The following is a 57671-nucleotide window of genomic DNA, read 5'->3' as shown; positions in this document are numbered from 1 at the left end:
GCGGCGAAACCTTCACCGCCTTCGCGACCGTCGATATCGATGCGCTGCGCGAAGGCCGCCGCACGCCGAGCATGACCAACTTCCTCGCGCGCCAGCGGCTCGAGCTGTTCGCACCGGTCTATGCGAACACGGAGATTCACGCTGCCAACGGCATGATGGACGGCGATACGCCGCAAGTGCCCGATCGCGACTATTTCCGCCGCACGCAGGAAGAAGTGATCGAACGCATGGTGCGCGAGGGGCTGATCTAGGCTGTCTCGCGCGCCACGAAAAATTCATAGCCATAGGCTGTGCCGAAGCGGCGGCGCATTTCGATCTCCCGCTTCGACGTCGCGATGACGCCGAGCGCCTCCGCATCATCGGCATATTTCCGGTCCAACAGCGCCAGCCGCTCCGATAGTGGCGTGTAATAGTGCGTCCACCAGGCCGCATCGGGCAGTACGAACCGGTCGATCAGGGCATAGCCCGCGGCTTCGACTGCGTCGGCTACCGCATCGTCATGCCGCATTGCCGGATATTCCTCGGCGAAAAAAGCGGCAGCCGTTTCCGGCGGTTCGTCCGCGAGCCAGACCAGCTCGGTAAAGGTGAGATAGCCACCTTCCCGCAACAGCGGTTTCCAGGCCGCAAGCGCCGCGTCCACGCCCATCGAATAGGCTGCACCTTCGGACCAGATGAGGTCGAACGTTCCATGCGCGAAAGGCAGATCGGCCATATCCGCGCGCTGCGTTACGATGCGATCGGCGCAGCCCGCGGCATCGGCCCGGCCATCGAGATCGTCGAGATAGGGCTGATGGAAGTCGATCGCGGCGATATGCGCCTCCGGGCGCGCCCGCGCGAGGGCCAGTGTCTGCATGCCGGGGCCGCAACCGATATCGAGAATCGCCGGTGCGGCGGGCAGCCCCTCGCATTGCGTCAGCGCGCGCAGCGTCGATTCGTCGTCGCCCGGCCCCTGGCGCGGCAAATCCGCATGGATATCGAAGAGGATGTCCCAAAGCCGGTCAGTCATGTGTACCTTTCCACGCATGGCCTTTTTAGCCGCAAAGGGCTAGATTTCCGTTTGATCCAGATCATGGTATCAGAATTTGTCCGGACTAATTATTGAGTCGAGCCAATCTCGGAGAGGATAGATGAGCAAGATCGACGTCGCCCCGCCCTATACCGCCGTATCGCGGCATGAGATGTTTCCCGAACCCCGCCATGACGAAGCGGCGCGGTTCGATTTTCTCGCTAACCTGAACAAATTCCTCGCCGGCACGCTCGGCCCGGGCAACAAGCTCGCCTATGACAAGCGCGTACTGCCCGCCTTTGTGAAAGAGCATGGCCGCGAGCCCAAGGACCGGTTCGAGATTCGCCATGCGATGAATGCCGATCCGTTCCACAGCTTCTGGTCGGCGCTCAAACGCAATTCGATGGAGATGCGTCAGCAGAACGGCCGTGCCATGGTACTGCGCCAGCTCGACGCGCTCGACGCCAAGGCGGAAGCGCTCAACGCTGGCAATGATACACTCGAGCTTCACCCGGACGTAGAGGTGCCGCGCTATCAGGCAGCGGTCGATATCCATTGCATGCCGGGTAGCTATCATGGCGAAGAACGGCCGGGCGATGTTTCGGCCGGCGCCAATTATGATTGCGGCCTGTTCGCGACGACGGGCGGCGCGCTCGGCGCGCTCAACGATGGCGGCGGCCAGGCACTGGTCGAATGGATCGCCAAGGAACGCCCGGGCTGGGCACCGAAGCGCATCCTCGATATCGGCTGCACGATCGGCCATAACGCGGTGCCGCTGGCCCTCGCCTTCCCCGATACCGAGGTGATCGCGATCGACACGGCCGCGCCGTCGCTGCGCTACGGCCATGCCCGCGCCCAGGCGCTCGGCGCGACGAATATCCGCTTCGTGCAGGCCAATGCCGAAGATCTCTCGCGCTGGGAGGACGGGTATTTCGACTGGGTGCAGACGACGATGTTCCTGCACGAGCTTTCGGGCAAGGCGCTGCCGAAGATCATCGCCGAAGGCTATCGCGTGCTCGCCGATGACGGGCTGATGCTGCATGTCGAGCAACCACAATATTCGGACGACATGCCGCTTTATGAGCAGTTCATCCGCGATTGGGACGCGTTCAACAATAATGAGCCCTTCTGGTCGGCGATGCATGCGCTGGACCTCAAGGAGGAGATGATGAAGGCCGGTTTCGGGCCTGACGAACTGTTCACTGTCGGCGTCCGCGCCGTTGTCGATACCGACATCTTCCCGGCTGCGCCCACCGGCGAATCCGAAGATCATGGCCGCGCCGCGGTATGGAACGCCTATGGTGCATGGAAAAATGCCGAAGCCATTCAGGAGGCCGCAGAATGACCGAAGAACTCGACTGGATGACGCGGGCCAATCTCAAGGCCAAAGGCAAGCGCCCGGACTTTCTCGGCGATCCCGAGGAAGAGAAAATGCTCTCGATGCTGATGGCGGTGATCGGCGAAGTGTCCGTGCTGCGCGAGCGGCTCGATACGATCGAGCGGCTGCTTGAGGACAAGGGCACGATCAGCCGCGCCGATATCGAGGCCTATGAGCCGGACCGCGAGGCCGGGCAGGAGCGTGGCGAGCTGATCCGCGAATATATCGCGCGCGTCATGCGCGGGCCGCATCAGGCGCTACAGGCGCTCGAAGAATTCGAGCCGCCGATCCAGGATGTCGTCGAAGACCTGCAGACGAGCTAGAACGGCTTCACAGCGCCGAGGAAGCAGACGCTCGCGATCGTAATCCAGTAAATATAGGCCGAGATTCGCGCCTGGCCGATTTCGCGGGCCAGCGCGGCTTCCTCTGCGGCATCCGGGCCTTCGGCGAGCTTGCGGAACCGCACCGTCCAGCGCCGCATTACGAGCCTGAGAAACAGGCCGATGCACAGCGCAAAGGCATAGAGCGCGATCTTCGCCGGGTACCAGAAATTGCCCTGACCAGTCTCGACCGGTCCGCTGCCGCCAAACGCCATAAAAGCGATCACGAACAGCGCCGCGATCAGCGGATAACGCAACAATTCCTCGGCCCGCGTCACCTTGATGCCGATATCGGTCTCGCGTCTGATGAAGGCCGTCCATGTCATGGCCAGCCAGATCGCGAAGAAGAGCCACATCCACCAGATACCCGCGCCGTCGAGGATCGGCACGAAGCCATAGAGCTTGCCCATATGCAGGCCGAGCGGGAGGAGGAGGACGATGCCGGTGCGCGCGAGGATATCGATCCGATAGGCGGTTTCCATGTGCCGCCGCCGTTCTTCAAGCGACAGCGCCGGATTGGTGACATGATAGCTGGTCTGGAAGACGCCCCATTCGCCGCCCAGCCAATAGACCATCGCCAGGATATGCACCCAGCGCAGGATGCTCAGCTCATTGGCTGTCAGAAATTCCATCGACCCCTCCCAGTTCGCGCATAATTTGTCCGGACAAATTTCACTTGGCAAGCCTTAAATGCACAGGCATGGTCAAATTCAGCGAAACAGGGGAGTGCCATGCAGCATCGCACCGTCAGCGGCAAAATCAGTTACACCTCGGTCAAACCCGAATGGGAAGGCCGGGAACGCGGCCGCGAATGGTTCGCCTTCACCCATCATGGCGACGGATCGACGATCATGCGCGCGCGCTGCGAAATCGAGGAACCCGAACCCACGGTGCTGCGCGACATAATCTATCATCTCGACGCCGAACGGCGGCCGCGCGACCTGCATGTCCACCTGACGCTGGGCGACGCGTTTCTCGGATCGGGCTGGCTGCATGCCGATTGGGATAATCAGGTCATCGAATGCGAAAGCTTCGGCCCGTCGATCGGGCGGCTCTCGCAGCGCATGCCGATGGGCGGCGCGATCGATGGCTTCGGGACCCATCCGGTCGTTGGAGACGGTTTCTTGACCCAGTGCATGGATCTCGCCAAGGGACCGCACCGGCGGATGATCCGAGTCTTCGTACCATCGCCCGATCATCGCGGCGCGACGCCGCCGTTGATCTCGGAGGTCAATATCGGCATGGAATATGTCGGCGAGGAAGAGGTGACGGTCGCCGCCGGCACTTTCGCCTGCCGCCATTACCGCTATTATGACGACGGCCCGGGCATGGGCGGCACCCAGCATCCCGATTTCGACATGTGGATCACGGCCGACGCGGATTCGTTGCTCGTGAAGGGCAGCATCGACGGCTATATGATGAACCGCTACGAGCTGGTCGAGCTCGATCGGTTCGGACCGGACGACGCCGCACCGCAGACCGGCTCTTGAAAATACTGATCATTGGCGGCGGGTTGGGCGGTCTGACGGCCGCGATAGCGCTCCGCCAAAGAGGCTTCGCCGTAGATGTCCATGAAGCGGCGGCGCAGCTGGAAGAAACCGGCGCTGGGCTGACGCTCGGCATCGGCGCCCAGCATGTGTTCCGGGCGCTCAGTATCCAGGCCGATGTCGCCGCCCGCGCCTGCCCTGCGGGCACCCTGCCCTTTCTCCATTATCGCACCGCCCGACTGCTGATGGGCGCGCCCGACGAAGGCAACGGCCTGCCCGACGATGGCGCGGCCAACATTGTCCGGCACATATATCGCGCCGATCTGCAGACCGTGTTGATCGCCACCGCCAAAGCCCTTGGCGCAAAAATCCTGACCGGCCGGCGGCTGATCGGCTTCGAAGATCATGGCGATGGCGTGACCGCGCAGTTCGAAAACGGCGACACGGCGCATGGCGATGTGCTGATCGGCGCGGATGGCCTGCGGTCTGCGGTGCGCGCGCAGCTATGGCCCGGCGATACGCCGCGCTTCACCGACCATGTCGCCTATCGCTTCCTCGTGCCCCGGGCCGAAGCGGCGCCGTTCATGGGGCTGGGCCGCAGCGCGATTTTCATCGGCCCCCAGCGGACCTTCAACCGCTACACCATGTGCGGCGGAGAGATTGTGAACTGCGCTGGCCTCGCCGAAACGCAGGAGGCGATCGCGGAAGGCTGGTCGATCCCGGCATCGACGGACGAATTGCGCGCGGCATTCGATGGCTGGCACCCGGATGTCATGGGCCTGATCGACCGGGCGCAATCGATCATCAAATGGGGGCTGTACGATCGCGCGCCGCTGCCGCAATGGGCGCAGGGCCGGGTGACGCTGCTCGGCGATGCGGCCCATGCCATGCTGCCCTTTCTCGGCATGGGCGCGGCGATGGCGATCGAGGACGGCTATGTGCTGGCCCGGGCGTTCGCCGAAGAAACCGACCCGGCTGCCGCGCTCGCGCGCTATGAAGCGGCGCGCAAACCGCGCACCGAGCTGGTCCACCAGATGTCGATCCGGCAGGGCCAGGTGACGCAAGCAATCGATCCCGACACATTCGAGCCCGCAAGCGCGCCGATGAACAATCGCGATATGATGGAATTCGACCCGGTGACGGCTCCGATCTGACGCCGGGCACCATATGATGAACCGTTATGTGCTCCTCGAACCGGAACGTTTCTAGCTGTCTTCAGGCGTCAGATACCCAGTCTTTACGTAGAACAGGCAGCCTTTTTCCGAGAAATGATCGCTGCCCTCCCATAGATGCGGGTAGCGCAGCCATGTGCCGGCCGGATAGGTGCCGCGCTCGTCCTGCAAAACGCCTTCGAGCACGAGGATTTCCTCGCCGCCCCAGCGCCGGTCGGGCGTCGCACGGGTGCCCGGCGCATAGCGGATAAGCGCCACCGATTCGGCGCCGAAGCGATGCAGCGGCAGGACGGTTAAGCCTTCATCCTGGCCAGGCTGGAATTCCGCAGTCCGCGTTTGCACCGCAAATTGCTCCGTATCTTCCGCGTCGAACTGATGGAGCTTCACGAAGATCGTGCAGCCTTCGTCGCTGTGCGGCGTGTGGCGCGTTCCGATGGGATTGCGGACATAGGTGCCGGCGGGGAAGTCGCCCGTTTCGTCGGAGAAAGTCCCGTCCAGCACGAAAAACTCCTCGCCACCGCCATGCTCATGTTCGGAGAAATGGGAGCCCGGCGCATAGCGCACGATAGACGTCGCCCGCGCCACTTCCTCGCCGACCCGGTCGAGCATCTTGCGGTCTACCCCCTCCACCGGCGAGGCGGTCCAGTCGACATCGCCGGGGCGAACGATAGCGGGCTTGGAGAAATCGGCGTTGATTCGCATGATGGGCACTCTTTCGGTGATGGATCGCTACTGGTTACCGTGAGATGGAGATGCCCGCCGCCGATTTCCAGTTGCCGGACGGCACCGAACCCCGACCGGAGTCCGATAGCCATGGCCAAGGAAATCTCATAGGAACGCCCCATGATGAAAATACTCCTCTCCGCGCTGATTGCCGCCGCCGGGATGCTGGCACCGGCCATGTCGGCTCCCGCCCTCGCCCAGAGTGGCGCGGCGCAGCAGGTTGTGCCGCTCGACCATCTGCCCGCACTGGCCGGCGACTATTTCCGGCATGAGTCGGACGCAGTCGGCCGGGCCTTTCATATCTATGTTCGCCTGCCCGAAGGCTATGCGGAAAACACCGATACGCGATACCCGGTCGTCTATGTGCTGGACGGCGATGCGCTATTCCCGATCCTCGCGCCGACGCATCTGTTCCTCCATTATGACGACGGCCTGCCCGAAGCAATTATCGTCGGCATCGCCTATGGCGGTTTTGGCCCCGAGATAAACCGTCGCGCCTATGACTATTCGGCTCCGAGTTCGGATGACAGCGAGCAATATGGCGGAGCGCCGGCCTTTCACCGGATGCTCGCGGACGAATTGTTGCCCGAGATCGACCGGCGCTTCCGCACGCAGCCCGAGCGGCGCGTCCTGCTCGGCCAGTCGCGCGGCGGCGCATTCGCTCTCTGGTCGGCTTATCTCCATCCCGATCTCTTTTGGGCGCGGCTTGCGATCAATCCGGCCTTCGATCCTGGGCGCGAGATATTCTTTGGCACACCGCGCGATGGCGAACGCAACGATCTCCACCTGATGCTCGTGAGCGGCGAACGCGACTATGAGGATCTGCGCCGCGACGCGCTGGCCTGGGCGGAGGTCTGGCGGGACCGCGATGATGCGCCATGGACCGTCAGCATGATCACGCTCGCCGGCGGAACCCACGCCGCCGACAGCCCGAACGCCTATCGGGCGGCGATGCGCTGGTTTTTCCGCGAAGAGATGTAGGGTCTAGTCGCCCGGTTCCCTGATCGGGGCAAATACCCGGTCGATGAAAGCCTTGAGCTTCGCGTCGCGCGTTTCGGCATCGGCATCCTCGCCCTCCAACGCCATCAGCCGTTCCTCCTGCACCCATATCTCCTGGGCGAGGTTCATGACGACGGCGACGAACCGGTCCATTCCGGGCTCGGCGAAGAAGCGGGGTTCGCCGTCCGGCCCGTAGATGCTGTCCGGCGCGTCTTCGGGTTTGATCGGCGGACCTTCGGTTTTTTCGCTGCCACTCATGATTTCCATGCGCCGAAGCCGAACCACATCACGCCCTCGGCGAGCCGTCCCGTCGTCTCCTGCCCCACGGCCTCGCCCTCTTCCGCCGCGATCGTATCGGCGACGGCCTGTTCGCCATAGATGCCAATGCTCGGCACGACGAACTGGATATAGTCGTCCTCGGTGAAGCCGGCGCGGGCGCAGAGTTCGGGCGGGCTTTCGTCGCGATAGCCTTTGTAGAAGGGCTCGGAATTGTAATAGCTATCCCAGTCGAGATAGAAGCCGTCGAACGCGTCCATCTGGTCGTTTGGCGGCAATTCCATATGCAGCATCAGCCCGCCGGGCCGGAGCACGCGATAGGCCTCTGCGAACGCCTTGGCGCGCGTCTTCTTCGAAAGCTCGTGGAGGAACATGGACGACCAGACGAGATCGAAGCTTTCATCGGGATAGTCGAGCGCATCGGCCGACATCTGCCGGAAATGCACGTCCTGCCCCTGCATCTTCGCCCGCGCTGAGGCATAGCGCAGCCCGCCCGGTGCGGCGTCGATCGCCTCGACCCGCGCGTCCGGATAGGTCTGTTTCCAGGGCAGAGTGTTGTGGCCGATCGTGCAGCCCGTATCGAGAATGTCGCGCGGCTGAAATTCCGGATATTTGCCCTGGACATAGCGCGCCATGGAGAGGCCGATATCGTCGAGATTGGCGCCCATCAGGCCCATCGAGAACACCGCCAAGCCCTGATCATAGACCGCGCCCGCCTCAAGCGTATCGGCACCGCGCGTATAGGAGCCCGGCATCAGATGGACGTCGATCGCGTCGACATTGCGGGGCACGTCAAGCGACGGATCGAGGGTCAGCGAGCCCGGCGCATCGGCGACCTTGGCAGCCTCGGCCTCCATCCGTTCGAGATCGCGTTCGACGATATCGGCAACGCTCGCCCAGACCATCTTCTGCGCCTGCACGCGCATCGCGCTGTAGATGTTGAACGCCGGATCGCCGCGCAGCGCCAGATGCGCCTCGCGGCTCGTTTCGGGTGTACGGCCATGGTCTCGGCGGAAAGCCGGTGCGGCGCGTTTTTCATATCCCGCGCGCATATCGGCGGCGAGATCGTTGAGGATCAGGCTGCGGATACCCGAGACGAAGCGGCCGCGCGCGGTCTCCTCCACCGTCAGTTCGGGTTTCATCGCATGTTGCAGGGTCGGGGTCATGGGGTTTCCTCCTCCTCGTTCTCCGGGGCTACGGGCGCGCTCGGGCAGGCCGGATAGAATAGCGCGTCGAGCGTGCGCGGCGTCCGGATCAGCCAGGTCGCGCCGGTCGTTGTAGTCGATTCCGGCCCGCTGTGCATAACGCCCGCCGGCCGATAGAAATAGCCGCCGGGCGCATAGTCATAATCACGCCGCCCGCTCGGCAGGCATTCGGCGAGACGGTAATCGCCCTCGAGCAGATAGCCTTCCTCGGCGGTGCGGTGAAGCTCCCAGGGCACGGACACGCCGGGCGCAATGCGGACGAGGAAGGTCCGCGCGCCGCTTTCCCCGTCTGTGAACAGGTCGCGGATCATCAGCGGGGCCTCGGCGCCTGCATCGCGCGCGACCGTGCCGGCCCGCCATCCGGTCTCCGCCTCGCGCACGACCAGAGGCTCGGGCTGCGCACTGGCCGGCGCGCCTTCGGGATAGCGGAAGAGCAATATCTCACTGTCCGCGCCGAGCCGGACCTCGCCCATATCGTATCCCGCACCGAGCCGCGCATAATCGCCCTGCCCCAGCGCAACGCGCGCGAACCGCATCGATCCGCGCAGAACGTAAATCTCCGTCAGCGCCGGCGCCGCGTCGCCATCGAAATCGGTCGCCCGGTCCGCCGAGAGCCGCCAGGCTTCGCCGGTCGCTACATCGCGCCGCAACAGTCGCGCCTCGGGCCAACCCTCCGACGGGGTAGCGAGTTCTGCCGCGTCGGCATCGATGCCCAAGACGAGGCCCCGCGGATCGGCATACGCACGCCGTTCGGGAATCTCGCTGCCCTCGAACCGCACCAGATAGTCCGCCTCCCCGACCTTGCCGACCATTTCAGGCCGCAGTGGAATTTCGGGATAGACGGTTACGAAATAATCGCCCGCGCTCGGATTCTGGCGCAACGGCAGGATCTCGTTTTGATAGACATCGCTGTTCCAGAAGGCCTCGGCGTTGGCGAGGCAGGGAAAGCGCACGATCAGCGTAGCATAGCCGGGCGGCGCATCGCCCTCGAAGGTCGCGACGGCGCGCGGCGCATTGATATAATAGCCGCCGAGCCGATCGTAGATCTGCGAGTCCGCGATCGCCTGCCCATAGGCCATCATCCGCGCGCGATCATGGGTCGGCCCAGCCACGACCATATAGACGGGATCGGTGCAGGGCGCGACGGGAGCGGCAGCCCCTCCCTGCAGCATGGCGGAAAGAAGAACCGCTATGCTCATTCGCGGAGCAGCTGGTTGATTTCGATGAGATTGCCGTCCGGATCGAAAATGTTGCAGCCGATCACGCGGATCGGCGGCGCGCCATCGCGGCCCGGATATTCCTGCATCCGCGCGGGCGCGGTCATGGTGACGCCGGGCACTTCGGCGGCGGCGGCGCAGCGCGCTTCGGCATCGTCGGTGTTCATGATCATCACATGATCGCCGATACCGAGGCGCGTGGGGTAAGGGCCGGGATCGGGCAGCGCAGGCTCGAGCCACTGCATGAAGCCGATCCAGCCGATCCACGGATCGTTGGCGTTCGCCAATACCAGCCGCGCCCGCGCACCCGGTTCGCCGGCGGGGAGCGCAACGCCGGAGGTCGTCACCTCGGTATCGTAATTGACCGAGAAGCCGAGCACGTCGCGATACAGGGCGAGCGATGCATCGATATCGCGCACGATCAGCGTGCTGCGCCGGAAATCGGTCGGCGATCGCTCATCGGGCGCAGCGACGCCGGGCGAGGCGGTCTGGTCTTCGCTCTCGTCTTCCCCGGCGCTGGCCATGCCGGGCGCGCAGGCCATCAGAGCCAAAAGTGCGAGCTTTTTCATCTTAGATTCTCCTCCGAGAAACCGGCGATGGTCGCCGGTTCGGCATTCTGGCGGATCAGCGCCTGTTTTCGGAAGAAGCGCAACAAACCGCTATCGCCCATCCGCGACGGGCCCATACCCGACAGTTTGAAACTCTCATTCTCCGCGTCCCAGACCATCGAGGTCATCGACCCGTCATTGATCGAGATCGCCCCGGCCTCCAGCCGGATGCCGACCGCTTCGGCTTCCTCCGCGGTGCCCGCGACTACGGCCGCCGACAGGCCATAATCGCTGTCATTGGCGGCCGCGACGGCTTCATCGACCGTATCGAAAGGAATGACTGGCAGGACCGGCCCGAACGTCTCTTCGCGTACGACCGCCATATCGGCGGTGGCGTCCGCGATGACGGTCGGTCGCAGATATTTGCCGCCGCCCAATGTCTCGACCGTACCGCCCGTCAATATGCACGCGCCCGCCTCGCGCGCCGCATCGATATGCTGCGCGACCTTGTCCGCCTGGGGTGCGAAGATGAAGGGACCGATCTCGCCGCTGTCGATATCCGGATAGTTGAGCGACACGGCCTCGGCCTCGCGCACCAGCACATCGAGAAAGGCCTGATATATATCGCGCGCGACATATATCCGCTCGATCGACTGGCAGGCCTGGCCGGTGGCGACGACGCTCGCGCGCAGCGCCGTCTTGGCCGCGTGTTCGGGATCGGCGCTCGCCAGGATCAGCATGGGATCCTTGCCGCCGAGTTCGAGATTGGCCGGGATGAACGCGCGCGCCGCGGCTTCGGCCACTTTGCGGCCGGTCGCCACCGAACCGGTGAAACAGACATAATCGACATTGGCGACCAGCGCCTGGCCCGTCTCTGCATCCCCCTCGATCAGCGCAAGCACGGATTCCAGCTCCGGCACCTTGGCAATGGTTTCGCGCAGCGGCGCGATAAAGCGCGGGGTGACTTCGGACGGTTTGATCAGCGCCGCGCACCCGGCGGCAAGGGCCGGAATCGCATCTATCGTCGACAGGACGATGGGGAAATTCCACGGCGATATCGCACCGAACAGCGTGTAGGGTACGAGCCGGGTCGAATTGGTCACGGTCGGATTGGCGAGCTGGACGTCGGCGTTGCTGTGCGCGGCAATCAGGCCGGGCGCGATATCGGCCCAGCGCCGGATCGTTGCCGGCAGCCCATCGACTTCGATCGCGGCGATCAGCGCGCGGCCCGTATCCGTGCGCAGCGCCTCGAATAAAGGCTGGCGATGTGCCTCGACCGCATCGGCCCAGCGGCGGAGGATATCCGCGCGTTCCTCCGGCGGCCGCGCGCCCCATTGCGGCTGCGCAGCGCGCAGGGACCGCGCGACCTCGGCGACTTCGTCGGCATCAGCCGGGCTGATCTCATAATCATATTCGCCGGTCCGGGGGTTACGGATTTTCACTGTTGCGCGCTCCAGCTATCGAGAATGGCATCGCCGCGCGCAAACCATGCGCCGGGCTGGTCTGCCAGCCAGCGCAGCAATCCTTCGAACACATCCATCCGATACGGGAGCCCCATGATATAGGGCGTCAGGTGCATCGGCAGCATGCGGCCGCCATGATCTGCGGCCTCGCCCGCCAGCCAGCCATAGGCATCCTGCATCTGCTGGACATAGCTGTCCGCCGATTGCTGCTGGACGTTGACGATCTGGCGATCCGAGAGTTCATGATTGAGCGGGATATTGATGATCTCGCCCGCCTCGGTGGCGAAGCGATAGGGCAGCTCGTCATTCACCCAGTCGCACATATATTCGAGACCCGCCTCGGCGAGCAGTTTCGCCGTGTTGAAGCTCTGCGAACGTGCAATGGAGAGCCAGCCGCGCGGCCGCGATCCCGATACCCGTTCCAGCGTATCGAGCGACTGCGCGATCAACGCGCGTTCATCGTCCTCGGGCAATCCGCTGGCTATGGTGCCGTTCATATCGGTGGAGTGCGCGATGATCTCATGCCCGGCCGCGATAATCGCTTCGACGATTTCGGGATAGCGCTCGGCGATGGCGCTGTTCGTGGCCACCGAGACCTTGGCGCCGACCGCCTCGAACGCGTCAAGCAGCCGGTAGAGTCCGACCCGCGTCCCATATTCGCGCGCCGTATAATGTCGATAATCGGGATAGGCGGTCTGCATATGGCCGGGTGCGCGGAAGGGTTCGTCGTCAGGAAGTATCGGGAACCATTCGAGGCTGATCACCGGCCAGATCGCAACGCTCTTGCCCTCCGGCCAGTGCACGGGCGGGCGCGTATCGAAGCGGCTGTACGGATAATGGCCGTGATCCATACCGCGCTGGCGCTTCGGATATTGGAGATAGGCGGGATCGAGCGTCATCCTCTTATTCCTTCGTCATTCCCGCGAAGGCGGGAATCCAGAGCCGCAAGCGATGTCCCCTGCCGCTCTAGACTCCCGCCTTCGCGGGAGTGACGGTCATTTGCCTTCGGGAGGGAGACGCTATCCATCAACTTGCCCCCGATACGAATCCACGATCTCCCCCGCCCGGGCGATCCAGGCGCGGCCGTCGGCGGCGATATGTTTCAACACCTCTTCGAACGGCCCGATCCGGTGCGGCTGACCGATCAGGTAACTGTGCAGCGGGATGCACATCACGGTGCCGGAGTCTTCGCCTTCCGCCGCCAGCCGTTCGAACTGCCGGATCAGCGTGTCGGCATATTCCCGCGGGCTCATATTGTAGATGAAGAAGCCGTAATGGTCGTTGACCTCGAGGCTGTACGGAATCGCCGTCAGTTGTCCGCTCGCCACCTTCACATCGGTCGGCTGGTCGTCATGATAGAGGTCGCAGGTATAATCGAGACCATATTCGGCGATCAGGTCCAGCGTGCGCGGCGTATGGGTCAGCGCCGGGGCGAGCCAGCCGCGGATCGTCTGCCCCGTTGCGCGTTTCACAGTCGCAATGGAGTCCTCGATGATCGCGCGTTCCTGCGCCTCGTCCATGCCGTAGCTGTAGCGCGTGTTGTAAATGCCATGGCTGAAAAACTCCCAGCCGCGCGCGTTCGCGTCCTCGACGACTTCGGGAATATGATCGCAGAGCGCAACCGATAGGCTCACCGATCCCGGAAAGCCGTGCTTGCTCATGGCATCCGCCATCCGCCAGTGCGAGACGCGATTGGCATGGTCGCGATGCGAATAGCCGACGACATCAGGGTGCGGTTTGGGCCAGCTCTTGCGGTGCGGATTGGCGGGCGGATCGAGCTCGTAAAACTCAAGGTTCGGCGCGACCCAGACGGCGCAGGTCTTGCCGTCCGGCCAGGTGAGCTTCGGCCGGCCGCGCCACGCCTTGAAATCGTAAAGTCCCGGGTCCGCTTCGCCTTCCCGCACTAACGCGCCTCCAGCCAGTCGATCACCGCCTGGACCGGTTCGACATCGGCATATTTGAGCTGCAGGTCCGTGAGGTTGGCGAAGTGATAGCTTTCATGCTTGTCTGCACAGGTCTCGATCGGGACGATCGTGCGGTAACCGTGAGATAGCGAATCGACCGCCGTCGCCCGGACGCAGCCCGATGTAGAACCGCCCGTCACCACCACTGTATCCACCTTGTGCCACACCAGATAGCTGGCGAGCGGGGTCTCGAAGAACGCGCTCGGCATGCGTTTGGTGAAGGTCATGTCGTCGGGGTTGATCTCGCAGCGCGGATCGAATTCGTGGCGCTCGGAATCATATTTGATGTTTTGCAGCGAATCCTCGGTATCGGTCCGCGTGCCCCAGACGCCTGCATCGCCCGCATCGCCCTTATAGGCCACGCGCGACCAGATGACGGGCATGCTCTTCGCCCGCGCGAGCGCGGAAATCCGGTTCACATAAGCGATCTGGTCGGGGTCGGTTTCATAGGCGGTCTTGAACGCTGCAAGGTCGGTATAGGCGCGCTGGATATCGACATTGACGATGGCGAGCTTCTCGCCAAAGCCGAATTTCTTGCGCGCCGGATTGGCCATCACTGCGTCGAAGATTTCGCGCGCCGTCTTCCCGTCGCTGACCATTTTCGTGCCGTTCATGTTGACGATCTCGTTAACACCCAAAGAGGCTTCTATAGTGCGCACAAAGAAAAGACTTGTCGAGACAAATTTGTCCGGACAAATTAGCCAAGAGAAACAGGAGCGATGAGCATCACCCGCCATTTCATCCGCATCGGCGACCGTATCGTGCACTACCGCAAGGCAGGCACGGGACCGATCCTGTTGATGATCCATCAGAGCCCACGCAGTTCGGCCGAGTACGAATCGCTCATGGAGAAATGGGCGCCGCACTTCACCTGTATCGCACCCGATACGCCGGGCTTCGGCCAGTCCGATCCGCTGCGCGGCGACCCCGATATCAATGACTTTGCGGAAGCCGTGCATGCGTTGCTCGACGCACTCGGCATCGACCGCTGCGCCGCCTATGGCTTTCATTCGGGCGCCATCATCCTGATGACGACGCTCAAACAGCGCCCCGAACGTTTCGCCCGCGTCGCCATGGGCGGCTATGCGGTCTGGACAGTGGAAGAAATGGCGCTGTTCGGCGATGCCTATCTGCCGCCCTTCCATCCGAGCGATTATGGCGAGCATCTGGCCTGGCTGTGGAACCGCATTCTTGAACAGACATGGTTCTTCCCCTGGTTCGCGGTGGACGGCGACCATCGGCTCAGCGTCGCGCATGACGATCCGGCGCGGGTCGATGCCGTGGTGCGCGAGATGCTGGATGCGGGCAATGCCTATCAGGCCGGATACGGCGCCGTGCTGCGCGCGCCGCGCGATATCCCGCCGGCTGACTCAGAGATGCCCCCCTGCCTTATCACCGCCTATGACGGCGATCCGCTGCAGGACCATATCGACCGGCTGGGCGACATGCCTTCGGGCTGGGAGGCGCGCAAGGTCGCGAGGCCCGACGACCATCAACAGGCGAGTCTCGATCACCTGCTGGCGGGAGAACATGCGGCAGCCCCTGCCCTGCCCGAAGCGGACGACAGGGGCTTTGTGGCGATCGACGCCAGCGGTTTCAACGGCCTTGTCCATTGGCACGGCAATCGCGAGTCCGACGCCCTGCACCTGCACGCATCGGGCCGGGCTCTGGACAGTGGCAGCGCACCCGATGCGCTCCATATCGATCTGCCCGGCCATGGCCTCTCCGACGGTTGGGCTGGCGATGCCCCGCGCGACTGGGCCGGATGGGCTGCTTTGATCGACGCCGTGTCGGCGGAGCTCGGCACACTCAAAACCCATATCCCCGCACCACCGCCCGGCGATCCGGCGCGCCTCTATCCCGATCTCACGCCAGACCGGTTCGGCGCCTATCTCACCACCGCCTGGCAGATCGTCCGTGCGCGCCATTTCTTCGAGCCATGGTACGAAGCGAGCGCGGGTAATGCGCGCGCCTTCGATCCGGCCGATCTCGCGCCGGAAAAGCTGGCTATCGAGCATCGCGACCTGCTCCGCGCCCGCGCGGCCCGCCCCTATCATCTCGCCCTCATCGACAAGGACAATTGACCCATGGGAATTCGCGAAGACATGCCATTGCTCGCCCGCCATGAAGGCGTGTGGGACGGCACCTACAGCTATTTCAACGCGGCGAACGAGAAGGTCGACGAACACGCCTCGCGCCTGATCTGCCGCCTGCCCGATGACGGACCGCACCCCTATCACCAGACCAATCACTATACCTGGCCCGACGGGCGCACCGAGGTCCGCGATTTTCCCGCAGAGTATCGCGACGGGCGCGTCTGGTGGGACAATGATCTCATCAAGGGCTGGGCCTCGGCCGTCGATCTCGACGAATATAACCGCACGATGATGCTCTATTGGCAGCGCACCGGCGATCCGTCGCTCTATCTCTACGAGATGATCCAGCTTTCGGACGACGGGCAAAATCGCTGCCGCACTTGGCACTGGATCCGCAACGGCGCGCTCGAAACGCGCACGGCGATCCAAGAAACGTTCGTGACGAAGGACTGGCGCGCTATGGACGCGGAAATGGAGACGAAAGCTGGTTGAGCGGGTGACCCCAAAAACTCTCTCCCCCTCGAGGGGGAGAGGATATGGAGCCTTGGCCGCGCGGCGGCCTAGGCGCAGTTGGGGAGGGGGTGTGCGAAGCGATGCTTCGCGCGCTGCCTCTAGCAGCGCTCACCCTCACCCAGCTCCGTCTAGGCTCGTTCCTCGCCAAGACTGCACAACCCTCTCCCATCAAGGGAGAGGGAAATGACTCGCTCCCTCTTCGACATGCTGTGGGACAGCCATGTCGCGGCCGATCTTGTAGGCGGCGCGCAGCTGATCGCGATCGACCGGATATTCCTGCACGAACGGACCGGGCCGGCGGCGCTCAATGCGCTGGCCGAGGCGGGTCGGACGGTCGCGGACCGTTCTCGCGTGTTCGCCGTCGCCGACCATATCGTCGACACAAGGCCCGGGCGCGGCGACCAGACACTGATGCCGGGCGGACAGGTGTTCATCACCGAGCTGCGCGCGGCGGCCAAGGCGGCGGGCATTACGCTGTTCGACGTAAACGACCCCGATCAGGGCATCGTCCATGTCATCTCGCCCGAGCTCGGGATCGTTCTGCCCGGCTGCACGCTGATCGCGCCGGACAGCCATACCTGCACGCAAGGCGCGTTCGGCGCGCTCGCCTGGGGCATCGGCAGTTCCGAAGCCGAACACGCGATGGCGACCGGCACGCTCAGGCTCGAAAAGCCGAAATCGATGCGCGTGACGTTCGCAGGCGCGTTACCGCCCGGCGTGACGCCCAAGGACATGATCCTGGCGCTGATCGCGGCGCATGGCGCAGCGGGCGGCAAGGGCCATGCCGTGGAATTCGCCGGCGCGGCCGTCGAAGCGTTTTCGATGGAAGGGCGGATGACGCTCTGCAACATGGCGACCGAATTTTCGGCGATGAGCGGCTTTATCGCGCCCGACGACAAGACTTTCGCCTGGCTGGAAGGCAAGCGCTACGCGCCGAAGGACGAAGACTGGGACGCGGCGCTCGCCCATTGGCGCACCTTGCGCAGCGATCCGGGCGCGACATTCGATGCCGAAATCGCCATCGACACCAGCGCGATCCAGCCGATGGTGAGCTGGGGCACGAGCCCTGAAGCGAGCGTCGGCATTGGTGGCCATGTGCCCGATGACGCCGAGGCGCGGCCGCTCGCCTATATGGCGCTCGAACGGGGCCAGCCGCTCAAGGGCCTCGCCATCGACGCCGCTTTTATCGGCAGTTGCACGAACAGCCGCATCTCCGACCTGCGCCGCGCATCGTCCCTGCTTGAAGGCAAGCGCATCGCGGATGGCGTGAAGGCGATCTGCGTGCCCGGTTCCAGCCATGTGAAGCGCGAGGCCGAGGCTGAGGGTATCGATCGTATATTTCTCGACGCCGGTTTCGAGTGGCGCGAAAGCGGCTGTTCGATGTGCTTCTATGCGGGCGGCGAGACGTTCGGCGACGGCGTGCGCGTCATCTCCTCGACCAACCGCAATTTCGAAAGCCGGCAGGGGCCGAATGTGAAGACTCACATCGCCAGCCCCGAAACGGTCGCCGCCAGCGCATTGGCGGGCGTGATCGCCGACCCGCGGGAGGTGCACTGATGGGGTGCGGCGCAAAAATCCTCCCCAATTTATTGGGGAGGGGAACCACCCGCAGGGTGGTGGAGGGGCGCGGAGCCGGAGGCGACGCGTATGTCCGCAACAGCGCCATCCTCGTCGCTACGCTCCTCGGCCCCTCCACCGTCTTCGACGGTCCCCCTCCCCAGCAAGCTGGGGAGGATTGGAGTTAGCTCATGCCTGAACCCCTCACCATCCTCACATCCCTCCCCGCGCCAATGCTGCGCGACAATATCGATACCGACCAGATCATCCCCTCGCGCGAGATGAAGAGCACGGGAAAGACGGGGCTGGCCGATGGCCTGTTCGCCGGGCAGCGCTATACCGAGATCGGCGGGCGCGAGCCGCGGCCCGATTTCGTGCTCAACCACCCGAAATATGCGGACACGCAGATCCTGCTGTCGGGCCAGAATTTCGGCTGCGGATCGAGCCGCGAACATGCGGTCTGGGCGCTGGCCGAATATGGCATCTGCGCGATCATCGCGGAAAGTTTCGCGCCGATCTTCGCGGGGAATTGCGTGCGCAACGGTGTCTTGCCCGCCGCCCTGGCGCGTGCCGATATCGCGACGATCGCCGAGGCCGAAGCGCCCGTCACGATCGACCTGTCCGCGCAGACGATTGCGCTGCCCGACGGGCGGCGCTGGGCGTTCGATATCGGCGCGGAAGCGAAGGCGATGCTGCTCGAAGGCTTGGACGCCATCGACCTGACACTGAAAAACGCGAACGACATCGCCATATGGCAAAAGGCCGACCGCGAGGCCCGGCCCTGGATATATTTGGGAGACGGCACATGATCGGCCACATCCACATTTCCGAAGTCGGCCCGCGCGACGGGCTGCAGAGCATCGACCGCGTCATGCATCTCGACGCCAAGAAAGCCTGGATCAAGGCCGAGGCCGAGGCGGGCGTGTCCGAAATCGAGGTCGGCAGCTTTGTGCCGCCCAAGCTCTTGCCGCAAATGGCGGATACGGCGGAACTGGTGGCCTTCGCCAAGACGCTGCCCGATCTTGAGGTCGTCGCGCTGATCCCCAATCTGAAGGGTGCGGAGCGCGCCATTGCCGCCGGCGTCGACAAAATGTCGATCCCCTTCTCCATGTCCGAAACGCACAGCATCAACAATGTCCGCAAGGACCATCCGGCGATGCTCGCCGAAATTCGCGCGATCGCCGAACTGGTCGCCGCGCAACCCGAGGGCGAACGCCCGCATTTCGAGGTCGGCTTATCGACGGCTTTCGGCTGCACGATCGAGGGGCCAGTGAGTCAAGAGCAGGTCGTGCGGCTCGCCGAAATGGCGATGGAAGCGGGTGTCGCCGAAGTCGGACTGTCGGACACGACCGGCTATGCCAATCCCAAACAGGTGCGGCGGCTCGTGCGCAAAGTGAAGGCGGCCGTGGGCACGGACAAGCTCAACACGCTGCACCTCCACAACACCCGCGGGCTGGGTCTGGCCAATGTCGTCGCTGGGCTCGAAGAGGGCATCACGACCTTCGACGCTTCGCTGGGCGGGCTCGGCGGCTGTCCGTTCGCGCCCGGCGCATCGGGCAATATCGTGACCGAGGATCTCATCTTCATGCTTGAGGCGATGGGGTATGAGACCGGCATCGATCTCGAAAAGCTGCTGAAGGTGCGCGAGATCATCGCCAAGGCCCTGCCCGGCGAGCCGCTCTACGGCTTCACGCCCGATGCGGGGCTCCCGCTCGGCTTTCGGGAGGCCGCATAATGGCCGAAGAACCGCTGGCGGGCCTGCGCGTTGTCGAATTTACCCATATGGTCATGGGGCCGGCGGCGGGCGCGATCCTCGCCGAGCTAGGCGCCGAAGTAATCCGCGTCGAGCCGATCGGCGGGGACCGGACGCGGCGGCTGCTCGGCTCAGGTGGCGGCTATTTCCCGATGTACAACCGGCACAAGCAGAGCATCTGCCTGAATCTCAAGGACGCGGAGGGCTTGGCGGTTGCGAAAAAGCTCGTCGAGAGCGCCGATATCCTGATCGAGAATTACCGGCCCGGCGCGATGGAGAAGCTCGGCCTCGGCTATGAAGCGCTGGCCGAGACGAACGAACGGCTGATCTATTGCTCGGAGAAGGGCTTTCTGCCCGGCCCGTACGAGAACCGCACGGCGCTCGACGAGGTCGCGCAGATGATGGGCGGGCTCGCCTATATGACCGGCCCGCCGGGCCGACCACTGCGCGCAGGCGCAAGCGTGATCGATGTGACGGGCGGCATGTTCGGGGTCATCGCGATCCTCGCCGCCGTCGAGCAGCGCCATCGCACCGGGCGCGGGCAGAAGGTGCAGGCCTCGCTCTTCGAAACGACCGTCTATCTGGTCGGCCAGCATATGGCGCAAAAGGCGGTGACCGGTCAGGCGGCCGCGCCGATGCCCGCGCGCGTGTCGGCCTGGGCGATCTACGATGTGTTCGAAACGGCCGACGAGCCGGTCTTCATTGGCGTAGTGACCGATGCGCTATGGGAAAAATTCTGTGCGTTATTCGGACTCGATGCACTCTGGGCGCGCGAGGATATCCGCGAGAACAACGCCCGCGTCGAGGCCCGCGATGAGATCATGCCGGAAATTCGCGCGCTGATGAAAAGCTTCACCCGCGACGAGCTGATCGCGAAGCTCGACGGTACGGGCCTGCCCTTCGCCCCGATCGGCAAGCCCGAGGAACTGTTCGACGATCCGCATCTCGCCGCGAGCGGCGGGCTGCAGGACGTGACGCTGACCGACGGCCGCACGGTCCAGCTGCCGGTACTGCCCATCGACATGGCCGGGCAGCGCACCGGCGCGCCCGACACGCTGCCTGAACCCGGCGATCAGAGCGATGCGGTGCTGTCGGACCTCGGCTATTCCGCGGAGGAGATCGCAGCGCTGAAGGAGGCGGGGGCTGCAGCCTAAAGCGGCAGCGCCGTATCGAACTTGATCCGTTCCATCGCGAAGCTCGCGCTGACATCGCTCATCGGCGCGGTCGCGATCAGCTTGCGATAGACCCGGTCATAATCGCCGACATCGCGCACGAGCAGCTTGACGAAGTAATCGACATCGCCGGCCATGCGATAGAGCCCGACCACCTCGGGCAGTGCGCGCGCGGCGGTCGCAAAGGCTTCCAGCCAGTCCTCGCTATGATCGCTGGTCTTGATCGCGACGAAGACGGTAACGTTGAGCCCGACCGCCTCGGGATCGATCAGCGCGACGCGCCGCGCGATGACGCCGTCCGCCTCGAGCCGCTTCACGCGCCGCCAGACATTGTTGACCGAGAGCGACAGCCGCTCGCCGATTTTCTCGAGCGAAAGCGTCGCATCGGTTTGCAGTAGCGCCAATATCCGGCGATCGGTTTCATCAATTTTTTCTGCCATGAAAATGTTTAGTAGAATATTTTCCCCTATATTGTCTATCTGCCGTATAGTTTGGCGATGATTTTGCACCGTTCAGCCAATAGCCTTTCCCAGTCTTCAGGAGAGACTATCGTGCTTACACAAACCGCTATCGCGCACCGCCAGTCGCCGGAAAGTATCGCGCCCGCGCCCTGCTGCGTTCCACTCGGCCATCTCGTCGGCCGCACGCCGCTCATCGCGATCCATGCGCGGTTTCGCGGCGAACGGACGACCGTCTACGCCAAGGCCGAATTCCTCAATCTCACCGGATCGATCAAGGACCGGATGGCACAGGGAATCCTCTCCGCCGCAATCGCGCGCGGCGAGCTCACGCCGGGCCAGCCGATCGTCGAAGCAACGAGCGGCAATGCCGGCATTGCGCTGGCGGCGCTCGGCCGGGCGCTCGGCCATCCGGTAACGATTTTCATGCCCGACTGGATGAGTGTCGAACGTCGCGCGCTGCTCGCCAGCCATGGCGCGGAACTGCGGCTCGTCTCGCGCGAAGAAGGCGGTTTTCTCGGCGCCATCGCCCAGGCGAAAGCCATGGCCGAGCGCGAGGGCGCATTTCTCTCGCGCCAGTTCGAGAATGACGATAATTGGCGCGCCCATGCCGAAGGCACCATGCCCGAACTGTTCGCGCAGATGGACAGCGTCGGCACGCAGCCCGGCGCGTTCGTCGCCGGCGTCGGGACGGGCGGCACCGTGATGGGCGCGGCCCGCTATTGTGCGGCGCACGGCCATAATATCGCGATCCACCCCGTCGAGCCGGCGGAATCGCCGACACTGTCGACTGGCTGCAAGATCGGGCATCACCGCGTCCAGGGCGTATCGGACGAATTTATCCCCGACATCGTGAAGCTCGACGAACTCGCCCCGGTGATCGCCGTCGCCGATGGCGATGCGATCCTGATGGCGCAGCAACTGGCGCACCGGCTCGGCCTCGGCGTCGGCATTTCGAGCGGGGCGAACATCGTCGCCGCGCTGAGTGTCGTGGCGGAGCGCGGGCCCGATTGCCGGGTCGCTACGATATTGTGCGACAATAGCGCGCGCTATCTGTCCACCGATCTGGCGCGCGCCGAACCCGCAAAGCTCGGCTATCTGACGCCGGATACCGAGCTGCTCGGGCTGGACGTCATCCACTGCCCGCCGGGCGACAACCAACCGTAAAATAGCGACAACATAGGCGTTGCAGTTGCGCCACAGTTTGCGACTTCGCTGCGCCGAAATTAAAATTTGTCTGGACAAATTTACTGCGGGCACGGACTGATTGGAACAAATAGTTTTGGGAGGGACTAATGACAGCACGGAATAAGGGACTTTTGCTCGCGACGACGGCCGGCATGGCAGCGATGGCGCTGCCCGGTGCGGCACACGCGCAGGTCGCCGGCGAAGGCGCCAGCACGACCGCTAACGCGCCGATCATTGTGACGGCGCGGCGGCGCGACGAGGCGCTACAAAACGCGCCGGTCTCAGTCGCGGTCGCCACCTCGGAGACGATCGAGCGGCTTAACCTGCAAGATTTGACCGACATTGCCCAGACCACCGCAGGCCTCACATTCGACAATGAATTCGGGCGCGATTCCAACCGGCCGGTCATCCGCGGCCAAGCCAATATCTTGGGTGAGTCCGGCGTCGCGACCTTTATCGACGGCATCTACATCACCGGCGCGATTTCCGATTATAATGTCGACGATATCGAGCGACTTGAAGTCGTCAAAGGCCCGCAATCGGCGCTTTACGGACGCAACACCTATTCCGGCGCAATCAACATCGTCACCCGATCACCGAGCGACGAACTGGGCGGCCGCCTCTCGGTCGATATATCCGAAGACGATCGCTACGAGATCACTGGTTATATCGAAGGCGGGATTGCCGAAGGTCTGACCGCCGGCGCACAAGTCCGTTATTACGATTTCGGTGGTGAGCATGTGAATCCGAACACCGGCGTTACTTTCGGCCAAGAAGAGTCTCTCGCTTTTTCCGGAGTGATTGCCTACGAGCCTGTCGGCAGCCCAATCCGGGTACGCCTGCGCGGCTACTATTCCGAAGTCGATGACGGTCAGGCGGCGCTATTTTCGCAGGATGCACTAGCCAATAACTGCATTTTCGATACCGGAAGCGCGCTCTACGCAGGAGGCGGGCGCTATTTTTGCGGCACGCTTGAATCGATGCCAGTTACTGCCGAGCCCGAACGTCACTTTGCCGCAGGCAATCCGGCCGGCACGTTTATCGACCAGCTAAATCTGTCATCCCGGATCGAGGTTGATCTGACCGACGATCTGATGTTGGTTTCGCTGACCGGTTACAATGACCGCGACACGATCATGCGCACGGATGGTGACTATTCGCCCGCCGCATTCCAAACCGCCGTTTTCACAACGAATGGTGTAAGGTTGGCGCCTCCCGGCCCGTTCCCTTCGCCTTTCGGTTTCGCGTTCAGCCCGACGGCGGTGGATTTCACGTTCGAGAATATGAACGATACCCATGACATCAGCCAGGAGTTGAGACTATTCTATAATGGCGATGATGTGCGCCTTTTGGTCGGCGGATATTATTTCGATCAATCTTCCAACTCGATGGATATCCGGGAATATCCGGCCGATGCCGCCGCGCAGGTAGCGGCAGGATTTGCCTCTGCTTTAGCCACTCAGCAGGCACGCTGTTCGGCCGACCCCTTTTGTAGCGCAGTTGTACCCTTCGGCCCGCCAACAGCTCTTGGCCCGCTATCGCGCGACACCTCGGAAACCGATATTCGTAACCTCGCCATATTCGGTTCGATCTCATATGATATTACCGACGAGCTTGAGCTGAGTGTCGAAGGTCGATACGCGTCCGAACGCATCCGCCGAATCGCCACCGAACAAAATGCAGGCGGGCCAGTACTGAATCAGGTTAACGCGCGAGAGACGTACGATTCTTTCGATCCGCGTATCACACTGAGCTATCAATATACGCCCGACAATTTGCTCTACGCCGTTTTCGCAACAGGCACCAAACCAGGTGGATTCAACGGTATCGCTGCAATCAACGCCGGCGTTCCTTCATTCGATCAGGAAGATGCCACCTCCTATGAGATCGGATCGAAAAATGTATTCGGGAATGGCGCATTCGTCTTCAATGTTGCAGCATTCTATAATGAAATTGATGGTTATCAGCTCACACAGAATGTCCAGAATCCGAATGACAATACGACTGTATCGGCAGTTACCAATGCTGGCGATGCGGAGATTTTGGGTATCGAGCTGGAGTTCATTGTAAGACCCAATCCGAACTGGACGCTAACCGCCAACTATACTTGGCTCGATCCGGAGTTCACGCGTGGGTTCGACGAGAATGAAGGCGTTCTGAATGATGTCCGCGACAATGGTGCAGTCGATTGTTCGATCGGAGATCAGTTTCCGGACGAACCCGGATGCACCTCGCTCTTCGGTTCGATTGCCGGCAATCAAATTCCACGCACCTCCCGGCACACGATCTTTGCCGATTTGGACTATCGAACGGACGTAGGGTCTGATGGTTGGGAATTTTTCGCCGGCGCCAATATCAGTCACCGCAGCAGAGCGTTCGCCCAAGTCCACAATCTCATTGACGGCGGTGAAACTACGCTAGTCAATGCACGTATCGGTATCCGGAATGACAACTTCCGGGTGCAGGCTTACGTCAACAATCTCTTTAATGAAGACAGCACACCTCTGGTTCTGCGTTATGCCGATGCAAACAACGCTTTCCGCCGCAATTTCGTTGGTGCCTTGCGCCGCAGCCGCCATTTCGGTGTCGTAGCCAGCCTGGGCTTCTAAAGAGATCACGTCATAAGACAAAATATGAAGGCGCCGTTTCGAAGGACGGCGCCTTCTCTTTTATTCAATCTCAAGGCCGATCCACAAAACTTCTACAACACCGTTTCGACGGCCCGATCGGCGGACTCCAGCGCACCCTCTATCCCGCGCGCGCGGATCGCCGTGTGCTCACCGGCGAAGATCAGCCGGTCGTGCGGCGCCGATAGCGCATCGGCGAAGGCGGTGATCTGGCCCGGCGCCCAGCAGGCATAGGCGCCGCCCGCATAGGGATCGCTGCCCCAGCTCACATAGGCCGCCGGACGCAGCGCGCCGCGCGCGGCCGGGCGGATGCGTTCGATCTCAGCCTGGACCAGCGCCATCGCTTGGGCTTCCGGCATACGGTCGAGCAGTTCGGCCGCCCGGCCCGTGATGAAGCTCTGCATCATCGTGATCTCGGTACCGCCACCCCCGCGCAGCGCGAAGACGCGGCCCGCATAGCTGTCGCTCCAGATCGAGGGCGGCAGGCCGTCCTCCTCCCAGAAGCGCCGCTCGGGTACGAAATAGGCGCGCACGACGCGATTATAGGGCAGACTGCGGATGCCGCGCTGCTGCAATATCGGCGGTGCGGGATCGATATCGACGGTGCGCAATGCGCTGGTGGGCAGCGTGATCACGGCGCGGTCGGCACGATAGCGGCTGCCATCCATCGTCCGGACTTCGACGCCCTCCGGCCCGCTCGCAATGCTGCGCGCGGCCACTCCAAACCGCACCCGGTCGCCCAGTTCTGCTGCCATCGCATCGGGAACGCGCTGATTGCCATTCTCGACGGTCAGCAGCCGTCCGCCGGGTTCGGCGATCGCCTTCAGTATCTGGAACCACATCAGCGCCGACTGGTTATAGGCGGATGCGCCATAGCCGGGATTGATCCCGAAACCGAGGCGAAGCTGCTCGCTCGTCCATCCGAGATGATCCGACACCGGCACATCCCATTCGGCAAAGGCCGGATCGCGCCAGCTGGCAACCTCAGGCAGCGGATTGCCGCGGCCCATCGCGGCAAAGGGCAGCGCCCAGGGCGGCAGCCCGGCGAGCGGACCCGCGAACGGGTTTAGCGCATGGCCTGCCCACGCATCGGGCAGGATCGTCTCGCCGCGCAGCGCGATATAGAGTTCGGGCGGCCCGTCGCGCTGCATCGGGGAATCTTCGACCAGCGGAATATCGAACCGCTCGGCCAGGCCGACGAAGCGGCGATAATTGGAACTGAGCTGGGTGCCGCCGGCCTCGGGACGGCCGGGCAGATCGAATAGGGTCTGCACCCGGCCCCCGGGACGCTCTTTCGCCTCGAGCAGGAGCACCGACGCACCGGCCTCGGTAAGCTGGAGCGCGGTCGACAGGCCGGCAAGACCGGCGCCAAGGACTATGACGTCGGCACTCTCATTGGCGCGCGCGCCGGATGCGCTGGCGAGCAGCGCGGCCGATGCCGTGCCTTTGAGGAAAGTCCGCCGCGAAAATCCAACCATGGCTTCATCCTCCCGCATGCTCGATACGGGGGAAGACTAGCAGCGCATATTTGTCCGGACAATTAGGCGGGCGGCTAATCGGCAGCACTCTCGTCCAAAGCGCGGATCACGGCATTGGGGATCGCCGCCTCGTCCCATTCGGTCGGCCAGCTCCGCCCCGCCCGGACGATCACGAGATCGCGCGACGGGACGATCCATGTCCGCTGCCCGCCATGGCCGTGCAGGAAGATCAGGTCATCCGCCGCGAAGGATTCGCTCTGCCAGGGGATCAGGCCCGGGCGCGGATCGGGTTCGCCGCCGACCCGCTGGTCGCCGAGCCAAGTCAGATAGCCATAACTGGGCCGCGTCGGCGCAGGCGCGAGCATCGCATCGATCCAGTCGGCGGGCACCAGCTGTTCTCCGCCGAATGCCCCGCGATTGGCGATCAGCTCGCCGATCCGCAGCCAGTCGATCGGCCGTGAGAGGATACAGCAGCTCATCATCGGCGCACCGCCTTCACGGTCGAGATAGAGCGACGCGTCGGCGAGATCGAGCGGCTGCCAGAGATTCTCCGAGAGGAACTCCGCATAGCGGCGCCCCGTCGCGCGCGCGACGATCACACCCAGCAAGTTGGTTTCGTTATTATTATAATCCCAGCGCACGCCCGGCGGGTCGGATTGTGCGAGGCCGAGGATCGGCCCGACGAAATCGCTGCCGAAAAACTGCGCAACCGAGGGGTTTTCGGGCACGACGGCATAGCCGTAATCGCCGCTGAGCTGGGCGAGGCCGGCCGACATGTGGAGCAGGTGGCGGATGGTAATCGCGCCGCGCGGATCGTCCGTCCATTCGGCGATGTAGCGCCCGACCGGATCATCGACGCTCGCGATATGCCCCTCGGCAATGGCGACGCCGACGAGCAGCGCCGCGACCGTCTTCGACATGGATTGCGGGTTGAAATAGGTGTCCCGGCCGCTGTCCTGCCAATAGCTTTCATGGACGAGCTGGCCGCGATGGGAAATGAGCAGCGCCGAACTACCGATCCGCTCGGCATGGACAGCGACCGCGGCGATGGCGTCGGCATCGAACGCATCGCTCTCCACAACCTGCCGGATTGCCGGATACTCACCGCCGCGTACGCGCTCGGTCGGCGCATACCAGCCGACCGGCGTGGTCAGCGGCTCATAGCCGCCGGCGAGATAACTCCCCAGCCGCTGTTCGAGGACAGGATCGGCGGTCTCATCCTGGGCGACGGCCACACCCGAAAAAAGCACGGCCGCCAGACCGAAAAGGCCGGCGGCCGTCCACTTTGCGCCTTCTGCGCCCATGATCAGAAGGTGATCCTGCCCCGAACCATCCAGGTCCGCGGCCGGTTCAGATAGCTGTAATTGGCCAGCGACGACTGGATATATTCCTCGTCGAAACAGTTATTACATTCGAGCGTCAGCGCCCAGTTATCGTCTTCGCCGCGCAGCGTGAGGCTCGAATTGACGATCCAGTGCGCTTCGCTGAACGAGCCGATCACGAAATTGCCGTTACCTGCAAGATTGCCCTGATAGTCAACGCCGCCGGGGCTGGTGAAACCGGCATCGAAGATGTTGACGTTCGACGTGCCGACTTCCTGGTCGGACCGGTAGACCGCGTTGACCGAGGGAGTCAGCGTTATGCCGCTATTGCCGAGCACCGCCTCATAGCTTGCGCCGAATGACACGGTCCAATCGGGTGTCCGCACCGGCTCGGCGATCGACCCATCCGCAGTGACGATGCCGTTGGCGCAGGCCGTGGCTTGGTCGCTGGGTGCCGGTCCCGGCCCGTCCGGATCGCGGCCGCCGGCGGTGAGGCCGGACGCCAGTTGCGCGAGACAGCTGGCCTGTTGCGCGCCGACCGACTGAACACCGAACGCGTCCAAAGCAGGCGCGTTTGACGGGATGTTGTATTCATCGTCCTGATAGCCGATCGCCGCAAAAATGTTGAAGCCCGGCACAGGCTGTGCATTGATCTCTATCTCGAGACCGACATTCTCATAATCGGCGAAGTTACGGGTGATGAAGTCGATCGCGCCCGTGTTCGGATTGATCAGCGCCGACGGGGTCTGCAGCCCGCTGACGTCGAGAATGTAGCCGGTGACGTTCAGCCGTAACCGCCGGTCGAACCATTCGGACCGGAAGCCCGCCTCATAGCTCCAAGCGAATTCGGGATCGAAGGGCAGCAATGTGCCGGGAGACGTGCCACGCGCGTTCCAGCCGCCCGATTTGAAGCCGCGCGTCGCCGAGGCGAATAGCATGAAATCGGGATTGACCTGATAGCTGATCGCGAAACGCGGGGTCCATACATCGACGCTCTGTTCGGTCGGGATTTGCGCGCCGTTGGAAGCGATCAGATTGGAATTGATCAGGCACTGGCTCGGCCCGAACTGGTTGGGGCCGATGCATAGCCCGTTGCCGATACTGCTGCGGTTGTCGATGAAGGTGATGTCCTTCTCTTCATCGGTATAGCGGACGCCGGCCGTCAGGGTCAGCGCGTCGGTGACGTTGAAGTCCGCCTGGACATAGCCGGCCCAGGCCTCCGCATTGTTTATGAGCACGCGATCGGCAAGCAACAGCGGAAAGCCGCCGGGCGCGATACCGAGCGTGAAGATATCGCCGAAATCGGTCGTGTTCCATTCGCGGAAATAATAGACACCTGCGACGAAATCGATCAGCCCGTCGGCAAGGTTGCCGGTAAGCTTGACCTCCTGTGTGAACTGTTCGTGCGCGCCGTCATTGGCGATGGTGAAGCCGCCCGCAGCATAGCCCTGGACCGGCGGAACCGGAGACGAGATGCTCGGCAGGCCGCGTCCATCGGCAAAATCGAGCGCGAAGCGCTGGCGCAGATCGATATAGCCGGTGATCACATTCACGAGCAGATCCCGGTCGCCGATCTCGAGGTTCGACGTGATCATGTTGTTTTCGGTGCGGTTGGCCATGCCGAAAAACTGCTTCTCGCCCGTCAGCAGGCCGATGAGCGGCCCATTGGTCAGCCGGGCTCCTTCGATCAGACCGGTTGTCGAGAACCGGCCGTCGCAATCGGTCGGGTTGGCCGGGTTGCAATCGAAGTTGAGCTGGTTCTCGCCATCGGACTCGATGTGCATGAACGAGCCCGTCCAGCGCACGGTGTCGCTGAGTTCGCCGCGCCAACCGAGGCGCGCGCCCCAGGCATTGCTGTCATTATTGCGCTGGCCGGTCGTGACATTCTGGACATAGCCATCGTCGCGTTCGACGAACCCGGAGACCTTCAGCGCGAACGTGTCGGCGATCGGAATATCAACCGACGCCCGGCCAAGCCAGGAATCATAGCTGCCATAACCGACTTCGGCGTAGCCCGCATATTCATCGCCCGGTTCGGCGAGGACGATCGAGATCGCACCGCCGGTCGTGTTGCGGCCGAATAGCGTGCCCTGCGGTCCCCGCAGCACCTCGACTCGCTCGACATCGAACAGGCTCAGATTGTTGGCGTTCTGGCGGCTGATATAGACATCGTCGACATAGGTGCCGATCGGCGGATCGAAGGTCGCGATCGTCTCGGTATTCCCAATACCGCGCAAGAAGTAGGAGTTGGCCGAACCGAGACCGGTATTGTTGAGACCGACCAGATTGGGCACATATTGGGCGAGATCGAGCGCGTCGGAGACGCCGCGATTTTCGAGCTCCGCCTGGTTGAAGGCGCTGATCGCAATCGGGATTTCCTGGACATTTTCCTCGCGGCGCTGGGCCGTGACGACGATCGTGCCAAGGCCGGTCTGCGTCTGCGCTGTCTGCTGCCCGTCCTGCGCCATCGCAGGCGATGTGGCGAGCGCCGCGGCGAGCGCCGCGCCGGATAAGGAAAGTTTAAAAGCTGTGCGTGAGGCGACCATTTTGTTTCTCCCAAAACCCTGCTGCAGCATGACTATGCCAATATCCGGCGCTTCTCAAGATTTGTCCGGACAAATTATTCTTTATGCAAACAGTGTTGCCAAGCAACCACGCAAAGCCGAAGCTTGACCAACAACTCGTGTGTTGATTTTGACAACCGGTGGTATTGTGCGTGCCGTCAGGCCGTGCCCGGGCGCAGCGCGTCCGTGACCGCCAGCAGATCGTGAATCAACGCCTGCGCTGCGGGCTGGAGCGCGGAACTCCGGCGCGTCGTCAGCATGCCGATACGCTCGGAGGGGAATTCGGTACGGTGTAATGTATGAAACTGCCCCGCCATCGTCTCGTTGATCACCAGCTCGCTGGATAAGAGCGCGATAACGTCGCTCTGCGCGATCATCGCTTTGGCGATTCCCACGGAATCCATATCGATCGTATTGGCTGGCGGCTCGACGCCAGCGGCGAGGAAAGTCGAGCAGATTTTGCGCCAGCGTCCACCGAGCGTCCCCGAGGTCGCCCAGGTCTGCTGGGCCAGATCGGCGAGCGTGACCTTGGGTTGACCGGCGAGCGGGTGATCATGGCGCATCACGATCATATCGGAATCGCGAAACAGATGCTGGGTTTCTAGCATCGGGTCGATCTCAAAGTCCGGAAGCGGGCAGCTCGCAACGAATTCGACCTCGCCATTCAACAGCCGCTCGAACAAAGTGTCGGACGAACCGGTCGCGAGGCTGACCTTGATGTTGGGACGGCGCCGGCGATAGCGGAGCACGGTTTGCGGCGCGATCCGGGAGACGAAGGACCAGCCGATACCGGCGCGGACATAGCCCTCTTCGGCGCCGCGCAACGCGCTCAATTCGGCCGCCGCGAGCCGCGCTTCGGAGAGGATCACCTTCGCCCGCCTGGCGAGCGTATGGGCGAAGACCGTCGGCGCCGGGCCATAGGGGCCCCGTTCGAACAATTCGACGCCGAGCTGCTCCTCGAGCTTCTTCACGCTTTTCGAAATCGCCTGTTGCGTCACGCCATTATCGGTCGCCGCCCGGCCGAAATGCCTGAGATCGTATACGGCGAGAAAATGCTGCAGCTTCTTCGGATCCATCGAGGGTTTGATGAACCGGCTGCGCAGACGATTGTCGCTCATATCTCCCTCCCGGCTGGCCGGTGCATACCATCGGTTGTTGGAAACGCATAATTTGGCTGTGATAAACGGCCACACCGAAAAACGGGCAAGGAGATCATAATGAACCGGAGCAAGCGCCGACTGCTAGACGATCTGATGCCCGCCATGGTCCGGCACGAAGGCGTCTGGGAGGGCACGTACCGGCATATCGATGCTGACGGCACGCTGCTCGATCGCCATGCCGCGCGGATTGTCTGCGAATTTCCGGGGAGCGGAGAAGCCGCCTATATTCAACACAATCTGTTCCGTTGGGACGACGGCCGCGAGCATCGCGCACGGCTCCCCGGCGTCTATCGCGATGATAAGCTGTGGTGGGATATGCCGACATTCCATGGCTATGCCTGGGAAACCGAAGACGATGTGCTGATGCTCAACCTGACCCGCCGCGATGAGCCCGGCGCGCATTTCGTCGAAATCATCATACTGGGGGATGGCGGCGACCGGCGCTCCCGCACCTGGCACTGGTTCAAGGACGGCGCGCTGTACAAACGAACCTTGTGCGAGGAGCAGCGGGTTTCGACAGACGTGAGCGTTGACGATCCGGCGTTCACGCCGGGCGGCGCATTGGCCTGACGGTTCCAGCACGTCGGCTTCTCACGGACAAAGGACGAGCGCGCCCTCCACCTCTCCCGCGCGCAGACGCTCCAGCGCCGCATTGGCTTCGCTCAGCGGTAACGCCGTCGCATGGGTGCGCACCGGCACCTTCGCTGCGATCTCCATGAACTCGATACCGTCCTGCCGCGTCAGGTTGGCGACCGACAGGATCGACCGCTCCTCCCAAAGATCGGCATAGGGAAAGGCCGGGATGTCGCTCATATGGATGCCCGCGCACACCACGCGCCCGCGCTTGCGCACGGCCTTCAGCCCTGCGGGCACCAATGCGCCGACCGGCGCGAAGATAATCGCCGCATCTAGCGACACCGGGGGCACTTCCTCCGACGACCCCGCCCATACGCAGCCGAGCGATTTCGCAAAAGCCTGTGCTTCCGCATCGCCGGGGCGCGTAAAGGCGTAGACGTTGCGACCCTGCCAGACGGCAACCTGCGCGACGATATGCGCCGCCGCGCCGAACCCATAGAGCCCGATATCAGGCCCCTCGCCCGCCATGCGCAGTGACCGGTAGCCGATCAGCCCCGCGCAGAGTAGCGGCGCGGCATGCACATCGTCGAATGCCTCCGGGATCGGCAGGCAGAAGCGCGCGTCAGCAATCGCATGGGTGGCAAACCCGCCATCGCGGGAAAAGCCGGTGAACAACGGCGCATCGCACAGATTTTCCCGACCTTCGCGGCAATAGGCACACTCGCCGCAGCTCCGCCCGAGCCAGGGCACACCGACGCGGTCGCCCTCGGCGAAACCCTCGGCGTCGGGCCCGAGCGCCGCGACGGTGCCGACGATCTCGTGCCCCGGCACGATCGGGAGGTCCGCATCGATATCGCCATCGGCGACATGCAGATCGGTACGGCAGACGCCGCAGGCACGGATCGCGACGAGCAGATCACTACCCCGCGGTACCGGTACGGCCCGTGTGACAGCGCGCAAGGGGCGCTCGGGCCCGTCCAACTGCATGGCGCGCATCTCGGCCATTCGATTTCCTCCCATCCGTCGCGCCTATCATAGCATGAACCACGGCGTAGCGCGGACCAATCGCGCCAACTTGCGCTGGATCAATGCGCGCCGCGAACCATTGGAGTATCCACGAGTCGTGGGCCCACCCCAAACTCAAAAGGAGGATATCATGCTGAATTTCCTGTCCAGCAGTGAAAATGTGATCGCCGCAGAGTTCGGCGGCAAAGTCTCCCGCGCCGAGATGGACGAGCTGCTCGACCGGCTCGAGGCCGCGGTCGAAGCCAATGACACGACGCACTTCTTCTGCACGATCGAAGATTATGAAGGCTTTGAGACCGACGGCCTGCCGCACATCATGTCGCGCGGCTGGCAGTTGATCGGCAAGCGCGAGAAGCTCGGCCGGATCGCTGTCGTCACCGACACGACTTGGCTGCGCTGGGCGGCACGCCTTGAAAGCGCGCTGCTTCCCGGCATTTCCTACGAGACGTTCACCATGGACGAACGCGACCGCGCGCTCGCCTGGGTCGAGGGTAAGGAACAGCTGCCGCATCGCTCGGCTTTCACAATCATCGAGACCGACAGCCCCAATGTGCTGGGCTTTCAACTCGACGGCAAGCTGACGGCCACGCAGATGAACGCCGTGGCCGATCATTTCAACGATGCGCTTAAGCTCGGCCAGCCGAAGCGGCTGCTCGGCCGGTTCAAAAGCTATCGCGGCTTCGCGGCCAGCGGACTCGCTGATGCGGATTTTTGGGCGATGAAGCGCGACATGATCCGGACGCTCGACCGCTATGCGCTGGTCGGCGCGCCGGACTGGATGGAAACGATGGTCCAGGCGCTCGATCCGCTGTTCCGCGTCCAGATCCGCTGTTTCGACGCCGACGAGGAAAGCGACGCCTGGAAGTGGCTGGACGCCCAGCCGCAGACCGAGCATGCGATCGCCGCCTGACGCGCGATATTGGTGATCGGCCAGATCTCCGCTAAAGCGGTGAAATGACTGATACTCATCACAGCACCGCAGAGCTTGTCGCCCTCGCCCGCTCGGCGGCGCAGCGCGCCCATGCGCGCTATTCTGGCTTTTCCGTCGGCTGCGCGATCGAGGCCGAGGATGGCAGTATCGCGACCGGCAGCAATATGGAAAATGCCTGCTACCGGCTCGGCACTTGCGCGGAGATATCGGCGCTGACGTCTGCACAGCAGGCCTTCGGGCTGGACAAGGTCCGCCGGATAGCGGTTGCCGGTGGCCATATTGGCGCGGATGGGACACTGACCGGCGCGCAAAGCGTGACGCCCTGTGGCGGCTGCCGGCAGGCGATTGCCGAAGCTGCGGCGCTGGCAGATCACGATATCGAGATCGTCTCGGCCTCAGGCGATGGCGTGACGGTGTCGGTATCGACAATTTCGGCGCTGCTGCCTGCCAGCTTCAGCGCAGACAATCTCGACGACGCTGAAAAGTAAAATCAGCCGCTAGATCAAGCCGATCTCGCGCAAGCGTTCCTGCAGATAATCGTGCGAGCTCAGCGGCTCGGGATAGCGGTTGGGCCGCTCCTCGCTGATGCAGCTTGGCAGCGTCTCGATCATGTAATCGGGATGGAAGTGCAGGAAGAAGGGCATCGAATAACGCGAGAAGCCGCGCCGTTCGGGCGCCGGATTGACGACGCGGTGCGTCGTCGAGGGCAACACATGATTGGTCAGCCGCTGCAGCATATCGCCGATGTTGACTGCTAGCTCACCCTCCTTCGGCTTGACCGGCAGCCAGTTGCCATTCGCGTCGAGCAGTTCGAGCCCCGCCTCTTCCGCGCCGAGCAACAGCGTGATCGTGTTGATATCCTCATGCGCGGCGGCGCGGACGCCCGGCGCATCTTCGGGCACGGGCGGATAATGGATGAGCCGCATGACCGAGTTGCCGTCCTCGACCGTGTCGTCGAAGAAATCGGGTGGCAGACCGAGATAGGTGGCGATGGCGGTCAATATCCGTAGGCCAGACTGTTCAAGCGCGGCGTAAAGCTCCGTGAACGTATCGTGGAAGCTCTCCACCTCTTCCGGCCAGATATTAGCCGGCATCAGATCGGCAAAGCGATGGCCCTCGGGCAGCGACCGGCCGACATGCCAGAATTCTTTCAGATCAACCTCGGTCGCATCCTTGGCGACTTCGATGCCGAACGGCGTATAGCCGCGCGCGCCACCGCCGCCCGGCACATGATATTGGCGTTTCACATCTTCGGGCAGCGCGAAAAACTCCCGCGCTTTCGCATCGGCCCGCGCGATCAGATCGGCGGAGATGCCGTGATCGGAGACGATCGCGAACCCATAGGTCTTGAACGAATTGCCGATCTCTTCGGCGAAAGCGGCCAGATCGCTGTCGGAATCCTTGAGCGAGACGGAGGCGACTGTATCGGGCACGATATATTCCTGTAAAATGCGCGTTGTGAACTCTGCGTCCCTCTATCAGCTCAGCAGCAATCCGGCGAGCGCCGCGCTCATCAAATTGGCCAGTGAACCGGCGGCCAGCGCGCGGATGCCGAGCTTGGCGATCATCGGGCGCTGGTTGGGCGCAAGTCCCCCGGTTACCGCCATCTGGATCGCGATCGAGCTGAAATTAGCGAAACCGCACAGCGCGAAAGTGACGATGGCATAGCTGCGCGTCGAGAGCTGCCCTTCGACCGCGCCGAGGCTGATAAAGGCGACGAACTCGTTGAGCACGATCTTCTCGCCGAACAGGCTGCCCGCGAGTCCGGCCTCTTCCCAGGGCACGCCGATCAGGAACATGATCGGCGCGAAGATATAGCCGAGCAGCTGCTGGAAGGTCAGTTCTTCGATGCCGAACCAGCCACCGATACCAGAGAGTAGCCCGTTGGCCAGCGCCACGAGCGCGATAAAGGCAAGCAGCATCGCGCCAACCGCCACCGCCAGCTTGACGCCTGTCTGCGCGCCTTGCGCGGCGGCCATGATGACATTGGCCGGTTCCGGCTCATCGTCCGCACCGACCGGCTGCGCTTCGGGCTCGGTAATGTCGCCGGGTTCGTCGGGCATCATGATCTTTGCCATTAATATACCACCCGGCGCCGACATGAAGGCCGCGGCGAGCAGGAAGGGGAGCGCTTCGCTGCCCAGGAGCGCCGCGTAGGCCGCGAGGATCGTGCCCGCGACGCCCGCCATACCGACGCTCATCAGCGTAAAGAGCTGCGCCTTGGTCAGCGCGGCGAGATAAGGCCGGATCACGAGCGGCGATTCGCTCTGCCCGACAAAGATGTTGGAGGCCGCCGCCAGCGATTCGACGCGGGTGATGCCGGTAACGATCTGGATCGCGCCGCCGACCCATTTCACGATCAGCTGCATGATGCCGAGATAGTAGAGGATGGAGATCAGCGAGGCGAAGAAGATGATGACGGTCAGCGCGGACAGCGCAAAGCTGTTACCGCCCAATTCCGGCGACGCCATCGGCCCGAAAATGAAGTTCGTCCCCTCCTGCGCATAGCCGAGCAGGCTGGAGACACCTTGCGCAGCGGTGCCGATACCGGCCCGGCCCCAAGGCGTGTAGAGTACGAGCACCGCCATCCCCGCCTGCAGCGCAAACGCCGCGGCGACGACGCGCAGCCGGATCGCCCGGCGATTCGCCGAGAGCAGAAACGCGATCAGCAGGATCACGAGGATCCCGGCAAAGCTCATCAGGATACCGCCGCCTTCCATCTTACCAGACCATCCCCTGTTTCGCGCCATTACCGGCAGTCGCGAGTTGCTCGATCGCATCGCCGATATCGGTCGCCACCAATAGTTGCTCGCGCCGCGCCGGCGAGATGAAGCCATTGGCGACGACATGGTCGACAAACGCGATCAGCGAGTCCCAGAAACCATCGACATTCAGGAGCAGGAACGGCTTGGCATGATAGCCGAGCGCGTTCCACGACCAGGCCTCGAACAGCTCGTCGAGCGTACCGATGCCGCCGGGCATCGCGATGAAACCGTCGCACAGATCGGTCATCTTCGCCTTGCGCTCATGCATGGACGATACGATGTGCAACTCGGTGAGCCCCTGATGCGCGACCTCCAGATCGACCAACGCTTCGGGGATCACGCCATGGACCTCGCCGCCCGCATCGAGTGCGGAATCGGCGATGACACCCATCAACCCTAGCTTGCCGCCGCCATAGACGAGGCCGATCCCGCGCGCCGCCAGTTCGCCACCCAACCTCTCGGCCGTTCGAACGAAATGCGGTTCGGTACCGCTGTTGGCGCCGCAATATACGGCCAGTCTGTTCATCCAGTCGCCCCCTGACGGTGAATAATGGTTCGGCATGAAGGCGGATCAGCGGCTTGTAAACGGTCAATCGTCGATCAGGTGCGGCAATTTGCCGAGCGGACGCGCGCCATAATCGGCGATCACTTCGGCCGCCGTCCGCGCGCCGAGTGCAAGGCTGGTTTTCAGCGGCCGCCGGCGCGCATGGCTGGCAAGGAAGCCGGCGGCGAACAGGTCGCCCGCACCCGTCGTATCGACCACCGCACGCGGCGTGACGGCCGGAACAGCCACCGTCTCTCCATCTTGTACGGCCATCGCGCCACGCGCGCCCCGCGTAATGACGCAAAGATCGACATGGCTGGCGAGATCGGCCACCGCAGCATCCAGATCCGTCCGCCCGGCCAGCGCCCGGGCCTCTTCCTCATTGCCGAATAGGATATCGACCCGACCGCTCTCGAGCAGCGCGCGAAAATCCGGCCGATGGCGATCGATACAGGCGATGTCCGACAGGGTGAAAGCGACGGGACGGCCCGCCGCATGGGCCAGATCGGCCGCCTGCTTCATCGCGGCGCGCGGCGCTTCGTGATCCCAGAGGTAAGCTTCGAGATAGACGATAGTCGCGCGCGCGATCTGATCAGGATCGATGGCGTCGACCGACAAATATTCGGACGCGCCGCGGTAGGTGTTCATCGTGCGCTGCGCATCGGACGTAACGAGAATGAGGCAGCGCCCCGTGGTGATATCGTTGGTCAGCGGCGGCGTTTCGAAAGCGACGCCCTGGGCGCGAATATCGTGCGCAAATATCGTTCCGAGCTGGTCCGATCCTGTCTGACCGACAAAGGCAGCGCGTCCGCCAAGCGCGGCGATCCCGGCCATGCTGTTAGCAGCCGAGCCGCCGCTCGTCTCCTGCGCTGGGCCCATGCGCGCGTAGAGCCGCTGCGCCTCGTCCCAATCGATCACCCGCATCGATCCCTTGGGCACGCCTTCGGAACGGAGAAGCGCTTCATCGGCCGGGGCGATCACATCGACGACCGCATCGCCGATCGCCAAAACGTCAAACTCTGTATCGCTCAAACCGCTCTCACCTCTCGCCGCGCAATGGCCCCTCTTTTGTTGGGGCGGGGAACAGGATAGAGGATCGCGATGTCAACCGCATCATCCCCTCCGCATGCTCCCGCGACGCTATCGCGCTCACTCTTCATTTTTTCAATCCTTTATGGCGGCATGACCTGCATTGCCGGCGTGCTGGCCTTCAAGCAAGTCGCGCTCGGACCGCTGGCGGTCGAAGCGGGCATCTTCGCCTTTCTGATGCTGGTGGTGATCTCGAGCACCGTCGCGCAGACCCACGGGCAAAAGACTGCCAACCGCCTCGTGCTGTTCGGCTTCGTCCCGCTGGCCGTATCGGTCATGCTGATCGCGCTCGTGCTGTCCCTGCCGCCGTCGGACAAGATGCCGCCGGAAAATCTCACCGCATTCGAGACCGTCCTGTCGCAGACGCCCCGTATCATGCTCGCCGGGCCGATCGCCTATGGCGTGTCGCTATTGCTCAACGTCAAGATATTCGATGCGCTGCGCGGCGCGGCCGGCGATAGCGGCACCGGTGTGATGATCCGCGGCGCGATCGCCTCGGCGCTGAGCCAGTCGGTCGATACGCTGATCTTCATCACGGTCGCCTTTTACGGCGAGTTTCCGATCGGATCGCTGCTCGCCGGGCAGATGCTAGCAAAGATCGTGCTCTCCGCCATACTCGTGCCGCCGCTCATTATCCTGCTGGTGAAACTCGCGAAACGGTTGGACGAGCCGCCAGCGGTAACAGGCTAATCGCGCTCGGCCTGCGCGACGCTGGCCAGGCCGGCATCGAGCGTAATGTCAACCGTATCGGTATTGGGCGCAATCGCCGTCGCCATACGGGCCTGCCAGATGTCACCGCCTGGCGCGGCAACCGCGAAGACCGTCGATGCGCCGAGCAGATGGCGGCCGACGATCCTGTAGCCGCCCGCCTCGGCGCTGGTCAGCACGACGCCTTCCGGACGCACCAGCGCGGTCGCCGCTGCGCCGTCGACCAAGCCGGGTGCGGCGAGGCTGCCGAAAGGGGTGACTAGCGCACCCGATTCCACGCGCCCGCTCCATTCATTGACTTCGCCCAGGAGCCGCGCCGCCGGGGTGGCGACCGGACTGCGATAGACGGAAGCGGGCGGTCCCGACTGGATGATCGCACCATCGACCATCAGGGCGAGTTCGTCGGCCATGAACATGGCTTCGGTCGCGTCATGGGTAACGATCAGCACGGCCGCGCCGGAGGCCTTGAGCGCGGCCAGCGTCGTTTCGCGGAGTGCCTCGCGCAACCGCGCATCGAGCCCGGAAAAGGCCTCGTCCAGAAGGATGATCTCCGGTTCGGGCGCGAGCGCGCGAGCGAGCGCCACGCGCTGCTGCTCGCCGCCCGACAGCGTATGCGGATAGGCATTGGCCTTTTCGGCAAGTTCGACCGCCGCAAGCTTCGCCATCGCCATGTCGCGCCGCGCGCTGCGCGGATGCCGGCGCAGACCGAACAGCACATTGCCGAGCGCGGTCAGATGCGGAAAGAGCGCGAAATCCTGAAAGACGATACCGATATTGCGGTCTTCGGGCTGCACCCGGACGGCGCCATCGGTCAGCAGCTCACCATTGCACGCAATGGTGCCACTATCGACGCGCTCGAGTCCGGCGATCGCGCGCAGCAAAGTCGACTTGCCCGCGCCGGACGGACCGAGCACCGCCGTGACCTGTCCCTTGCGCAAGTCGAGATCGACATCGCGAAGCACGGGGCGGCCATACCACGACTTGGTCAGGCTGCGGGCGGAGAGTAACGGATCGGTCAATGCGCGGCTTCGCTCCGTCCGACTCCGGATACCAGTCTTGCAACAATAATCATCGCGGGAAGGCCAATCGCCACCAGCAACAGCGAGGGCAGCGCAGCCTGGGCCAGCCTTTCGTCAGACGCGTAATTATGCGCGGTCACGGCCAGCGTCTCGAAATCGATCGGCCGCAGGATCATCGTCGCGGGCAGTTCCTTCATCACTTCTATGAACACCAAAAGCGCAGCCGTGGCTATACCGCCAAAGGCGAGCGGCAGATGGACGCGCAGGATCACGCCGCCGGGCCGCGCGCCCAGCGTGCGCGCCGCATGATCGAGGCTTGGCGGTATCCGGGCCAGCGCGCTTTCGGCCGGGCCGATAGCCGCAGCCGCAAAACGCGCCTGATAGGCGAAAAGCAGGGCCAAGACGCCGCCGCCCGCAATAGCCGGCGCGGCGGCACCCAGCCCGACATCGGCCATGGACTGCACAAAAGCGAGCAAGGCGAGCACGCCGAGCGCCCCCACGGCGCCCGGTATCGCATAGCCGGCATGGGCAGCACGGACCGCGCCGCGCGCAAAAACCCCTCCGGTGCGGGCTGCATAGGCCGCGCCCAAACCCAGCATGGCCGCAATCAGACCGGACGCGGTCGCGAGAATCAGCGTACCGCGCAACGCATCGGCCGGGAAACGCAGCACCTCGGTCTCGATTGCCAGCTGCACCAGCCGGCCACCCGGCACGATCAGGCCGATAGCGAGCGGCGCTAAGCATAGTGCAAAGGCGAGCCAAGCTTTGGCGGGCGACAGGGTCATGCGCGGCGGCGGATGGTTGCGGCCGCCGCGTTCGGCAATGCTGCGACGGCGGCGCGCGGCCCGCTCGACACCGAACAGCAACATCATCGCGAAGAGCAGAATCAACGCGAGCTGCGCTGCGGCAGCAGGCTCGCCGAACGATCCCCAGGCGCGGATGATACCGACGGTGAAGGTCGGCGCGCCAAGGAAATCGACGGCGCCATAATCAGCGAGCGTTTCCATGACTGCGAGCGCGACCCCGGCCATGATCGCCGGACGCGCGAGCGGCAACGCCACTTCAGTGAAGGAGCGGAACGGCCCTGCCCCCAAGGTCCGCGCCGCATCCGCCGCGCCTGTGCCGTGCGTTTCGAAGGCCTGCCGGGCGAGCAGGAAGACGTACGGATAATAGGCGAAGGAAAAGACGAAGGCCGCGCCGATCAGGCCGCGCACGGTCAGTAGCGCGCCGCCGCTCGCGGCATAGACCGGCCCGCCGGCCGCCGTCATCGACACCCAGGCATAGGCCGCGACATAGGCCGGCATGGCGAGCGGCAGCGCGAGTCCCCAGCTGAAAAAGCTGCGCCCTGGAAAGCGATAGCGGGCGACGAGCCAGGCCGCGGGCACGCCGAGCACAACCGTTCCGATGGCCGTCATCACGGCCAGAGCCGCTGAGTTCCATGCGTAAAGACCGAGCTGCGTATCGGCCAAATGGCGCAGATGCTCGCTTGCGCCGCCGAAAGAAATCGCCAACAGCGCCCCGATCGGCGCGACGCAGATCAGCGCGGCGGCGACGGCGAAAGGCGTTGGGCTAAATCCCAGACGGATCGGGAACCGCGAGCGGCCCGGTATGACAGCATATGCGCTTATTGCCATCCCGCCCTGTCGAACAGCCGCTGCGCCTCGGCCTGGTTTTCGCCCAGCACTGTCGCCGCCAGCGGATCGGCCTCGAAATCGCCGAGCTCCGCAAGCGCTGCATTCTCATAGGTAACGCTCGCTACCGCCGGATATTCATTTGTGAGTTCTGCAAAGAACCGCTGCGCCCGATCGGACACGGCAAATTCCAGAAACTGCTGGGCGAGTTCGGGATTGGGCGCATTGCGCGACATGCCCATACCCGAAATGTTGACGTGGACGCCCGCTTCCGCGTTCGGCCAGAACACGGCAAGGCCATCCGTGACTTCAGGCTCAGTCCCCATCAGCCGGGCGAAATAATAGTGATTGACGATTGCGACGTCGCACTCCCCGGCCGCAACGGCGCGAATCTGATCGCTATCGCCGCCCAGCGGATCGCGGGCGAAATTGGCGTTTACGCCGTTCGCCCATTGCTGCGCTGTATCGGAACCCCAACGATCGATGAGCGCGGCGAGCAGCGAAATATTGTAGACATTGCCGGAAGAGCGCGCGCAAACCCGCCTGCGAAAAGCTGGATCGGCCAGAGAGGCATAGCCCGTCAAATCGCCGCCATCGACCCGGTCCTCGGCATAAACGATGACTCGCGCGCGCGTCGCAACCGCGAACCACAGACCATCAGGATGGCGCATATTGGCGGGCACGCGCTCTTCGAGCACGGCCGAACTTACCGGCGCGAATAACTCTTCCTGCTCAGCACGCCACAACCGGCCCGCATCGACGGTAATGATTACGTCAGCCGGGCTCTGGTCGCCCGCGGCCTTGACACGCTCGATCAGGAGATCGCCATCGGCCTCTATCGCCTCGACCGTAACACCGGTTTCTTCCTCGAACGCCTCATAAAGCGCATAGTCGGAATCATAGTGGCGGGACGAGTAGATGGTCAGCGTCTGCCCCTCGCCAGCGCCGCTACCGTCCCCGGAATCGAGCGAGCCGCATGAGGCGAGAACAACCCCGGTAAAAATGGCTAGAATCGGTAAAATACGCATGGCGGTCCCTTTGGCTGATTTCGACTCGGTCGTACAGAGCGGATATTATTAGGAATGATTATCATTATCATTTAATCGTAATGCGCCACACAGGCAAGCCTGAACTGCGAGCGTAATTTCCCCTTACCGACAACCAGCAGACGGTGCGTGGGTGACAAATCGGCGAAAAAGTTTCACATCATCCTCGACGACAGCATCAACAGGCCAACCGTTCCAAATTCATGGCTGCATCCGACGAGATCCCCATCCTGAGCGAAAATGAGGGCGCTCTGCTGGATGTCGTGCGCCGCAACCAACCGATTACGGGCTATCAGATCGCGCAAGGCTATGGGAAAAGCCCGGTCGCCGCGTTCAACAAGAGCAAGGGCCAAATCTATCCGATGATTCGCCGCTTCAACAAGGCGGGCCTCATCGAAGGCAGTTATGTCGAAGGCGATGGCCGCGGAACGGAAGTGTGGAACTGCACGGAGAAGGGGCTGGAGGCACTGCGCCACTGGGCCCGCCAGATTCTCGACGCGCATCTGCTGCTCGAGGACCCGCTTCGAACACGACTCATGGCATTCGACCTGCTGACCGAGAAAGAGCGTTTCGATTGGATCATGGACGCCAAGGCAAAAGTCGCGCGGAAGATCCAGGAAGTCGAGGCCTATAACAGCGAGGTCGATGTCCCCTTCCAGCAGTTCGTCTACGACAATGCGATCAGCGCGCTCAGAATGCGTATGGACTGGCTCGACCGGCTTCTCTTCGCGCACACCAAGACGGAGACCAGTGCCGACAAAGGATGAACGGCACACCGCCTTTCCAGCCATAAAAATGATGGCGGGAGTGGGACTTCCAAAAACCACCCCCGCCATCGACTAGAACGTGACCAAACGTTCTAACTGGTTGCCGTCCCGCTAGAAGCGCAGGCGCCCTGTGACGGTGTAACGGCGGCCGAGCGCGTCATAGGTCGACGGATAGGTCTCGCCGTTGTTGTACGCCGTTGATCCGATGAACGAGCTTGTTTTCGGTGGGTCGCGATCCAGCAGGTTTTCCACCGTGAGCGTCACGTCGAAATTCTCGCTCACGTTCGACCGAACGGTCAGGTCGAAATAGTTCGCTTCATCGAACGCTTCGGATTCGGGTAGGAAGCCCTGCCCCGCACCGCGGAACTGATATTCCACTCCGTCGATCCAGCGCCACAGCAACGAGATATCGACTAGGTCATCGATGGCGACCGTTGTCCGGAGGTTGAACTGCCATTCCGGCTTGATCGGATCGCAGGCGCTGCTGAAAAGGCCAACGCATTCGAGCGCGCCCGATGTTGGGGTCGACTGGATGACGAAGCTATCCCACCAGGTGCCGTTGAAATCCCAGTTGATCGAACCAAAGCTCACCGGCAGCGTGTAGTTGACGCGCAGATCGACGCCGCTCGTCTCGAAACGCCCGAGATTGGACAGCGGCAAGAGAATACCGGGGGTCTCGGCGCCACCATTCAACGACCCATTGAAGGGGTTACGGACGAAGCTGGTGCACAAGGATGGATCGGACCCATTACCGTCACTATTCGGTCCGAAACACGGTGTCAGAATATCCGGGACCGTCGGGCTACTCACTGCTTCGGTCACAGTGATGTCGAAATAGTCGATCGAAACGACGAGACCCGGCACCTGCGGCGGTGTCGCCACGAGGCCCAGCGTGATCGATTCTGCCTCTTCCACATCGAGATCCGGATTGCCGCCAAAGCTGGTATTGATCTGCGCAGCCGATGGCTGCGGAATGAAGCCGATGCTCGCAGCCGGCGCGCCCTGGGCGATGCAGATCGCCGTCAGCGTTGCATTGCCGACCGGATTCGTCCCGGCACAGGGATCGACTGTCAGGTTGGTAAGTCCGATCGTGGTTGGCAGGAAAAGTTCACCAATGTTCGGCGAACGCACCGATACCTGGTAGATACCGCGGAAGCGGAAACCTTCAAACGGCTCCCAGCTGCCGCCCGCCTTCCAAGTGACGCTCGTGCCGGTGTTGGAATAATCCGATATGCGGATGCCACCCTCGGCCTGGAGGCTGTAGAAGCCCGGCACGTCTTCCACGATCGGAACGATGATTTCGGCGAATGCCTCGATCACATCGTAACCGCCGGTAAAGGAAGGCGACGGTGCGCCCGAACCCATGACCTCGCCCTGCGTCGATGATGGCACATCGGCGACCTGCCCGGCAACGTAATCGCGATACTCTACGCCGACCGCGAAACCGATCGGCGTCTCGGTAAAGAGGCCGGTCTCGCCGAACGTGCCGGTAAGAGATGCATTGACGACGGCCAGCGACGTCTCGACCGTCGAACCGGCCGGCTGATCGATAAAGGCAATTGCTTGCGGATCGATATTGGTGCCGACTCCGCCGCCGAAGATATTGATCGGGAAACAGCCGTTCGACGGATCGTAACAGGTGGTTGGGCTCGCCGCGAAAAGCGCCTGTTGTACACGCGACATGAGGCCGTAGCGGAAATTCGTCGAAGTCCGGCGCGATTCACCATATGTCGCGGAGACATCGTAGCTGATCGTCGGGCTGAGATCGCCGCGCACGCCGGCCCAGAGCTGGAACTGATTCGTCGTATTCTCGGTCAGCCGCGGTCCCATCTCTACGAGACGCCGGTCGAGAACGACGGTCGGCGCGAGGAAATTGGGGTCGTTCGGTCCGGTCGCCTGGCCCGCGGCCGTACAGGTCGCCGGGTCTATCGCGATGGTCGGGATCGCACAGATTTGCTGCCGAATCGTTTCATTGATGAACGGGTTGTTGAGTGGCAGCTGAAAACCCTGAGTAAACAGCCCGGATGGCGCCGCCGCAACATCGACCTGCGCGCGCGTGAACATGCCGCGCGTATAGACTTCGATGCCGGGCGTTATCTCGTAGCTCGCCATCGCGAACATGTTGTAGCGTTCGAGCGGCGTCTGGAAGTAATTGAACGGCGCATAGTTGAACGTGTTATATTGGGGTATGAGCGACTGACCGTCCGGCGCGAGCTGCATAGCGTTTATGAGCGTCGGGACCGTCGTGTTCGAACCGAAGGCCTGCCCGCCAAACGTCGCGTTCTGCGAGACCAGCCGGTTCGACTGCAACACGGGATCAACTTCCTGATAGCCGAGCGAGAGAACGGCATTGCCGCGCCCATCGTCGAAACTCGCGCCGACCGTCAGGTCCATACGGATTCGTTCGCCGTCGCCCCGCTCGGTAAGACCGAACGTGGCCGCAGCCTCGACGCCCTCGAAGTCACGCCGCAGCACAAAGTTTGCAACGCCGGAGACCGCATCCGCACCGTACACCGACGAAGCGCCGCCGGTGATGATCTCGACGCGCTCAACAAGAGCGACCGGAATGATGTTCAAGTCGGTGGCGTTACCGATTGTCGAGGCCACGAGCCGCGAACCATCGAGCAAGACCAGATTTCGCTGAGTTCCTAACCCACGCAGGTCCAAGGTCGCAGCGCCCGCGCTGCCATTGTTGACCGAATTGTTGATGCCGGGCGCGATGCCCGGAAGTTCGCCGATCAGCTCTTCGGCGTTGGTCGCCTGGCGATAGTCGATCTCGTCCTGCCCGATGACCTGAATCGGACTCGACTGTTCGAGATTCGGGTTGGTGATGCGTGTGCCGGTCACGACGATGCCTGGCTGGTTCGTCGTACTGGTCGAGGCGAGCTCGTCGCTATCCTGCGCAAAAGCCGGCGCGCCGAACGTACCCACTGCGGCGGTTCCCACCAGCAACCGAGCGATCGTCCGCTTGCGTGTCGAAGATGTCATATTGGATTCCTTGTGAGTCATTGAAAGCAAACCTTCCCCTGTTCGGGCCATCGAACGTGATCCGCGCCGGCCATCGCTGTTGATCGCCGGCACACGCCCCTGCCCTCGGTTCCGACACCGCACCGGCAATCCGGCGGGCGCCTCAAGCTCCGCGCTTATGCAAAGACAGATCGACTCGCTCAACTCAAATATAGTTCGACTCGAACTTTATAGAGAAGCTGTGGCAAACGAACCACACACGAGAGATGCACTATATCTCCGTAAAAACGGGCAATTTTCGGGATAGATAGCCGAAGGCAAACATTCGGACTGGATTATCTGGTACGTCTCATACTATATATAGTACGCATCGTACTTTTAGAGGAGAATGGCGATGAGTGCTCGGCCGCGGCCGTCGACCGGATCTGTGATCGACTGGAAAAAGCGAAGACGGACCGTCGCTGAAAAGGCGCTTCCGCTATTTCTGAACCGGCCCTGGCCGAACGTTTCCATCGCCGATGTCGCTGACCAAGCCGACATGTCCTTCTGGCAAATCTACTATTCGTTTGATGGTCAGGAAGATATCTATCGCGCTTCGGTCGGCCTGTTGATCGATGCCGTTGCGGAAACATGCGCAACGCCGCCTGACGCACAGGCAAGGGTACTCGACACGATACACAGCTTCATCGATTTCGCCGCGTCTGCGATGCAGACACAGGGCTATCGCGAACTTCTCTATCTGCGTATCCGGGACGAGTCGAACGAGCCCTGGCTGGGCATTCAGTATCGCCGCAGGATCGCCACGCCGCTCATCGAAAGTTTGAAATCGGCAATTTCGCAATCTGGCCACAGCCAGGATCTGGATGTCACGATCGACGATCAATGCTGTCGGGATACCCTCGCATCGTTGGAGGCCGCCCTCGCCTTCCCCGCCTTGCTGCAGGATCACGGTCTGGATGACGAATCCTCACATCAGGCCATCCGAACCTCGGCCCGCAAGATCTGGACGGGCACCTACACTGTCGGAGAGTCGCTGCGGCTGTCGGCCTGAACGGATTACTCGAAGCTCTATGAACCGTAGCCGCTGGCCATTTACCGATTGACGCCATAAGCTTCCCAAACCCCCGGGAACATAACGACACGGGGCAGGTTGAAGCGACATGCCAGATATGGCGGGCGCGCTTCAATCAGAACAGACCGATGATGGAAATAGACATGACCAAGCTAGTTTCCGGCTTCCAGGAAGAGATAGGCCGCATGTTCGACGAGGCTGCGCTGCCGTCTCTCAGTCAGTTCATCCGCATCCGAAATCTCTCGCCTGCGTTCGACCCGGGCGAGCAATCCTTGCCCAGCACGCACGCCGCCTTGCAGCACATTGCCACCTGGGCCGCCGACCATTGTCCGGATGGCACGGCCATCAACACGCTGGATACGGTCGCGAAGGCGCCGATGCTGGTCATCGATATTCCCGGAACGGCCGACGGCACTGTGTTGTGCTGCGGCCATATCGACAAACAACCGTCGGGCGAGGTCTGGAGCTATGGCGCCTCGGGCTATGAACCGATTGTGCGGGATGGAAAGCTGTATGGCCGGGGCAGTGTGGACGGTGGTTTTGCACCCCATTGTTACATCACGGCAATCGCGACCCTCGCGAAGCTCGATATTCCACGGCCGCGCTGCGTCCTGTTTCTCGAAACGACCGAAAAGAGCGCCAGCGCCTTTCTGCCGCGATATTTGTCGGAACTCAGCGAAATAGTCGGCGAGCCGAACCTTATCGTCTTCCTGGAATCCATCTGCGCCGATTATGAGCGCATCTGGTATCTGACTGGCTATCGCGGAATTATCGAGGGCCATCTCTCGGTCGATGCCGCCGCTAAATCCGCGCATTCCGGTGCAGCCGGCATGGCGCCTTCGGCGCTCGGGATAGCATTTACGCTGCTGGACCGCCTTGCCGATCTGTCGACCGGAATGATGCACCTGGACGCACTTTCGGTGAAAGTCCCACCGCATCTGACCACGGGTGGCGCGGAGACCGATGCGATCGCGGGTCGCTATTTTCTCGATTCCGCGAGCATCACGGGTGATGTGCCGGGAATTACCGACATGCCGGCGGCCGCCGCATTGCGCCCCGTCTGGCATGCCGGTCTGGCTGTCGCCGATATCAACGGCCTCGCGTCGGCGGACATTGTCGGCGGCGTGTTACCCGGCGGCGTGACCCTCAAGATTGGAGTCCGGGTGCCGCCGGGCTGCGACGCGGTGGCCTCGGCCGAGACCGTCGAACACGCACTCGTCGAGGATCCACCACACAATGCGAAGGTCGACTTCACACCGTCCAACATTCTGCCGAGCTGGCACGGAGGCGCTCTTTCCGAGCGGCTCAGAAAGAGCGTGGACGCGGCTTCCAAAGAATATTTCGGCGAGCCTGCCACCGGTTGGTCCATCGGCGGCGCCTACCCTTCGGTGGAGATCATCGCGCAGCAGTTCGAAGACGCGCCGATGCTCGTCACCGGCCTGATGGGGCCGAAAGCCAATTTCCAGGATAGCGACGAATCGCTGGACCTCGCCGCCGCCCGCAAGATGATCGCATCGATCGGCCAGATTTTCGCCGATCTTGGTGCCGGCCGGGACTGAGCCTTTCCGGCTTAGGGTGTTGGTGAACCGCAGGACAGTTCAGGCATAGATGGCACTCTCGGTGGTCCGCGCGGCCTGCCAGATCTCCGATACCGCAACCGCTTTGGCCATATCGACCGATCGATCTTCGACTTTGGCCTCCGAGGCGAGGCTTGCAAATGCCGTATTGGCTTCGAGAACGGCGAGCGCCCGATTGATCGCCTCGCTATCGCAAATGATTGAGAGCCCGTGCTTCCCGCCCGCGCCGGCAATCCGTGATTCTAGAGCCTTGCGAAGTCGATGCCGAATCCTGCGCCGAATGTTGATGACAAGCCACGGCTCTGATGGCCCGTCGCGCAGTTTGAGAAAGGCCAGATTGCGATAGTCGACGGACAGGAACAGCGCGGACAGCCAGCCGATATACTGCGCTATCGTATCGCGAACGGTATCGGCGCATTGCGGGGCCGTGTCGATCTGCGCTTCTATATTCGCGATCAGCCGACCGGCCACCGCCCGATAGACATCTTCCTGGCCGTCGAAGGAATAATAAACCTGCCAGAAGGACATGCCCGAGCGCTCCGCCACAGCTTCGATGGTGATGCTCTGCCAGGGTTTTTCAAGATAAACGCCGGTAACCCGTTCGACGATCTCCCGCCGCCGACTTCTCCAATCCACGACCGGCTCGACGGACCCACGCGGCGCTATCGAAGATTCGGCATCGAGCATGGTGCTCCTCATCGCGTTCGGCCGGGCTGGCTGCCGGCTGAGAAAATGGCGGGGGTGGGACTTCCAAAACCACCCCCGCCCAGGGCTGGAACGTGACCAAACGTTCCAAACTAGAAGCGCAGGCGAGCCGTCACCGAATAACGGCGGCCGAGAGTGTCGAATGTCGCAGGGAAGGTGTTGCCCGCATTTTGCGAACTCGTGCCGACCGACGAACCGACATTCGGCGGATCGCGATCCAGCAGGTTAAACACCGATAGCGTTACGTCGAAATTCTCCGACACATTCGACCGCACTGTGAGGTCGAAATAGCTCGCCGGATCGGTCGAGAGGAACTCCGGATCGGCCGGCGTACCGTTCGACGTGGCCCGCGGCAGGATGCGCTCATATTCCATGCCGTCGATCCAGCGCCACAGCAGCGATATGTCGACCAGATCGTCAATGCTCACCGTGGAGCGGAAGTTGAACGACCATTCGGGCTGCGCCGCACCGGTGCTGAAGTCGCAGTTTGCGCTATACTGACCGATACATTCGCGATTGACTCCGCCCGGCACCGCCTGGAACTTAATCGAGTCCGTCCAGTTGCCGCTCAGGTCGAAGTTCAGCGAACCGAAGCTCACCGGGAGGTTATAATTGACCCGGAAGTCCACACCGTTCGTCGTGATGACGCCTTGGTTGGTCAGCGGCGGTGCGATGCCCGGCGTATCGCCGCCGCCGTTCAAAGAACCGTTGAGCGGGTTGCGGACAATAAGGCTGCAGACGTCAAGATCGCCGCCGACACCGTCGCCATTTGGGCCGAAGCACGGACCGACAACGTCGCCCGATGTGCGCGCTGTAATGGCGTCGGTGATTTCGATATCGTAATAATCGACCGTGATCGCCAGACCGGGCACCTGGCGCGGCGTGAGCACCAAACCCAGCGTGTAGCTTTCCGCCACCTCCGGATCCAGGTTCGGGTTGCCGCCCGTGGTGGAGTTCACCTGGTCCGCCGACGGCACGGGGATCGTACCGATCGAACCGACCGGCGCGCCCTGCAGCAGACAGATATTGGTCAGCGTGGCATTGCCGAGCGGGTTGGTGCCCGCGCACGGATCGACGTTGAGACCCGTCAAACCGGTGGTCACCGGCAGGAACAGTTCGCCGATATTGGGCGAACGCACCGAGCGCTGGAAGATACCGCGGAACCGGAAGCCCTCGAACGGCTCCCAGGAGCCGCCAGCCTTCCAGGTCACGCTCGTGCCTGTGTTCGAATAGTCGGACACACGCACTCCGCCTTCGAGCGTCAGGTTGTAGAAACCCGGCACATCTTCGACGATCGGAACGATCAGTTCGGCAAAGCCTTCGATCACGTCATATCCGCCGCTGAAGGTCGGCGACGGTGCGCCCGTACCGAGCACTTCGTCCTGCGTGCCAGCGGACACGTCGGCCACACGGCTCGCCGTGTAGTCGCGATATTCGACACCGACTGCGAAGCCGACCGGCGTGTCCGTGAACAGACCCGTCTGGCCCAGATCGCCGAACATCGACGCATTGACCGTCGTCAGCGAGGTATTGTCCGTGAAGGACGAGGGCTGGTCGAAAAAGACCACCGAACGCGGATCGATATTCTCGCCCGTGCCGCCGCCGAACAGGTTGATCGGGAAGCAGCCATTGGACGGGTCCTGACAGTTTTGCGTATCCGCCGCCCGCAGCGCCTGCTGCACACGCGACTTCAGACCCCAGCCCCTCCGGGTAAACGTCAATTGGGATTCACCGTAAGAGCCCGAGATATCGTAATTGATCGTATCGGTCAGCGAACCGCGCACACCCGCCCAGATCTGGAACATGTTTGTGACGATATTCGTGCGACGCGGACCCTGTTCCACGAGACGGCGGCCGATCGTGACCGGGACCTCGCGATAATTGGGGTCTTCGGGCCCGGTAGCCTGTCCGGCCGCCGTACAATCGGCCGCCGAGATGATACGGTCCGGACCCGGGATCAGGCCCGGCTGGTCATCGGGATCGTTCGGATCGTCGACAAAGTTCGGATCGGGCACCAGCTGGAAGCCCTGGCCCGCGCAAATCTGCTGGCGCTGCTGTTCATTGATGAACGGGTTGTTCAGTGGGAACTGCCACGTGTCGAGGAACAGACCGGAGGGCGCAAGGCGCAGCCCAACCGTCGTCTTGGTAAACATCGCCCGCGTATAGACTTCGATGCCTGGCGTCACCTCATAGCGCGCCGCACCCAAGATATTGTAGCGCTCTAGCGGCGTCTGGAAATAGTTGAACGGCGCATAGTTGAACGTGTTGAACGTCGGCACCAAGATGCCGGCACCCGGATCGTTTTGGTTCGTGCCGAAGTCGGAGTTGCCCGCATTCGGATCGCTCGGAGGAAGATTCCAGTTCGGGTTCGCCAGATCGAGGTCGCTGCTGATGCGCGTCGGTATGGATGTACCCGAACCTAGGACGGTGCCGGTGAACCCGAGACCGAATTGCGAAACCAGGCGATTCGACTGCACGACATCGTCGACTTCCTGATAGCCGATACTCAGAACGGCATTGCCCCGGCCATCGTCGAAATTGGCGCCGATCGTTACATCTGCCCGGAACCGCTCGCCGTCCCCGCGTTCGGTGATGCCGTATGTCATGGAGGCTTCAAGGCCTTCGAAATCCCGGCGCATTACGAAGTTCGCAACACCGGCGATAGCATCGGCACCGTACACCGACGAGGCGCCGCCCGTGACGATCTCGACCCGCTCGACAAGTGCAACCGGCACCACGTTAAGGTCGGTTTCGCTGAACAGTGTAGCCGGAACGATACGCGAGCCGTCCAGCAGAATGAGGTTCCGGGTCGTGCCCAAGCCGCGCAGGTTCAGCGAAGCGATGCCGCCGCTGCCGTTGTTGACGGAGTTGTTGATACCAGGAACGACACCGGGCAGTTCGCCGATCAGTTCTTCGGCGTTCGTCGCCTGACGATAATCGATCTCGTCCTGGCCAACGACCTGGATCGGGCTCGACTGTTCGAGGTTCGGGTTTACGATACGCGAACCGGTAACGACGATCGCCGGCTGGTCCGTGGCGCTCGCCGCTGCGAGTTCACCGCTGTCCTGCGCGAACGCAGGTGTCGAAACCATGGCCGTACCGGCCAGCAAGCCGCCTATCGCCCGCCGCCGCGCGTCAGCCGAAACTCGAAAATCCCTGTAAGTCATCAAATTCTACCTTCCTATTGCGGAGCGCCCGGACGCGATCGGCACGATCGCGGCGCGGGCCACTCCAAAACCCCTGCACCGGCCCTCCCGGCTGCCTCATCGGCCGGGCCCGGCCAGCCCTGCCCTGATCGCGATGAGCGAATTTCAGAGCCTTTCTATAGTACGGTACGGTACCGTACTGTCGAGACGTACATGCAGAAATTTTCGGACGGCTCAATCCATTTCGGTCTCGCGGTTCGTGATTCAGGATTAGGCGTGGCAAATCTGCCACAGCCTATTCGGCTGGTTTTATGGTTTCAGATTTAAGAGTGTTCCGGCCGCTACCGGGCCTGTCTGCGGCCGCAGATCGCAAAGAGCCTGCCACCGCCTACTTCATGCGATCCAGAATAAAATGCGCCTCGATCAGTCCGTCGACAACCACGCAATGAAATGCTCGATCGTCGCGTCCAGCTCATCATTCATCTTCTTACGGCTGGGCAATTTGGTGTCCGCAAAGAGCGCAGTATACAGGAACGGGCCGAATATCATGTTCATGAAACGCAACGCGGCTTGCTTCGCGGAGACCTTCTTCTTGCGCTTTGCGAACCTTGCTATCGCGTCCCTGACATAGGCTTCCGCATAGCCGGGGCCATTCTCCCAATAGATCTTCATGATTTGCGGCTTGGTGCTCTTCTCGCCGATTGCGACCTGCAAAACGGCAAGCCCGCGCGGCTGCAGGACACGGAACAGGGTCGCCTGCCCCGCCGCGCGCAATGCCTCCTCCAGAGATGCATCAGCGTCCGGCATATCGAGCGCCGGCGCGTCTATGTCCCGGCACGCAGACAGCATCACCGCTGCGAACAGATCTTCTTTCGAGCGGAACCGCGTGTAGATCGTGCGTTTCGACGCACGGGCCGCCCGGGCGACATCTTCCATGCTGGTTGCCGCGAAACCATTGGCAATAAACAATTGCTCGGCGGCATCGATGATCTTTTCCCGCTTGGGATCTTCCAGAACTTTCTCGGCGATAGCCCCCATGCAATCGATCCCGGTTGACAAAACGGTACGGAACGGTACCGTTTAGGTCGCCGGTCCTGCGAGCTTGTAGCGCAACTCCGGTCGATTACCAACTTGCACGCGGCATTTCCTGGGCATGGAGAGACGGCATGAAGCGCGGAAAACTGCTATTCGCAACATCTTTGGCAGCGGCACTGGTTTCACCCGCCCTCGCCGAATCGGAGGTCGGCGCAGATTTTTTCTGGCCCGAAGCCAGGGAGATCGCGATCGCGAGAAGCGCCGCGCCGGAAACCGTTTCCGAAAACGCCTCCTACTGGGTACTCTTGCCAAGCGGATATCGGCAGGTCGTGACAGGCAGCAACGGTTTCAATTGCCTCGTCTTGCGCCAATGGAGTGCGGCATTCGATACGCAAAGAGAGCTGTTCGAGTGGGAAGGCCTTGTCGCGCCGATATGTTATGATCCCGTCACCAGCGCCAGCTCGATGCAGGAACAGTTTCTGCGCGCGGAGCTTGGCCTGGCCGGCGCCGACCATGACGCGATCCGAGCGGAAATTATGAGCGCCTATGGCGATGGCCGGTTGCGACCGCTCGAGCGGACGGCCTTTTCTTACATGTATTCAGGGGCTCAAAGGCTGACCCCCAATGCAGGTCACTGGCACCCGCATCTGATGGTGCATGCGCCCTATTACACGAACGACATGCTCGGCGGGAACAGCTTCACGAGCGGCGACCCGGTCGTCTTCGAAGCACCCGGCACATTCCGCGCGATCATCGCCATCCCGGTCAATGGCCGCGACGGGCACATACAGCCGCAATTCGAAGAATAGCCCGCTTACCGGACGCCGAACGGCCGATGCGGTCGGTGAAGCTCGGTTCACGCGTGCATCCGATGCGATCTCCAATATAACCGTCTACTGGCTCATGGCAGGATGGCGCTATTCAATCGGAAGCCTCTTGCTCGACAGCAATTGCTACGAAACCAGAAAGTCGTGCAGCTTTTCGGCGATCTTTCCATCGTCATACCAGGGGGAATGGGCACGGCCTTCTAGGGGGATCAGCGTCGCGCCAGCGATATGCTTGGCCATGTCTCTCGCTTCGGAGAATGGGACGGCGCGGTCTCCGCGACGATGCATGATCAGGGTAGGCGCCTTTACTCGGGCCAGGCAATCGGTCGCGTCAAGCTGATAGACGAGCTTTAACATCGCCGCGGCGGTCTCCGCATCGGCGGCTCGGCGCAGTTGATTGGCGAACTCAAGCACCTGCTCCCGCTCCAGATCGGGCAAAAAGGCATCGGCGATCTGGCGCGAGCCGAGCCCCCAATGCGCCTTGATCGATGACAGCATCGCTTTCTGCACTTCGGGTGGGCTGATCGCGGGGCCGTTCGCATAGGCACCGAAGAAGCAGAGTTTCTCGACTTGTCCGGGATGGTTGGCGGCATGGTAAATCGCCACCGGCCCGCTGCAGGACAATCCCAGGATCGAGATGTTCTCTGCATCAAGCTCTGCCACCACATCTTCGAACAGCGCGACTTCGGATTCGAAGGTGAACGGCGCTTCGATCGGATCGCTCAATCCTGTGCCCGGACGGTCATACCGCACCAGCGTGTGTCCTCGGCCGACTGTCGCATAGAATCTCCGCACATCGGGCACGTTCCAGTCGGCTTCGACATGCGTCACCCACCATGGTGGGGAGATGAGAACAGGCCCGCTCCCGCTCAGCGAATAGGCGATACTGGTGCCGTTGCGATCGGCGAAGAAACGAATTTCCTGCTCGGGCCCGGCGTCAGGGTCAGTGGCGCGTTGATCGGCCGCGCTTGCTTGCGCGCCATATGGCGACGGCGCGACATCGCCGACAAAGCGAAAGCCTTTGCCATGCACCGTCTTGATGAAACGCTGTTGCTTGCCATCGTCGCCCAGCAATTGCCGCGCGGATTTGATCCGGCTGGACAGCGCAGCATCTGAAATCGCGCGGCCATCCCAGATTTTCTCGACAATCTCGTCTTTCGTCAGCAGGCGATTACGGTTTTCGGCGAACAGAAACAGGAGGGACAGGACTTGGGGTTCAGCCGGCACGGTTTCGCCCGCCCGGCGTAGCTCGAACGCATCCATGTCCAGCTCGAAATCTTCGAAAACCCACCCCATCGCAACACTATATCGCGCGGCGCCGATTTCTCCAGACTTTCTCCAGAAACACTCCAGATACGCTGCAAGCTTGGCGATGCGCGCATGTTCATAGGGGCAGGCCTCAACACATAGGAGGTTATTATGAACACGCAATTGAATACGACGAAACTCAAACTATCCGCTGGCGCTTCAGCGCTGATCCTTGGGGCCATGCTGACCGCGTCGCCGGCACAGGCCCAGGCCTTCTGCAGCGACGGCAACGGGACTTTCACGTTTGAATGCGGCGACGACGCTGAGGCGGACGGGAGTTTTGCCACCGCTGTCGGAGATTCTGCTAAAGCGGAAGGGATCAGTGCGACCGCCATCGGTGGTGGCGCTGATGCAATCGGAGACGGCACCACAGGCATCGGTGCCTCTGCCGCCGCGACAGCGGAAGATGCGACCGCCCTTGGGTGGGCGGCATTTGCCACCAATGTCAATGCGACGGCTCTGGGCACCCAGACACGTGCACAAGGTCTCGGTGCCACCGCGATCGGTAGTTGGGCACAGGCCACTGGTCAGGCCAGCATCGCGCTCGGTGCTGACAGCACCGATAATGGTGCTGAAGGCGCGATCTCCAATGGCATTGGTTCGATCGCGATCGGCAATGATTCGCTCGCCAGCGCCAACGGAGCTGTTGCTTTCGGTTTCCGCTCGGACGCCACCGGCGTCGGCGCGGTAGCCGTAGGCGACCTTGCTAACTCCGTCGATCAGGCCGTCGCCATCGGCGATGAGGCCGGCGCCATCAGCGACGGCGCGATCGCTATCGGCGGCGACAGCTTTGACCCCGATCAGCAGGGCGCGCGAGCCGAGGGTAGCCGTTCCATCGCCATCGGTGCCGATGCCCGTGTGTCCGGGCTTGGCTCGGTTGCGCTGGGAACCACAGCCGCGGCAACCAACCTGAATTCGCTGGCGCTCGGCGCATCCGCCGATGCCAGAGCCAATCAGGCCATTGCTCTCGGTTCGGCCGCCCAGGCTACCGCTACCAATGCGATGGCGCTTGGTTTTGGCAGCGAGGCCTCTGCCGACCGCTCGATCGCGATTGGCCAGAGCACCGATGCGACTGCCGCTGGCGCGATCGCGATTGGCGGCGATGGCTCCGATGCGGACACGGAAGGCGCGCAGGCGACGGAAGAGGGTGCTGTGGCCTTGGGTTCGGACACCGAAGCGAGCGGTGTCTTTACGACGGCCCTGGGCCGGGGTGCGGGTGCTTCCGG

51 protein-coding genes and 1 pseudogene (1 of these 52 running past the window's edge) are annotated in these 57671 nt (G+C 62.6%); 23 read left to right on the top strand and 29 right to left on the bottom strand.

The window, feature by feature from the left end; translation table 11 throughout:
• Positions 1-251 carry the 3' end of a nitrilase-related carbon-nitrogen hydrolase gene (locus tag Q0974_RS02485; protein ID WP_299322250.1) on the top strand. The gene continues 895 nt to the left of window position 1, outside the view, so only the last 251 of its 1146 coding nucleotides appear in the window; its start codon lies off the left edge, out of view; its stop codon occupies positions 249-251.
• Here Q0974_RS02485 and Q0974_RS02480 read toward each other — a convergent pair.
• On the bottom strand, positions 248-1006 hold the full coding sequence (locus tag Q0974_RS02480; protein ID WP_299322247.1) for a class I SAM-dependent methyltransferase: 759 nt from the start codon (positions 1004-1006) through the stop codon (positions 248-250). The two genes, Q0974_RS02485 and Q0974_RS02480, sit on opposite strands and share 4 nt — an antisense overlap.
• A 121-nt stretch (positions 1007-1127) precedes the next feature.
• Between Q0974_RS02480 and Q0974_RS02475 the strand changes: the two genes are divergently transcribed.
• Both Q0974_RS02475 and Q0974_RS02470 read left to right on the top strand, forming a co-directional pair.
• A complete protein-coding gene (locus Q0974_RS02475; RefSeq protein ID WP_299322246.1) occupies positions 1128-2351 on the top strand; it encodes a class I SAM-dependent methyltransferase in 1224 nt (407 codons plus the stop codon).
• A complete protein-coding gene (locus Q0974_RS02470; protein WP_299322243.1) occupies positions 2348-2707 on the top strand; it encodes a hypothetical protein in 360 nt (119 codons plus the stop codon). Before Q0974_RS02475 ends, Q0974_RS02470 begins: the two co-directional genes overlap by 4 nt.
• Here the strand turns inward: Q0974_RS02470 and Q0974_RS02465 are convergent.
• Positions 2704-3396 (bottom strand): hypothetical protein, encoded by a 693-nt coding sequence (locus Q0974_RS02465; protein ID WP_299322241.1) that lies wholly within the window; start codon positions 3394-3396, stop codon positions 2704-2706. The two genes, Q0974_RS02470 and Q0974_RS02465, sit on opposite strands and share 4 nt — an antisense overlap.
• A 99-nt stretch (positions 3397-3495) precedes the next feature.
• Here Q0974_RS02465 and Q0974_RS02460 point away from each other — a divergent pair, with 99 nt between their 5' ends.
• Together Q0974_RS02460 and Q0974_RS02455 are read left to right on the top strand one after the other, a co-directional pair.
• Positions 3496-4254 (top strand): hypothetical protein, encoded by a 759-nt coding sequence (locus Q0974_RS02460; protein WP_299322238.1) that lies wholly within the window; start codon positions 3496-3498, stop codon positions 4252-4254.
• Positions 4251-5405: an FAD-dependent monooxygenase gene (locus Q0974_RS02455; protein ID WP_299322236.1), complete on the top strand. Its 1155-nt coding sequence runs from the start codon at positions 4251-4253 to the stop codon at positions 5403-5405. Before Q0974_RS02460 ends, Q0974_RS02455 begins: the two co-directional genes overlap by 4 nt.
• Positions 5406-5456: 51 nt before the next feature.
• Here Q0974_RS02455 and Q0974_RS02450 read toward each other — a convergent pair whose 3' ends face one another.
• Entirely contained in the window at positions 5457-6125 is a 669-nt protein-coding gene (locus Q0974_RS02450) for a cupin domain-containing protein (RefSeq protein WP_299322234.1), read from the bottom strand.
• A gap of 141 nt (positions 6126-6266) precedes the next feature.
• Between Q0974_RS02450 and Q0974_RS02445 the strand changes: the two genes are divergently transcribed.
• Positions 6267-7127, top strand: a complete 861-nt coding sequence (locus Q0974_RS02445) for an alpha/beta hydrolase-fold protein (RefSeq protein ID WP_299322231.1) — start codon at positions 6267-6269, stop codon at positions 7125-7127.
• 3 nt (positions 7128-7130) lie between these two features.
• Here Q0974_RS02445 and Q0974_RS02440 read toward each other — a convergent pair whose 3' ends face one another.
• The 8 genes from Q0974_RS02440 to Q0974_RS02405 form a co-directional block, all read right to left on the bottom strand.
• Positions 7131-7403 carry a hypothetical protein gene (locus tag Q0974_RS02440; protein ID WP_299322228.1) on the bottom strand — a complete coding sequence of 91 codons (273 nt, stop codon included), beginning with the start codon at positions 7401-7403 and terminating at the stop codon, positions 7131-7133.
• On the bottom strand, positions 7400-8587 hold the full coding sequence (locus Q0974_RS02435) for a class I SAM-dependent methyltransferase (RefSeq protein ID WP_299322226.1): 1188 nt from the start codon (positions 8585-8587) through the stop codon (positions 7400-7402). The genes Q0974_RS02440 and Q0974_RS02435 overlap by 4 nt, the downstream gene beginning before the upstream one ends.
• Positions 8584-9825: a DUF1330 domain-containing protein gene (locus tag Q0974_RS02430; RefSeq protein WP_299322223.1), complete on the bottom strand. Its 1242-nt coding sequence runs from the start codon at positions 9823-9825 to the stop codon at positions 8584-8586. Before Q0974_RS02430 ends, Q0974_RS02435 begins: the two co-directional genes overlap by 4 nt.
• Positions 9822-10412, bottom strand: a complete 591-nt coding sequence (locus tag Q0974_RS02425) for a VOC family protein (RefSeq protein WP_299322222.1) — start codon at positions 10410-10412, stop codon at positions 9822-9824. The genes Q0974_RS02430 and Q0974_RS02425 overlap by 4 nt, the downstream gene beginning before the upstream one ends.
• Positions 10409-11833, bottom strand: coding sequence for an aldehyde dehydrogenase family protein (locus Q0974_RS02420; protein ID WP_299322220.1), 1425 nt, complete (start codon positions 11831-11833; stop codon positions 10409-10411). Before Q0974_RS02420 ends, Q0974_RS02425 begins: the two co-directional genes overlap by 4 nt.
• The gene (locus tag Q0974_RS02415) at positions 11830-12753 is read right to left on the bottom strand and encodes a polysaccharide deacetylase family protein (protein WP_299322219.1); all 924 of its coding nucleotides are present in this window, start codon (positions 12751-12753) and stop codon (positions 11830-11832) included. Before Q0974_RS02415 ends, Q0974_RS02420 begins: the two co-directional genes overlap by 4 nt.
• Positions 12754-12873: 120 nt before the next feature.
• Entirely contained in the window at positions 12874-13758 is an 885-nt protein-coding gene (locus Q0974_RS02410) for a polysaccharide deacetylase family protein (RefSeq protein ID WP_299322218.1), read from the bottom strand.
• Entirely contained in the window at positions 13758-14432 is a 675-nt protein-coding gene (locus Q0974_RS02405) for an isochorismatase family protein (protein WP_299322215.1), read from the bottom strand. Before Q0974_RS02405 ends, Q0974_RS02410 begins: the two co-directional genes overlap by 1 nt.
• Before the next feature lie 105 nt (positions 14433-14537).
• Between Q0974_RS02405 and Q0974_RS02400 the strand changes: the two genes are divergently transcribed.
• From Q0974_RS02400 to Q0974_RS02375, 6 genes are all read left to right on the top strand, one after another.
• Complete coding sequence (locus Q0974_RS02400) at positions 14538-15902, top strand: alpha/beta fold hydrolase (RefSeq protein ID WP_299322212.1); 1365 nt, start codon at positions 14538-14540, stop codon at positions 15900-15902.
• Between the two features lie 3 nt (positions 15903-15905).
• Positions 15906-16406: a DUF3598 domain-containing protein gene (locus tag Q0974_RS02395; RefSeq protein WP_299322210.1), complete on the top strand. Its 501-nt coding sequence runs from the start codon at positions 15906-15908 to the stop codon at positions 16404-16406.
• Between the two features lie 204 nt (positions 16407-16610).
• Positions 16611-17984 carry a 3-isopropylmalate dehydratase large subunit gene (locus Q0974_RS02390; protein WP_299322208.1) on the top strand — a complete coding sequence of 458 codons (1374 nt, stop codon included), beginning with the start codon at positions 16611-16613 and terminating at the stop codon, positions 17982-17984.
• Positions 17985-18175: 191 nt separating this feature from the next.
• Positions 18176-18793, top strand: a complete 618-nt coding sequence (leuD, locus tag Q0974_RS02385; protein ID WP_299322206.1) for a 3-isopropylmalate dehydratase small subunit — start codon at positions 18176-18178, stop codon at positions 18791-18793.
• On the top strand, positions 18790-19719 hold the full coding sequence (locus Q0974_RS02380; protein ID WP_366943570.1) for a hydroxymethylglutaryl-CoA lyase: 930 nt from the start codon (positions 18790-18792) through the stop codon (positions 19717-19719). The genes leuD and Q0974_RS02380 overlap by 4 nt, the downstream gene beginning before the upstream one ends.
• The gene (locus Q0974_RS02375; protein ID WP_299322205.1) at positions 19719-20891 is read left to right on the top strand and encodes a CaiB/BaiF CoA-transferase family protein; all 1173 of its coding nucleotides are present in this window, start codon (positions 19719-19721) and stop codon (positions 20889-20891) included. Before Q0974_RS02380 ends, Q0974_RS02375 begins: the two co-directional genes overlap by 1 nt.
• On the opposite strand, the gene Q0974_RS02370 is transcribed toward Q0974_RS02375, so the two are convergent.
• Positions 20888-21349 carry an Lrp/AsnC family transcriptional regulator gene (locus tag Q0974_RS02370; protein ID WP_299322202.1) on the bottom strand — a complete coding sequence of 154 codons (462 nt, stop codon included), beginning with the start codon at positions 21347-21349 and terminating at the stop codon, positions 20888-20890. The genes Q0974_RS02375 and Q0974_RS02370 overlap by 4 nt on opposite strands.
• A gap of 111 nt (positions 21350-21460) precedes the next feature.
• Here Q0974_RS02370 and Q0974_RS02365 point away from each other — a divergent pair, with 111 nt between their 5' ends.
• Positions 21461-22534 carry a PLP-dependent cysteine synthase family protein gene (locus Q0974_RS02365; protein WP_299322199.1) on the top strand — a complete coding sequence of 358 codons (1074 nt, stop codon included), beginning with the start codon at positions 21461-21463 and terminating at the stop codon, positions 22532-22534.
• 173 nt (positions 22535-22707) lie between these two features.
• The gene (locus tag Q0974_RS02360) at positions 22708-25164 is read left to right on the top strand and encodes a TonB-dependent receptor (RefSeq protein ID WP_299322197.1); all 2457 of its coding nucleotides are present in this window, start codon (positions 22708-22710) and stop codon (positions 25162-25164) included.
• A 92-nt stretch (positions 25165-25256) separates the two neighbouring features.
• Here the strand turns inward: Q0974_RS02360 and Q0974_RS02355 are convergent, their stop codons facing one another.
• The 4 genes from Q0974_RS02355 to Q0974_RS02340 all read right to left on the bottom strand — a co-directional run bounded on the left by Q0974_RS02355 (position 25257) and on the right by Q0974_RS02340 (position 31664).
• Positions 25257-26660 carry an FAD-dependent oxidoreductase gene (locus tag Q0974_RS02355; protein ID WP_299322195.1) on the bottom strand — a complete coding sequence of 468 codons (1404 nt, stop codon included), beginning with the start codon at positions 26658-26660 and terminating at the stop codon, positions 25257-25259.
• 74 nt (positions 26661-26734) lie between these two features.
• The gene (locus Q0974_RS02350; protein ID WP_299322194.1) at positions 26735-27964 is read right to left on the bottom strand and encodes a serine hydrolase; all 1230 of its coding nucleotides are present in this window, start codon (positions 27962-27964) and stop codon (positions 26735-26737) included.
• Positions 27965-27966: 2 nt separating this feature from the next.
• Complete coding sequence (locus Q0974_RS02345) at positions 27967-30528, bottom strand: TonB-dependent receptor (protein WP_299322192.1); 2562 nt, start codon at positions 30526-30528, stop codon at positions 27967-27969.
• Between the two features lie 176 nt (positions 30529-30704).
• Complete coding sequence (locus tag Q0974_RS02340) at positions 30705-31664, bottom strand: LysR family transcriptional regulator (protein WP_299322190.1); 960 nt, start codon at positions 31662-31664, stop codon at positions 30705-30707.
• Positions 31665-31763: 99 nt separating this feature from the next.
• Here Q0974_RS02340 and Q0974_RS02335 point away from each other — a divergent pair, with 99 nt between their 5' ends.
• Complete coding sequence (locus tag Q0974_RS02335; RefSeq protein WP_299322188.1) at positions 31764-32276, top strand: hypothetical protein; 513 nt, start codon at positions 31764-31766, stop codon at positions 32274-32276.
• Between the two features lie 21 nt (positions 32277-32297).
• Here the strand turns inward: Q0974_RS02335 and Q0974_RS02330 are convergent, their stop codons facing one another.
• Complete coding sequence (locus Q0974_RS02330; RefSeq protein WP_299322186.1) at positions 32298-33287, bottom strand: zinc-dependent alcohol dehydrogenase family protein; 990 nt, start codon at positions 33285-33287, stop codon at positions 32298-32300.
• Between the two features lie 151 nt (positions 33288-33438).
• Between Q0974_RS02330 and Q0974_RS02325 the strand changes: the two genes are divergently transcribed.
• Positions 33439-34218, top strand: a complete 780-nt coding sequence (locus Q0974_RS02325; protein WP_299322184.1) for an STAS/SEC14 domain-containing protein — start codon at positions 33439-33441, stop codon at positions 34216-34218.
• Between the two features lie 44 nt (positions 34219-34262).
• Positions 34263-34727 (top strand): cytidine deaminase, encoded by a 465-nt coding sequence (locus Q0974_RS02320; protein ID WP_299322181.1) that lies wholly within the window; start codon positions 34263-34265, stop codon positions 34725-34727.
• 9 nt (positions 34728-34736) lie between these two features.
• Here Q0974_RS02320 and Q0974_RS02315 read toward each other — a convergent pair whose 3' ends face one another.
• The 4 genes from Q0974_RS02315 to Q0974_RS02300 all read right to left on the bottom strand — a co-directional run bounded on the left by Q0974_RS02315 (position 34737) and on the right by Q0974_RS02300 (position 38580).
• Complete coding sequence (locus Q0974_RS02315; RefSeq protein WP_299322180.1) at positions 34737-35672, bottom strand: 2-oxoglutarate and iron-dependent oxygenase domain-containing protein; 936 nt, start codon at positions 35670-35672, stop codon at positions 34737-34739.
• Between the two features lie 45 nt (positions 35673-35717).
• Complete coding sequence (locus tag Q0974_RS02310; protein WP_299322177.1) at positions 35718-36959, bottom strand: nucleoside transporter C-terminal domain-containing protein; 1242 nt, start codon at positions 36957-36959, stop codon at positions 35718-35720.
• A gap of 1 nt (position 36960) precedes the next feature.
• Positions 36961-37530, bottom strand: a complete 570-nt coding sequence (locus Q0974_RS02305) for a TIGR00730 family Rossman fold protein (RefSeq protein ID WP_299322175.1) — start codon at positions 37528-37530, stop codon at positions 36961-36963.
• A gap of 63 nt (positions 37531-37593) precedes the next feature.
• Positions 37594-38580, bottom strand: coding sequence for an adenosine kinase (locus Q0974_RS02300; protein WP_299322173.1), 987 nt, complete (start codon positions 38578-38580; stop codon positions 37594-37596).
• Positions 38581-38730: 150 nt separating this feature from the next.
• Between Q0974_RS02300 and Q0974_RS02295 the strand changes: the two genes are divergently transcribed.
• Complete coding sequence (locus Q0974_RS02295) at positions 38731-39327, top strand: queuosine precursor transporter (protein WP_366943569.1); 597 nt, start codon at positions 38731-38733, stop codon at positions 39325-39327.
• Here Q0974_RS02295 and Q0974_RS02290 read toward each other — a convergent pair.
• Genes Q0974_RS02290 through Q0974_RS02280 form a run of 3 tightly spaced genes read right to left on the bottom strand, consistent with a single transcriptional unit; the run spans position 39324 to position 43023 of the window.
• Positions 39324-40364 carry an ABC transporter ATP-binding protein gene (locus Q0974_RS02290; protein ID WP_299322170.1) on the bottom strand — a complete coding sequence of 347 codons (1041 nt, stop codon included), beginning with the start codon at positions 40362-40364 and terminating at the stop codon, positions 39324-39326. The genes Q0974_RS02295 and Q0974_RS02290 overlap by 4 nt on opposite strands.
• On the bottom strand, positions 40361-41998 hold the full coding sequence (locus Q0974_RS02285) for an iron ABC transporter permease (protein ID WP_299322168.1): 1638 nt from the start codon (positions 41996-41998) through the stop codon (positions 40361-40363). Before Q0974_RS02285 ends, Q0974_RS02290 begins: the two co-directional genes overlap by 4 nt.
• Complete coding sequence (locus Q0974_RS02280; protein ID WP_299322167.1) at positions 41989-43023, bottom strand: extracellular solute-binding protein; 1035 nt, start codon at positions 43021-43023, stop codon at positions 41989-41991. The genes Q0974_RS02285 and Q0974_RS02280 overlap by 10 nt, the downstream gene beginning before the upstream one ends.
• 221 nt (positions 43024-43244) lie before the next feature.
• Here Q0974_RS02280 and Q0974_RS02275 point away from each other — a divergent pair, with 221 nt between their 5' ends.
• The gene (locus Q0974_RS02275; RefSeq protein ID WP_299322165.1) at positions 43245-43808 is read left to right on the top strand and encodes a PadR family transcriptional regulator; all 564 of its coding nucleotides are present in this window, start codon (positions 43245-43247) and stop codon (positions 43806-43808) included.
• Positions 43809-43919: 111 nt separating this feature from the next.
• Here Q0974_RS02275 and Q0974_RS02270 read toward each other — a convergent pair whose 3' ends face one another.
• Positions 43920-46796, bottom strand: coding sequence for a TonB-dependent siderophore receptor (locus Q0974_RS02270; RefSeq protein ID WP_299322163.1), 2877 nt, complete (start codon positions 46794-46796; stop codon positions 43920-43922).
• A gap of 373 nt (positions 46797-47169) precedes the next feature.
• On the opposite strand from Q0974_RS02270, the gene Q0974_RS02265 reads away from it, so the two are divergent.
• Positions 47170-47826: a hypothetical protein gene (locus Q0974_RS02265; protein WP_299322162.1), complete on the top strand. Its 657-nt coding sequence runs from the start codon at positions 47170-47172 to the stop codon at positions 47824-47826.
• Positions 47827-47990: 164 nt separating this feature from the next.
• Positions 47991-49406, top strand: a complete 1416-nt coding sequence (locus tag Q0974_RS02260) for a M20/M25/M40 family metallo-hydrolase (RefSeq protein ID WP_299322160.1) — start codon at positions 47991-47993, stop codon at positions 49404-49406.
• 39 nt (positions 49407-49445) lie between these two features.
• On the opposite strand, the gene Q0974_RS02255 is transcribed toward Q0974_RS02260, so the two are convergent.
• The 3 genes from Q0974_RS02255 to Q0974_RS02245 all read right to left on the bottom strand — a co-directional run bounded on the left by Q0974_RS02255 (position 49446) and on the right by Q0974_RS02245 (position 54313).
• Positions 49446-50111 carry a hypothetical protein gene (locus Q0974_RS02255; protein ID WP_299322158.1) on the bottom strand — a complete coding sequence of 222 codons (666 nt, stop codon included), beginning with the start codon at positions 50109-50111 and terminating at the stop codon, positions 49446-49448.
• Positions 50112-50221: 110 nt separating this feature from the next.
• Positions 50222-53296 carry a TonB-dependent receptor gene (locus Q0974_RS02250; RefSeq protein WP_299322156.1) on the bottom strand — a complete coding sequence of 1025 codons (3075 nt, stop codon included), beginning with the start codon at positions 53294-53296 and terminating at the stop codon, positions 50222-50224.
• A gap of 402 nt (positions 53297-53698) precedes the next feature.
• Positions 53699-54313 carry a TetR/AcrR family transcriptional regulator gene (locus tag Q0974_RS02245; RefSeq protein WP_299322155.1) on the bottom strand — a complete coding sequence of 205 codons (615 nt, stop codon included), beginning with the start codon at positions 54311-54313 and terminating at the stop codon, positions 53699-53701.
• A gap of 128 nt (positions 54314-54441) precedes the next feature.
• On the opposite strand from Q0974_RS02245, the gene Q0974_RS02240 reads away from it, so the two are divergent.
• On the top strand, positions 54442-55119 hold the full coding sequence (locus Q0974_RS02240) for a hypothetical protein (protein ID WP_299322153.1): 678 nt from the start codon (positions 54442-54444) through the stop codon (positions 55117-55119).
• A gap of 144 nt (positions 55120-55263) precedes the next feature.
• Here the strand turns inward: Q0974_RS02240 and Q0974_RS02235 are convergent, their stop codons facing one another.
• Positions 55264-56433 carry an alpha/beta fold hydrolase gene (locus Q0974_RS02235; protein ID WP_299322152.1) on the bottom strand — a complete coding sequence of 390 codons (1170 nt, stop codon included), beginning with the start codon at positions 56431-56433 and terminating at the stop codon, positions 55264-55266.
• 123 nt (positions 56434-56556) lie between these two features.
• On the opposite strand from Q0974_RS02235, the pseudogene Q0974_RS02230 reads away from it, so the two are divergent.
• A pseudogene (locus Q0974_RS02230) lies at positions 56557-57671 on the top strand (hypothetical protein); the annotation flags it as partial.

The organism is Parasphingopyxis sp., from assembly GCF_028279465.1.
GTDB lineage: Bacteria > Pseudomonadota > Alphaproteobacteria > Sphingomonadales > Sphingomonadaceae > Parasphingopyxis.
The sequence above is the reverse complement of the archived record's forward strand: the minus strand, read 5'-3'. Positions and strand labels throughout refer to the sequence as shown.

Excerpts from the sequence above, each read along its gene's own strand:
- Q0974_RS02470 (WP_299322243.1), top strand. The coding sequence starts at position 2,348 with ATGACCGAAGAACTCGACTGGATGACGCGGGCCAATCTCAAGGCCAAA.
- Q0974_RS02325 (WP_299322184.1), top strand. The coding sequence starts at position 33,439 with ATGCTGAATTTCCTGTCCAGCAGTGAAAATGTGATCGCCGCAGAGTTC.
- Q0974_RS02425 (WP_299322222.1), bottom strand. The coding sequence starts at position 10,412 with ATGAAAAAGCTCGCACTTTTGGCTCTGATGGCCTGCGCGCCCGGCATG.
- Q0974_RS02475 (WP_299322246.1), top strand. The coding sequence starts at position 1,128 with ATGAGCAAGATCGACGTCGCCCCGCCCTATACCGCCGTATCGCGGCAT.
- Q0974_RS02435 (WP_299322226.1), bottom strand. The coding sequence starts at position 8,587 with ATGACCCCGACCCTGCAACATGCGATGAAACCCGAACTGACGGTGGAG.
- Q0974_RS02375 (WP_299322205.1), top strand. The coding sequence starts at position 19,719 with ATGGCCGAAGAACCGCTGGCGGGCCTGCGCGTTGTCGAATTTACCCAT.
- Q0974_RS02400 (WP_299322212.1), top strand. The coding sequence starts at position 14,538 with ATGAGCATCACCCGCCATTTCATCCGCATCGGCGACCGTATCGTGCAC.
- Q0974_RS02305 (WP_299322175.1), bottom strand. The coding sequence starts at position 37,530 with ATGAACAGACTGGCCGTATATTGCGGCGCCAACAGCGGTACCGAACCG.
- Q0974_RS02310 (WP_299322177.1), bottom strand. The coding sequence starts at position 36,959 with ATGGAAGGCGGCGGTATCCTGATGAGCTTTGCCGGGATCCTCGTGATC.
- Q0974_RS02440 (WP_299322228.1), bottom strand. The coding sequence starts at position 7,403 with ATGAGTGGCAGCGAAAAAACCGAAGGTCCGCCGATCAAACCCGAAGAC.
- Q0974_RS02380 (WP_366943570.1), top strand. The coding sequence starts at position 18,790 with ATGATCGGCCACATCCACATTTCCGAAGTCGGCCCGCGCGACGGGCTG.
- Q0974_RS02360 (WP_299322197.1), top strand. The coding sequence starts at position 22,708 with ATGGCAGCGATGGCGCTGCCCGGTGCGGCACACGCGCAGGTCGCCGGC.
- Q0974_RS02280 (WP_299322167.1), bottom strand. The coding sequence starts at position 43,023 with ATGCGTATTTTACCGATTCTAGCCATTTTTACCGGGGTTGTTCTCGCC.
- Q0974_RS02460 (WP_299322238.1), top strand. The coding sequence starts at position 3,496 with ATGCAGCATCGCACCGTCAGCGGCAAAATCAGTTACACCTCGGTCAAA.
- Q0974_RS02370 (WP_299322202.1), bottom strand. The coding sequence starts at position 21,349 with ATGGCAGAAAAAATTGATGAAACCGATCGCCGGATATTGGCGCTACTG.
- Q0974_RS02345 (WP_299322192.1), bottom strand. The coding sequence starts at position 30,528 with ATGGTCGCCTCACGCACAGCTTTTAAACTTTCCTTATCCGGCGCGGCG.
- Q0974_RS02240 (WP_299322153.1), top strand. The coding sequence starts at position 54,442 with ATGAAGCGCGGAAAACTGCTATTCGCAACATCTTTGGCAGCGGCACTG.
- Q0974_RS02295 (WP_366943569.1), top strand. The coding sequence starts at position 38,731 with ATGACCTGCATTGCCGGCGTGCTGGCCTTCAAGCAAGTCGCGCTCGGA.
- Q0974_RS02350 (WP_299322194.1), bottom strand. The coding sequence starts at position 27,964 with ATGGGCGCAGAAGGCGCAAAGTGGACGGCCGCCGGCCTTTTCGGTCTG.
- Q0974_RS02405 (WP_299322215.1), bottom strand. The coding sequence starts at position 14,432 with ATGAACGGCACGAAAATGGTCAGCGACGGGAAGACGGCGCGCGAAATC.
- Q0974_RS02285 (WP_299322168.1), bottom strand. The coding sequence starts at position 41,998 with ATGGCAATAAGCGCATATGCTGTCATACCGGGCCGCTCGCGGTTCCCG.
- Q0974_RS02330 (WP_299322186.1), bottom strand. The coding sequence starts at position 33,287 with ATGGCCGAGATGCGCGCCATGCAGTTGGACGGGCCCGAGCGCCCCTTG.
- Q0974_RS02480 (WP_299322247.1), bottom strand. The coding sequence starts at position 1,006 with ATGACTGACCGGCTTTGGGACATCCTCTTCGATATCCATGCGGATTTG.
- Q0974_RS02395 (WP_299322210.1), top strand. The coding sequence starts at position 15,906 with ATGGGAATTCGCGAAGACATGCCATTGCTCGCCCGCCATGAAGGCGTG.
- Q0974_RS02250 (WP_299322156.1), bottom strand. The coding sequence starts at position 53,296 with ATGACTTACAGGGATTTTCGAGTTTCGGCTGACGCGCGGCGGCGGGCG.
- Q0974_RS02430 (WP_299322223.1), bottom strand. The coding sequence starts at position 9,825 with ATGAGCATAGCGGTTCTTCTTTCCGCCATGCTGCAGGGAGGGGCTGCC.
- Q0974_RS02445 (WP_299322231.1), top strand. The coding sequence starts at position 6,267 with ATGATGAAAATACTCCTCTCCGCGCTGATTGCCGCCGCCGGGATGCTG.
- Q0974_RS02355 (WP_299322195.1), bottom strand. The coding sequence starts at position 26,660 with ATGGTTGGATTTTCGCGGCGGACTTTCCTCAAAGGCACGGCATCGGCC.
- Q0974_RS02450 (WP_299322234.1), bottom strand. The coding sequence starts at position 6,125 with ATGCGAATCAACGCCGATTTCTCCAAGCCCGCTATCGTTCGCCCCGGC.
- Q0974_RS02465 (WP_299322241.1), bottom strand. The coding sequence starts at position 3,396 with ATGGAATTTCTGACAGCCAATGAGCTGAGCATCCTGCGCTGGGTGCAT.
- Q0974_RS02260 (WP_299322160.1), top strand. The coding sequence starts at position 47,991 with ATGACCAAGCTAGTTTCCGGCTTCCAGGAAGAGATAGGCCGCATGTTC.
- Q0974_RS02245 (WP_299322155.1), bottom strand. The coding sequence starts at position 54,313 with ATGGGGGCTATCGCCGAGAAAGTTCTGGAAGATCCCAAGCGGGAAAAG.
- Q0974_RS02415 (WP_299322219.1), bottom strand. The coding sequence starts at position 12,753 with ATGACGCTCGATCCCGCCTATCTCCAATATCCGAAGCGCCAGCGCGGT.
- Q0974_RS02390 (WP_299322208.1), top strand. The coding sequence starts at position 16,611 with ATGACTCGCTCCCTCTTCGACATGCTGTGGGACAGCCATGTCGCGGCC.
- Q0974_RS02320 (WP_299322181.1), top strand. The coding sequence starts at position 34,263 with ATGACTGATACTCATCACAGCACCGCAGAGCTTGTCGCCCTCGCCCGC.
- leuD (WP_299322206.1), top strand. The coding sequence starts at position 18,176 with ATGCCTGAACCCCTCACCATCCTCACATCCCTCCCCGCGCCAATGCTG.
- Q0974_RS02270 (WP_299322163.1), bottom strand. The coding sequence starts at position 46,796 with ATGACATCTTCGACACGCAAGCGGACGATCGCTCGGTTGCTGGTGGGA.
- Q0974_RS02255 (WP_299322158.1), bottom strand. The coding sequence starts at position 50,111 with ATGCTCGATGCCGAATCTTCGATAGCGCCGCGTGGGTCCGTCGAGCCG.
- Q0974_RS02335 (WP_299322188.1), top strand. The coding sequence starts at position 31,764 with ATGAACCGGAGCAAGCGCCGACTGCTAGACGATCTGATGCCCGCCATG.
- Q0974_RS02275 (WP_299322165.1), top strand. The coding sequence starts at position 43,245 with ATGGCTGCATCCGACGAGATCCCCATCCTGAGCGAAAATGAGGGCGCT.
- Q0974_RS02235 (WP_299322152.1), bottom strand. The coding sequence starts at position 56,433 with ATGGGGTGGGTTTTCGAAGATTTCGAGCTGGACATGGATGCGTTCGAG.
- Q0974_RS02265 (WP_299322162.1), top strand. The coding sequence starts at position 47,170 with ATGAGTGCTCGGCCGCGGCCGTCGACCGGATCTGTGATCGACTGGAAA.
- Q0974_RS02340 (WP_299322190.1), bottom strand. The coding sequence starts at position 31,664 with ATGAGCGACAATCGTCTGCGCAGCCGGTTCATCAAACCCTCGATGGAT.